The organism is Thermoleptolyngbya sp. C42_A2020_037 (assembly GCF_015272455.1).
Lineage (GTDB): Bacteria > Cyanobacteriota > Cyanobacteriia > Elainellales > Elainellaceae > Thermoleptolyngbya.
The window spans coordinates 1-57,283 of the sequence record NZ_JACYLP010000006.1 but is presented as its reverse complement, the minus strand read 5'-3'; the positions used below and the strand labels follow the sequence as shown (position 1 = coordinate 57,283).

The following is a 57,283-nucleotide window of genomic DNA, read 5'->3' as shown; positions in this document are numbered from 1 at the left end:
GGCACCGTGGCTAATACTGGCACCCTTTCTGCGCCAGAGGGAACCGTCACGCTGGCCAGCGTGCCCGGCCAAAACCGCGTGCGGATCAGCCAGACGGGCAGCCTGCTCAGCCTAGAGGTTCAGCCCAGCGCCTTTCGCAATGGCCCCAACCCGCTGCCCTTGACCCCCGCCAGCCTGCCCGCACTGCTGACGGGCGGCAACGTGACCCACGCCACCGGGCTGGCGGTCAACCCCGACGGCTCGGTATCTCTGACGGGTTCGGGGCTGCCGCTGCCCGCCGATCCGGGCACCACGATCGTCAGCGGGCGGCTGGATGCCAGTTCCCCCAGCAGTACCGGCGGCGCGGTAAATGTGCTGGGCGATCGCCTCGCAGTCGTCAATGCCGAAATCAATACCAGCGGCGCGACGGGCGGCGGGCCGATCCAGGTGGGCGGCGGCTATCAGGGACGCGGTTCTGTGCCCAACGCCCGCCGCACCTACGTCAGCGCCGACTCCAGTCTGAATGCCAGTGCGATCGCCACAGGCCACGGCGGCCCAGTCGTCATCTGGTCAGACGAGGCCACCGCCTTTTCGGGAACCATTAGCACTAGAGGCGGCAGTCAGGGTGGCAACGGCGGTCTGGTAGAAGTGTCTGGCAAACTCAGCCTGGGGTTTGACGGCACGGTGGATACCAGTGCGCCCAACGGTCAGGCGGGAACGCTGCTGCTCGATCCATTCAACATTACTATCAGCGACCTGCCCAACTCTCCGGGGGTCGGTGCGGCGCTGCCAGACATTTTTGCTGATGAGTTTCCAAACCAAACCATCAACGTTTCAGCAGATTCGCTGCTCAATTTTGGCGGCGATATTATCCTGCAAGCCACCAACGACATCACCATCATCGACGGGCTGGATTTGTTCCTGAGCGATACGGGAGGCGTTGGCACGATTCAGTTCGTTGCGGATGCAGATAACAACGGCGCAGGCAGTTTCAGCATGGGCACAAACAATACCCTGACAACGGGGGGACGCAATTTGCTGATTTCTGGTGCATCGATTCGAGCCGGGAATCTCGACACAGGCGGATTTCTCTTTGAAACTACAGGCCAAATCAGCCTGCGGGCACCAGGCGACATTACCGCAGCACGGCTGAGTACGCAGAACTCGCTTGGCTTTGGCGCGGGCCCGGTAAACGTCATCAGCGAGCTAGGCAATGTCTCCGTCGAGTCAATCGATACTCGCAGTATCCCAGGGCCCGAAATTCCGTCTGCTGAGGGCGCGGGTGGCAATGTCACGCTGAGGGGCGATCGCATCCAGGTGACGGGCATTATTGCCGATGCGAACCTCCCTGCACCAACCAGCATTGCCACCCAGGGTAGCAACCCCCTCAATAATGGCACCATTACCATTACCCACGCAGGCGGCCCCGATAATTTCGATTTTGTGGTGGGTGCAGCGGGAACCCCCAACGGCACTCGTGGCAGCCTCTCGACTGGGATTAGCAGCATCAGCAACGACCAGTTCCCGGTCGAGTTCAACGGCAGCATCAACACAGCCACTCCTGGAATCACGATTAGTTCTGTCAACAGTGCCCCGACGCTCGACATTCTCAATTTCGACCAGGGATCGGGACAGCAGGGGCAAACGATTCGGATTTTGGTTAACAATCTAGGATTGTCGGGGAGTGATGCTGACCGAGATACGATTGGTTTTCAAATTGCGGCGATCGCCCCCGGAGTCAGCATCACCCGCGACGGGTCGCCCGTCGGGGTGGGAACCGTGATCAGCCCCAGCGACAGTCTAGACGTGACGCTGCCCAACACAGGCAATGACCTGACTTTTCTGCTAGACGTGTTTAGCGTCGTTGCAACCGACCCCAATGGCCAGGGCGGTGTCCTCAGTCGCTCCCCCGCTCGCCCGGTGCAGGTCAGCGTCCAACCCAGGTCGAATAATGGCGGTGGTAACGGCGGCGGCAATGGTGGCGGTAACGGCGGCGGTAACGGCGGCAGTAACGGCGGCGGTACGGTGCGTCCGCCTCAGCGCAACAGTACTGACAATGAATTCAACGAGGGCGAGGACGACTTTGGGGACGACTTTGAGGATATTGGCGTAATTGGTGACCCCTGGTTTCCCTCCATTGAACCCGATATCTACTACTTTGAAGATGAATTTAGCAGCGAGTTCATTGAGTTCTTGGGGCTAGAGGCAACGCGGCCGCTGTCGCTGGCAGATGGACGGGCGATCGCCTACGCCATTGAACAAGTCACCGGAGTCCGCCCTGGTTTCGTCTATATCAGCTTTGTGCCGCCCCAGTCGGGCCTACTGCGCGAAAGCGTGCCGCCTCAAGACACCGATCAGCTTGAGCTAGTGGTCGTCACGTCGCAAAACACCCTGATTCGCAAGCGCGTCGAAGGCGCAACTCGGGCCCAGGTGATGGCGATCGCCCAGGAATTTCGCAACGAAGTCACCAATCCCGCAAACGTGCTGAACACCCGCTACCTGCAATCCTCCCAGCAGCTATATCAATGGTTTGTCGCGCCCATCAAAGCCGAGCTAGACGAGCGCGAAGTCGAAAACCTGGTATTCTTGCCGCCCGCCGGGCTGAGAGCCTTGCCCTACGCCGCGCTCCACGACGGCGAACAGTTCCTAGTGGAGCAATACAGTGTCGGCCTCATGCCCAGCCTCAGCCTCACCGACACGCGCTACGTCGATATTCGCAACACCCAAATGCTGGCAATGGGCGTGTCCAAAAGCACACAGGGTCAATCCCCCCTGCCATCGGTGCCCATCGAGCTAAACGCGCTGGTGCTAAAGCTCTGGCGCGGGCAGATTTTTCTAGACGAGCGCAGCACCCTGGCCAACCTCCGCGCCGCCCGCCAGCAGCAGCCCTTCGGCATCATTCACCTCGCCACCCACGCCGACTTTGTGGCGGGCAACATCGGCGCGTCCTACATCCAGTTCTGGGATGAGCGACTGGGGCTGGATCAGGTGAAACAACTCGGCTGGAACGACCCACCTGTGGAAATGCTGGTGCTGAGCGCCTGCCGTACCGCGTTGGGCAATGAACAAGCCGAACTGGGCTTTGCCGGACTGGCCGTGCAAACGGGCGTAAAGACCGTCGTCGCCAGCCTGTGGTACGTCAGCGATGCTGCCACCACTGCCCTGATGACCCGCTTTTATGAAAACCTGGCCACCTCTCCGATTAAAGCCGAGGCACTGCGTCAGGCTCAAGTCGCGATGGCGCGGGGCGAAGTGGGCATCGACGAAGCGGGTCGCCTGCGCGGGTTGGGCAGAGTCGGCGACCTAATCTTACCTGCTAGCAGCAGTAGCGAACTGCGCGGGCAAGCCCTGTCTCATCCCTACTATTGGGCTGCCTTTACGATGATTGGCAATCCCTGGTAGACGCAGGAGTAAAAGCAGGATTTGCAGCAGCATGATTGCGCTAGTTTTGCTTCAGGCTGCGCGGCAAAGTTGGCGTCGGTTTACTATTACGGCGAATCATTGTAAATTGCTGCAACGGGGCTAGCTCGATACCCCGCTCATAGCACTTGCCCTGAATATTTCGCCGTAGATCGGACTCGATCATCTCGTCATCGCGGAAGTTATTCGTAAACACATTGATTTCGTAAATCACACCCTGATCTGCAAACTCAATGTTCCGCACAAACGGCTCTGGTTCGGGCAATACGTCCTTCGTTTCTTTGGCTGCCTCAACCAAAATTTCGTAGGCAACTTGCCAGGGCACGTCATATCGGAAACCAACTTCCACAAACACCATTGGCGGCTCGTCTTCTTCGTCTCTCATCGACCCGCCCTGACGAAAATTAGTCACCGTCGTACCCAGCACTTCTGCGTTGGGAATGCTGGCGTAATAGTTTTTGTCAGTGAGAATTCGAGTCACCAATAGCCCTTTTTCAACCACCGTTCCCGCCACGTCACCAATTTCCACTTCGTCACCGAGCTTAAACGCGCGAGTATAGGTCAACAAGATGCCCGCGATGATGTTAGCAATGGCGGAACTAGAACCCAGCGAAATCAGAATCCCCAAGAAGATTGAAATGCCCTGAAAAGCATCGCTGCCTGCCCCTGGCAAATAGGGAAATGCAATGACTGCGAACAGCGCTAGGATGAGGATTTGGGCAATGCGCTCGGTGGGAACCGCCCAATCTCGATCGAAGCCTGGAATGCTGAGATCTCCCTTGTCTATTTCAGAGAAGACAAACCTGGAGAATCGCATTAAATAGATGGCTGCGTATCCTAAGATGACCAGAAAAATCAGCTTGGGCAGGTATCCCAGAAAGCCAAAAAATAGCTGGCTAAAAACCGAAAAAATAGACGAGAAGATGCCGATTGAAACGGATTGGGTTGCCGGAAAAAACGAAAGAACCGTGTTGATAAAAATTGAGATCAGTGTCAGCAGCGCCACGATTCTGAGCAGCCCAGAAAACCGAATTAGATAGTTGGTTGCTTGCTGTGCTGACAGAAGTTCGCGGCTACCCAAGCGCAGGGTGCGAATGCGAAATCGGTCGGAAGATTCTATTTTTTGATCAATCCCCTTGAATAGACGATTAATCAGAGAGAACAGCAGCGCAAAAATGAGCGTGGCGATCGCCGTTTTGCCGAGTCCTGCTAGTAGCTTTTGGGGCGATCGCGTATTGCGATACTCAATCACACCGTCTTTAATTTCTTCGAGATGTCGTCGTGCCAGGGCTTCTCGCGGCATCTCGGCAACATTTGCATCTGCCTGGGTAACCGCCAGCAGCAGCTCTTCCCCTGCCAGAATTTGAGTCACCCCATTGTTGGGCAGGTCATTTAGCCGAAAGTCTTCTAGCGGAATCTGGGAGTTTGTTGCCGCCGCCCGGATTGCTCTGGAGGCTTCGGCGGCTCGTTCGGCGCGGGATTTTGTGCCAATTGAGGCTTCCACGTTAAACAGAGGTTTGCCACCTAGGGTGACGGCTGCACCCTGAGTCGTTCTAGCTGCATCCTGCGGCTCAGACTGCGACTCGTCCGCAGGTTCCTCTGCTCTCGGCTCTGAGCGGGGTGCAAAGATTTCTAGACCATCAATCTCTAGCGCGTGGCTCGGTGCATCAATCAGATGAACAGGCGCAACCTGGCTACCAGCCAGCAAACCACTAGCCAACAAACTGGGGCCAGCAACCCAAAGCAGCGTTAGAAACACAATGCCCAAGGCTTGCAGCCCAGATCTAATCCAGGGAGATCGGGCGTGCGATCGCCCATTCCATGAACCCATTTTCCTAGAAGCTCGCCAGGGTTTCTTCCTTGAAGTCAATTTTTGAAACAAGCTCAAATTTCGCATCTGAATCACATTTTGACAAAACAACCAGGCTGTAAATTTCAGAAAAGCATCCTAAAAAAACTAAGGATAAAAATAACTTCAACCCAGACTAAAACAACCTAAAACAACACAGCCTAAAACTTTGATAAAAATATCATCTTTAGCCACACCCTATGCAATATATCCTATGCAACATATGCAACATAAAGCCAGTCTTCGGAACCTTCCAAGCCGCCCTGAAGTGTTGGCTGGATTACACAATCACTCACAGATTGCGCGTTTAGGGATGCCCTGAGTCACGTCTGGGTTCAGTTTTTGTAGTGTATCAAGTTATTATGCCGCGCGATCGCCTTCTGCCAATTTTACTAACCGCGTTGACCAGTCTTTTGTTTGCAGGCAGCTTCATTGCTGGGAAATATACAACGGTTGAACTCAGACCCATTTTGACTACCTTACTGCGTTACCTGATTGCCCTAGTCTTTCTCTTCAGCCTGTTGATTCACCGCAAACAATCATCACTGCTTGTGCAAAAAAAGGATGTTTTCCTGCTCGCATTGCTGGGCTTATTCGGCGTGGTCGGCTATCCTATCATTTCTTCTTCTTCTTTCTCAGCCTGCGATATACGGCGATCGCCAACACTGCCATCATCCACGCCTTCAATCCTGTCATCACGGGCATCGCGGCGGCGCTGTTGATTCGAGAAAGGCTGACGCTGCAAAACTACTTTGGCGGGGCGATATTGCTCCGCAACGCTGGCGCGATCGCCCTAGTGGGTGTGCTGGCGCTGCGGCTCAAAGGCAACCTCGGCAACTTGGTCGGGCTGCAAATCAACCGGGGCAATAGGCCGGGGCAATAGGCTCTCGCCTTGAAATCTCGATCAGGCGGCTGACTGGCGAAACTGCCCCGTGCCCCGCAGCGCATCCAGAAACACAAACACGGCGGGCGGATGCAGCACGTTTGCCAAGACCGCAGCGCCGATCACCCGCTCTAGCGGCACTGGGAGCGATCGCACCTGCACGCCATCTGGAATCGGCAGCGCCGCCAAGCGGGGCAAAATCGCCGCCCCCAAGCCCTGCGCCACCATGCTGACGATTGTGGAATCTTCTTTGACCTCGTAGGCGACCCGCAGCGTCTGCCCCCAGCGCTCCCAGTGATCGCGCACGGCAGAGGTACATTCGGCGTAGTTGTAGAGAATAAACGACATCCGCGACAGCGCCTCCCAAGTGAGCGGATCTGGCACGGGTTGGCGGCCCGGCGGCAGCAGCACCACAAACTCATCTCGCCCGATTTCCCAGGTGTCGAACTCCTCAGAACGAGGCAGTGGCACTAGCCCGATATCCACTGCCCCTTCCCGGAGAGCCTGCTCTACTGCCAGCGGGTCGTCTTCCGTCAGCGTTACTTCAATCTGGGGAAAGCGCTGGCAAAACTGGGCAATTCGCGGCGGCAGCAGGTGGGTCGCCGCACTGCGAAAAGAAGCCAGCCGCACGCGCCCGCCCTGCAACCCCCGCGCCAGGTTCACTTCATAGTCAATCCGTTCTCGCGCCTGCAAAATCTGCTGCGCCTGCACCAGCACCCGCTCACCCAGCTGCGTCGGGTGTGCCCCAAACCGGCCGCGGGTGAGCAGGGACACGCCCAATTCCTCCTCCAGCGCGGCGATCGCCCGACTCACAGAAGATTGCGACACATCCAGACGAAGCGCTGCGGTCGAAAAGCTGCCCAGTTCGGCCACTGCTACAAACACGCGCAACTGGTCAATGTTCATAAAAACTGCCCACCGAGCTACCCCTAATCTGACACACGGCGAAACGGTATAGCACGGAAAATCTGACACATCCATCCGCTTTTTGCATAGATGCAACCCGCCTTAAGTTTTGTATCTGGCAAAAGCCCCGCGCTAGGGTAGCCAAAAAGCAGCATTGCACAGCTATCCCCCTTTCCCGCCAATCCACCATGTTTGATCTGATTTCCTACCGCAAATTCCGCGACACACCCAGCGTTCGGTTTTTCGACATCACCATTGCCAATTCCAACGCCCGCGACCTCGTGTTTCATGAGGGCCCCGCCGTCAGTCCCAATAACAGCGACGACGGACACTGGCAGTTTTATATGCACCCCAACCAGGAAGACAACCTGCTGGCGCTGTCGGGGGGTCGCACGTTCTATCTGGTGAACTTTTCCTGGGATTACCCATTCCATATCGTGCGGCTAGAGGCCAACGGCAAGATTCTGCGGATTCCGCCAGGGACGTTTCACCGCTCGGTGTCCGATCCCAACGGCTCCCTCGTGCTAAACCAGGCCGTGCGAACCGCCGCCGCGACAGTGGAAAGCGAGTTTCGAGTCTACAACAGCGGCGAGATTCCCCGGCTGCTGCGCGTTACGTCGCAGTCTGCGCCACCCCCAAAAATGCACGGCTTTGACCGGGTACAACTGCGGGTCGCCTAGTCTGAAGAACACAATCTCTTCTGGACCACAAGGTTTGGGCGGCACGGTTCGAGAGTTTTGACTAAGGGCGATCGCGGCTGATGTGCTGCCCGTGGATATTGACCATGTAGGGCACGATGTAGGTGAACAGAGCCGCAGCCCAGCGATCGCCACTCATCCTCCGGTTCACAATCGCTGCGCCGTGGTTGATGATCAGCAAAATGGAGCCGACCGTGAGCGCGACTTTAATCGCCGTCGGCGCAAGCTGTGGGTCGAGCAGGCTCCGCCCGTAGGCTTTGAGCGATCGCACTAGCGAATTAGAGGCAGGTTTCACAGGTCAGTTGCGTCGGCATTGACGCTCAAACACGTTGACCTGATTGAACCAGCCTCAGGTCATCAGTTCGCTATGCACTGATACCAAATGCTCAGCCAGTTTGCTGAGGCGCGATTCTAGGTCGTTTTTGCGGGTCACCAGTTGGCGCACCTTCTGGCAGCGGGCGATCGCCAGACTCACCTGGGGCACACGCTCCGGCGGGCACTCCCGCGACCACACCTTGCCGTCTGCATCCAGCCCACAGAGCCGATAGCCCGCTCGCGGCGACTTGTGAATCATGCCATCGGGTGCAGCGTCGCAAATCGTTTCCACATAGCCCATCAGCGCGTCGATTTCTGCATGGCGGATGAACTCGGCCTCTGGCGGCGGCGGGGTGGTGGGCTGCGACTCTAGCCAGCCGTCGATAATCGGCCCTTCCATGTGCAATTCTTGAATTTCAAGCTGGAGCCGCTGGAGTTCTCGCTGCCAGCTTAGCAGCGTACCCTCAATCTCCCGCAAAATGCCCAGCGCCAGAGCAGGGTCCGTGGCGTGGCGCGGCGCGGCCAGGGGCGCAAAAGGAAAGCCCGGCAGGTCAGGCGTAGCAGGCGCGGCGGGTGATGAACTGGTTTGAGCAAGGGTCGGGGAAATGGGCGCAGACCCGCTTGAGGAGGCGTTTGGGGACACAGCGGGCGCAAGTCCCTGGGAAAGGCGGGGAGAAATGGTATGAGAAACCGTCGGCGCAACAGCTTGGGGGCTGGGGGCCACAGCGGGGCGATATGGCTCCGCAACGCCAGCGTGCCCCCCCTGTGATGCAGGCGGGAGTTTGCCGCCAAACGGCAGTTCTAGCAGCACGGGCGCGGCGGGCTGGGTTGCAGGTTGCGCCACCGATTGCACTACAGACTGCGCCACCGATTGCGCCACCGATTGCGTTTCTGGGGAAACCGTGGACTGTGCCCCTGGCCGATCCGCTCGTGGTTCTGCCTCTGGCAGCGTGTCGAGATGATTCAGCGTGGCTTCGATCCGTTGCAGTCCAGATTTCATGATGGGCGGGGGGAAAGCGGCTGTCGCCATTCTATCGAGGAATTTTGGCAACGGAATATGCTAGAAAGATTCTTCGCAACGTTTGCGCCCTTTTTCTCGCGTTTTTCCCTTCCTCTCACCGTAGAGAATATGCCCATTACGCTGATCACGGGCCCTTCTCGCTCCGGCAAGAGCGAATGGGCAGAGCATTTAGCGCGATCGCGCTCCGGTTCCGTGATCTATGTTGCCACTGCCCAACGCCGCGCCGACGATGCCGAGTGGCAGGCCCGCATCGATCAGCATCAGCAGCGTCGCCCCGCCGACTGGACGTGCCTTGAGGAACCCGTAAACCTTGCTGCCCTGCTGGCGACTGCCGCTGCTGGCGAGTGCTGGCTGGTGGATGCCCTGGGAACCTGGCTGGCAAATGTGCTAGAGCAAGACGAAGACACCTGGCAGAGTACGGTTGCCACGCTGCTGGCTGTGCTGCGATCTAGCCCTGCGGATCTGATCTTGGTGGCGGAAGAGACGGGCTGGGGCGTGGTGCCGGCCTATCCGCTGGGGCGTATCTTCCGCGATCGCCTTGGTTCTCTGACCCGCCGCATCGGGGCGATCGCCCAGTCGGTCTATCTGGTCATGGGCGGCTACGCGCTGGATCTGACGCAGCTTGGGGTGCGGCTGCCGGAGCCTGACAGGGCGACTGAGTGATCGTTAGCCAGAGTATCAGCAGGAGCATCCCAAAAACCTTAAGAAACGCTTCGGTTTTACGCACCCTGTCGCCTGATGGATGCCGATAGGATGGACATATAGAGACAATGCAATTAAGGCAATTTGAGTCGCAGGCTACTTCATCCAGTCGGGGCGATCGCAGTTTCAAGGACTTTGCCCCAGGAGGGCGGTATGGCTTCTCTCGATCAGGTTAGAGATTACTTGGGTTCCTGGTTTCAGCTTGGCAAGCGGGTGATTCTGCCGGGCAACGCAGAGCCGCTGCTGCCCAAAACCGTGTTGCAGGGCGATCGCTACAGCTACGACTTTGCCCTCGCTTGGAACATCCTGATGCAGCATGACCTGTCGCAGTGCTACCTAGAAGGCACGACGCAGAGCATTGCCGACCTGCTCTCGCCCGCCTGGGTGATTGAGTCCTGCGCCCGCTGCAATATGCCCGTGCCGATGCTGGATCTGGGACAGCGCAAGGAGCTTTCCTGCCCCTGCTCCGATCTAGAACTGTGGCCCAATATGGATCTGCCCGCGCCGCGATCGCCCGTCAGCAGCCAGGAACAGCTTGAGCAAATCCGCGATCGCCTGCGGCAAAACACTCCAAAATCCCGCCATTAGCGTTTCTTTGCTCTCGATCGATTGAGAGATGCAGGAAAAATCCGATAGGATTGCCCGAAACCAATGTCTTCCCCTGCGGCTCCTCCCCCTGCCACTTATTTTCCGTTTGCCGATGGACGCTGGCAGATGCGGCTGGGGTTGCGATCGCTCTCTCTCGACCACTGGATAGAAATCGACGACCAGTACGAACGCTATTTGCAACGGAAGCGCGAACTGCTGAGTGAACGCCATGCAGAGGTCTTTGCCGCACTCCCCGGCAGCGAAGCAGCCCAGCAAGAAGTCTTGAATTTACTGGCTGATCATTTGCCCCGGCGATTTCCCCAAGGGTTTACCCGGATGGGCGATCGCCTAATCAATCACCTCACCGGCGAAACCTGGACCGTGGGCGAGGGGGGCGATATGGCTCCGCAATCCGGGCGCGAGTGCCCGCTGGATCTGGCGGGGCGCTGGGTGCAGGAAGATCTCCTGGTGCTGCTGCCGTCGGCGGAGGGAACCTATCGCCTGGTGGCAGGATCGCTCTGCTTTCCGCTCTACTGGCGCTTGGCCGATAAGCTGGGGCATCCGCTGGGGCAGATTCATGCGCCCGTTCCTGGCTATGACAAGACGCTGGAGCGGCCGATGGATAACTTCTTTGCGCGGCTCCAGCCCGATCATCCCGGCTATCGGTTTAACTGGAGCATCGTTGATACGCCGGAGCTATTTCTGGGCGTTCAGCGGAGCCATCCGGTTCCAACCGACATCACGCCGGACAACGCGGGCGATCGCCTGTGGATTCGGGTGGAACGACAGACGGTGCGGCGCTTGCCCCAGAGCGGCGGCGTGCTGTTCACGGTACGCACCTATACCTATCCACTGGCGAGGTTGCAGCAATATCCAGAAGCGGCGGCGGGGCTGGTCAGGGCGATCGCCCAGATTCCGCCCGATATGCAGCGCTACAAGAGCCTCGCGCCGATCCGTCCAGCCATCGAGGGCTATCTACAGGGCAATCGTTGGGGATGGCAGATTCGTCCAGCGCAAGCAGCAGATATCGAGGCCCTGTTTGATATCCGCACCAGCGTTGTGGAAAACCACCAGTCCCGTGAGGAAATTGCCGCGCTGGGCATTACGCCAGCCTCCGTCGCGCACATGCTAGACACCGACTGCTGCGCTTGGGTTGCCGAAATGAATGCTGAGGTGAATCCAGGCAGCCCAGACTTGCCCGCGCACGGTTTAGCCGGATTTGCCATTGCCAATGCCACTGAGAAAACGATCTTTGGGCTGTTTGTGCTGCCAGCCTATGAAGGACGCGGCATTGGGCGATCGCTCTTGCAGGCAGCCGAAGACTGGCTCTGGTTGGCAGGATGCGAGGAAATCTGGCTGGTGACGGGCAACGACCCAACCCTGCGGGCCTACGGATTTTACCTGCACCTGGGCTGGACGGCGGTGGGGGTTGAAAGGGCGGGCGAGTTTCAGGGCGAAATGCGGTTCATCAAGCGTTCTCCTGCTCAGGCTGCGCTACCGGAGCGAGATCTCTCGTCGGAAGCGCTTTCGTCATAAAGGCGCTGTTGGGATCATCCGCATAGTCGGCAAAGGGGCCGCACGGCTCGAACCCGTAGCGGGCATAGAGCGATCGCGCCGCAGCAAATTCCGCCAGTGCCCCCGTTTCCAAATACAGACGGCCATAGCCCCGCCGCTCTGCTTCCGCGAGAATATGCTCCAGCAGTTTTGAGGCAACGCCCTTACGACGATATGCCTGAACCGTCCGCATGGACTTGATTTCACCGCTGGTGGCATCCAAGTGCCTGAGTGCGCCACAGCCCACCAGTTCGTCTCCCTGCCACGCGCTCCAGAAAGTGATGTCGGGCGATTGCAGCCGTTCCAGATCCAGCGCATGGATACTCCCTGGCGGCGTAATTTCATGCATATTCGCCAGATGCTCCCGCAACAGCGCTGCAATTGCTTCTCCCGTTAGATCATCTTCCCGAATTTGCACCGATTTCATTGGCCCGCTGGATGACGATTGTTTCTGAGTGTAGTCATCGGTAGCCGTAAATGCAAAACGCAAACCCCTCACCCGTCTGTCGTTTCCGTGGAGTCGTTTCCGTGAATCAGCGAGCGTTTTACCATGTTCCTAACCCCTAGCGCTTCCAAGCCCTCCCATGCGGCACACCCAGATTCAGCAGTTTGTCGTTTCGGCCAGCCAGATGGCAGCCATCGAATCGCGGGTGTTTGCAGCGGGGATGCCCGTGGCGGCGCTGATGGAAAAGGTGGCGGGGCTAATTACCCGGCGCGTGTGTGAGCTGTATCCCGATGCGCGAACGACATTTGGCATCCTGGTCGGGCCGGGGCACAACGGGGGCGACGCGCTGGTGGTAGCGCGGGAGCTGCATTTTCGCGGCTATGATGTGAAACTTTTTGCGCCCTTTGCCAGTCTCAAGGAGCTAACGGCTCACCATGCCCGCTATGCCGCCAGTTTGGGCATTCCCCAGGTGGCGCTGGCTGATTTGGCCGATTGCACCGTGCTGATTGACGGATTGTTTGGCTTTGGGCTGACGCGGCCGCTCTCTGGCGACATCGCCGCCGCTATTGACCAGATCAACACCTGGCAGAAACCTGTGCTGAGCATTGACCTGCCCTCTGGACTGCACACCAACACTGGCGCGGTGCTGGGAACGGCCGTGCGAGCGACGCGCACTTTCTGCCTGGGGCTGTGGAAGCAGGCGTTTTTGCAAGACCAGGGGCAAGACTGGATTGGGCAGGCGGAACTGCTTGATTTTGACCTGCCCTTGGCGGATATTGTCGAGGTGCTGGGAACCCCGCCTGATCTTTGCCGGATCACGCCACAGCGGGCGATCGCCGCTCTACCCATTCCCCGTTCCGTCACGACCCACAAGTACCGCGAGGGGCACTTGCTGCTGGTCTGCGGATCGCGGCAGTATGCGGGGGCGGCCCTGCTGGCGGCCCAGGCGGCCCGGGCCAGCGGCGTGGGGATGCTGTCGGTGGCCGTGCCGGAATCTTTGCGGCTGATGGTGGTGGCGCAGGTGCCGGATGCGCTGGTGTGGGGCTGCGAAGAAACAGAAGGGGGGGCGATCGCCCAGTTGCCTGAAGACCTGAACCTGGCAGACTACACGGCGGTCGCCTGCGGTTGTGGGCTGACCCGCAAGCCAGCGAGCCTGGTCAAGCAACTACTGAAAACACCCACGCCGCTGCTGCTAGATGCCGACGGGCTGAATATTTTGGCGACGCTCGACCCAGTTCCCACGCTGCGGAACCGACCTGCTCCAACCGTCCTCACGCCGCATCCGGGCGAGTTTCGCCGTCTGTTTCCCGATCTGGGGGCAGCGTCGGGAAGGGAGGAACAGGGCGATTCGCAAAACGATCCCTGCGGGAATCGCATCGACGCAGCACGCCGCGCCGCCCAGCAGTCTGGGGCGATCGTGCTGCTGAAGGGCGCAAAAGTGGCGATCGGCACAACCCAGCATCCGGCTGTGTGGCTGAATCCAGACAGCACGCCTGCCCTGGCGCGGGGCGGCAGTGGTGATGTGTTGACGGGGCTTTTGGGGGGGCTGCTGGCCCAGGCAGCACGGCGGCATCTGCCCTTGGAGCCAGTCGTAGCCGCCGCCACCTGGTGGCACGCCGCCGCTGGACGACTCGCCGCCGCCGCCCACAGCGAACTGGGCGCAGATGCCAGCACGCAGATCCGCTATTTGCCGCGGGTATTGCAATCGAACGATTTTGACGATTCTAGCGATTTTGGATTTTAGATTGGCGGTTTTGGATTTTTGGCAAGCTTTTCAGTCCACATGTCTCACGCCCGGCCGTCGGATACCTGCTGCGTGCCCTGCGGTCGCCCGTTCCGTTTAGATTCCTCAAGCGCCGTTCTGTCAAATGCTACACCCTCAAACTGGTTTGCTTCGGCTGTTCCAAAATGCGATGAGGCGGACGCGATTCGCAAAGCGATCCCTGCGGAAATCGCCGCACCCAACCCCACGACATCGGGCGATTCGCGAAGCGATCCCGACGGGAATTGCCCTGACGCTGGCCCTCCTGGGCGGGCTGGCGATGCCGCTGAAGGGTTCGGCAACCCGTCTCTATGCAATGAGTCTCGATGCCCAGCCAGTGGCGGAACCCAGTGCCCGCCCAGCGCCCATCGAACTGGCACAGCGAATCATCATCCGGCGGCGGGGCGATCGCCACGAGCGAGATCCCGACGACTGGCGCGACGATCCCGACTGGTGGGATGACTATCGGCGCGATTCGCGAGGCAATCCCTACAGGAATCGACTGCCCCGCTGCTATCCCGGTTACGATTGCTATCCCCGCTACGACTATCGCCCGCGCCGCCGACCAGAACCGCCCAATCCCCTGCCGCTGGTGTCTACGCAAGACTGCACCGATCTGACCGTGATGGCGCGGCTTTCCTATATGTGGGATGCGGGCAGTTCCCTCAGCGATGCCGTCACCGGAGCGCAACTGGCGGTATGCAGCAGTGGCGGTGTAGCCACTAGCCTGAGCCGCTGGGGAAATGGACAGGTTGCCCGCTTTGGCAACGGCTGGAACTATCCCAACGGCGTGGCGAGTCGGTTTGGATCGTCCTGGCAATATCCCAATGGGCAACTGCTCACCGCTGGCTCGTCCTGGTTTTATCCCAATGGGCGATCGGCCCGGTTTGGCGCAAACTGGTTCACGCCCAGCGGCCGCCCAGTGTCGCAGCAGGAGTTGCTGAGCCTGGCCTGCGGTCAGTTGGGAACCCGGCAGTGTGGCGATCGCCTCCAGCAGGTTCCGGCAAGCTCCGGCTTTTGGTACGACCTGACAGTGATTGAGCTAGCGTGGCTGTCGGGTCGATAATCTGGCTTGCCACACCAGCGCAAAAGCTTCTAGAGTAAGTTACGAAACGGGTGCGGAGTGCGCCAATTTTCTGGATTCCCAACTTCTCACCCGAACTTCTCACCCCAATTTCTCACCCCAACTTCTAACCCCTTGGATCTCACCGCTGGTTCCCAAGCTGACCGTGATCAGGAAAAGGCCATTCGACGGCGATCGCTGCTCAAGGCCCGTCAGACGATGCATCCTGATCTCTGGCGCGAAAAGAGCGATCGCCTCTGTGCCCGGTTGCAAAGCTGGGAGGGATTTGCTCAGGCGCGGACGGTTCTCGCCTACTTCAGCGTGCGCCAAGAGCCTGACCTCAGCCAATTGTTTCATTTGCCCAAGCGTTGGGGCTTTCCCCGCTGTGTTGAAAAGGAAATGGTCTGGCATCGCTGGTCGCCCGATGGAGCCGGGATGCCCCGCGCCTACCCGCTGCAAACGGGCGCGTTTGGCATCCCGGAACCCCATCCCCTGTCGCTCCAGCTCAGCCCCGCAGAGGTAGACCTGATCCTGGTTCCGGCGCTGGCGTGTGACGTGCAAGGCTATCGGCTGGGCTACGGCGGCGGATTTTATGACCGGATGCTGAGTGCGCCCCAGTGGCGCGGCAAACCCACGATCGGCATTGTGTTTGAGTATGCCCGTGTGCCCCGGCTGCCGCGAGATCCCTGGGATCGCCCGCTACACGGCATCTGCACTGAAACAGGGCTATTCCTGGCAGACGGCTAATGGGGCATTCGTTGCGTAGGCAAGCTAAATCCCCTGGGCAGCAAGCTGCTGTTCGGGTAACTCCACCGACTCGGCTACAATCTTGCGGAACTGTTCCCCATCAATGGTTTCCTGCTCCAGCAAAATCTCTACCAGCTTATCTACCAGGGCACGGTTCTCGCGGATGATGCGGCGGGCTTCGCGGTGGCACCGGGTGGCAATATCGCGAACCTGATGATCGATCTTGACGGCAATTTCTTCAGAATATTCCGACCGCGACATTAGATCCCGCCCCAGGAATACTTCATTATTGCCACTTTCGAGCGCAAAGGGGCCCAAATCAGACATGCCGTAACGGGTCACCATTTCACGGGCCAGATCGGCGACCACGCGGATATCGCCGCTGGCTCCAACGGTCACTTCCGAGTCACCAAACACTTCTTCCTCAGCGGCGCGACCGCCCAGCGCGATTGTAATGCGATCGAGCAGCCAAGCGCGAGTGTAGAGGCCGCTGTCGATCATCTCTTCGTTGAAGGTCTGCTGGGCAAAGCCGCCCACGCCGCCGGAGCGGGGAATGATGGTCACTTTGTTCAACGGATCGGAGTTTTTCAGCAGAGTCATCAGCAGCGCATGGCCGACCTCGTGATACGCAATCAGCCGCTTTTTCTTGCTGTCGAGCAGCGGGGTCAGGGTCATGCCCGTGGTGATGCGGTCGATGGCATCGTCGATTTCCAGCGGGGTGATTTCTTCTTTGCGACGGCGGGCCGTGAGGATGGCAGCTTCGTTCAGCAGGTTTGCCAAGTCAGCCCCAGAGAACCCAGGCGTGCGGCGGGCGATCGCCTCTAGCGATACCTCCGGCGACAGCTTCTTGTCGCGGGCGTGGACTTCCAGAATGCCCAACCGACCGTTGTATCCGGGCAAATCGACCTGCACCTGTCGGTCAAAGCGGCCCGGCCGCAGCAGCGCAGAATCCAGCACGTCAGGACGGTTTGTGGCGGCGATGATGATGATGCCCGTGTTGCCCTCAAAGCCATCCATCTCGGTGAGCAACTGGTTTAGGGTCTGCTCCCGTTCGTCGTTGCCGCCGCCGATGCCTGCGCCGCGCTGCCGACCCACTGCGTCAATCTCGTCGATAAAGATAATGCAGGGCGCGTTTTCTTTTGCTTTTTTGAACAGGTCGCGGACGCGGGATGCACCCACCCCCACAAACATTTCCACAAATTCTGAGCCAGAAATGCTAAAGAAGGGAACGCCTGCTTCTCCGGCGATCGCCTTGGCCATCAGTGTTTTCCCAGTCCCCGGCGGCCCCACTAGCAGCACGCCCTTGGGAATCTTAGCCCCGACGGCGGTGAAGCGTTCCGGCTTCTTCAGGAACGTCACCACCTCTTGCAGTTCCTCTTTTGCTTCTTCAATCCCTGCCACGTTGTCGAACGTCACGCCTGTCTTGGCTTCCATCATGAAGCGGGCGCGAGACTTGCCAAAGTTCATCGCCTGCCCAGAGGCATTGCTAGAGCGGCGCAAGATCATCAGCAGCCCCGCAATCAGCAGAAACGCCAGCAGCGCATTGGTAATAAACCAGGAAACCGCGCTGCTATCTGCCGAAGACTGAGCCGCGACATCGACATTATTATCCCGCGCCGTTTCAAATAGCGCCTGGTTATCGTCTGAATTGCTGAAGAGAATGACTTCCTGCGGCGTATTGCTGCGATCCTTCAGGTAGACCTGCGCCACACCCCGCGCAGAATCGACCTCGATCCTGGACACCTGCCCTGCTTCAATTTTTTCGATCAGCCCCGTGTAGCTGAGGCGCTCTTGAGACCGGGCTGTGCTGGTTTGCGACAGCGCGGGCGGGGCGGCCAGCACGGCTTGCAACGCCAGCCAGACCGCTGCCACTGCACCTGTCGCCGCAGCGCGGGCAGTTCGAGTAGAGCGGGTGCGAGGCAGAGGAGTTTTTGGGGTCAGCGGGCGGGGTCGAAAATCACGCATACCTTACAGCTTTCAGTCGTGCCAGAACACAGGATCTTTGGATAGCACTAGTGTAACTTGCTGACTTAGCAGCGGGTGCGGTTTCAGCCTGCGGCCTTACAATTCGGAGCAGGCTGGGCTGAAACTTTACGTCCAGTTCACAGGCTGCTAAACGCTTGCTCTGTCTGGCTAAACGAGGAGGAAACCCAGGTGAAAGCCGTCCTAATGACTGCGCCAGGTGCGCCGGAAGTGCTGCAACTGCACAACGTTCCTGAACCCCGCCTGACGAGCGATACTGCGCTGCTGGTGCGCCTGAAGGCGGCAGGCGTGAACCCGATTGACACGAAGCTGCGGAAGCGCGGCACGTTTTACCCGGATCAGATGCCTGCAATTTTAGGCTGCGACGGAGCAGGCGTGGTCGAGGCGGTTGGAGCCAGGGTGAAACAGTTTCATATTGGTGAGGCAGTGTACTTTTGCCAGGGCGGGCTGGGCGGAACGCCGGGAACCTACGCAGAATTTGCCGTGGTAGAAGAACGCTGCGTTGCGCCCAAGCCCGCCACGCTGAGTTTTGCCGAAGCGGCTGCTGCGCCGTTGGTCTTGATTACCGCTTGGGAAGCCTTGTGCGATCGCGCTCGGCTCCAGGCGGGGCAGACGGTGATGGTGCAGGCGGGTGCGGGCGGCGTGGGGCATGTGGCGATTCAACTGGCGCGGCTGATGGGGGCGCAGGTTTACACCACCGTTAGCACTGAGGAAAAGTCGGCACTGGCGCGAGATCTCGGCGCTACTGCGACCTTTGATTATCGAAACACTGACCCGGTGGTTGAAGTGATGGCACTAACCCAGGGAACCGGGGTTGATGTCAGCTTCGACACGGTGGGCGGCGGCGTGCTGTCGCAGTGCATCGCGATGACGCGGGTGTATGGCGACGTGGTGTCGCTGCTTGCGCCCGACCCACAGACAGATTGGAAGACGGCCCGCGATCGCAACTTGCGGATTAGCTTTGAACTCATGCTTACCCCCATGCTCCAGGGACTAGAATCTGCCCAGACCCACCAGGCAGAAATTCTCCAGCGCTGCGCCCAGTGGATCGACCAGGGCAAGCTCCGTATTGTTCTCAGCCATGTCTTTCCGCTGGCCGAGGTAGCAGCGGCGCATCGGCTGCTGGAAACAGGTTCTTGCATGGGGAAAATCGCGCTGGCGATCGCCGATTGAGGATACTGCCAGAACCCTATGCTAACGATTTCAACCCTGCCTCCAAAATCCAAAATCCTTCTACTGGGCGATCGCCCAATCTAGAAACCGCTCCACATGATACAACGCGACTTGGTTGCCAATACCGCGAAAGATGGCATCGAAGGCGTGTTCTGCCCAAGGCAACCGAATCAGGGCGGCAATATTACCGTTGGCGCGGAGGGCTTGATGCATCTGCTGGCCAAATTCGGGTTTTACGATATGGTCGCGATCGCCATAGATCAGCAGCACAGGCGGCAGACCGGGGCGCACATAAGTAATCGGCGAGGCGGCGCGATATTCGGCGGGTTGGGTGTCTGGCGTGCCGCTTAGGAAGTCTTCTAGCAAAGCGCGGGTGTTGATAGGGTCGGGGCGCGGCGGATTGCGATAACCCTCCGCTAGGTCTACCGGGCCGTAGTAGCCGACGATTCCCCGCACGGGCACGGCATCGGGTTGGAAGGCGACCAGGGTGGCCAGGTGTGCGCCTGCCGACCAGCCAAGCAGGGCAAGGCGATCGCCCGCAATTCCCCACTCTGCGGCCCGCTGGCGAATCAGTTGTAGCCCCTGCTGCACATCCTGAAGCTGCGCCGGAAAGGGATGCTCTGGCGCGTGGCGATAGTCCAGCGCGATCACCGTATAGCCCCGCGCCGCCAGGTATTGGTTGAAATGGGCATTATCGTCGGCATCCCCCGCGCGCCACGCACCGCCATAAATCGCGACGATCGCCCCCATCGGCTTTGGTGGTCGCACCACGGGCTGATACTTCACCAGGCGCAGCGGCGTGCCATCCGCAGCGCCATACTCGATGGACTCGGCAGAAACTTCTGTCGGAATCGGAATACCCAGGAGCAGATCGGCAAACACAAATGGGCGCGATCGCCCGCGTCGGGCTGCATTTTGGGATATATCGTAGGACTCCCCCAGGGCAGCCCGCATCGTCTGGTCTGCCTGCTGCACCGTGCCCCGCAGTTGCAACAGCGGCAGACTGCTGAGCAGAAGGGCAACCAAACTGAGGGCGATCGCGCTGCGGGCCATGCGCCGAGCCGCAGGACGACGGCTGGCGGAAAACAGGACGACTGCATCCAGCCCCACCTGCCCATTCACCAGCATCAAAAGTGGGCTGATTTCCGGCGCACCCACGCCCAGCGGCAGCAGCGCAAGGGTCGGCGCAGGCACAACCGTCCACAGGCTGAGAAACAGCCCCACCCCGCTAAGCAACAAGATCACCAAGCCTGCGACCCGACTCATGGCGCAACGGGTTCTGGGGTAGAAACAGGCGTGGAGTTAGCAGCAGACTCCAGCCAGTGCTTGGCCCGCTGCGGCTGTCCCCAAATCACCCGCTCCTGTTTGTAAATCACTGTGCCGGGTCGTGCGCCCTTGGGTTTATACACATGACGCGGTTCCGTGTAGACGACGGGAACCTGATCACTTTGGGCAGCGCGGCTGTAGTAAGCCGCGAGGTCAGCCGTGAATTGTAGGTCGGCATCCTCTGGCACTGCGCCCGCCGGAAGCCGCAGCAGGGCATGGCTACCCGGAATTTCCTGACTGTGAAACCAGAGGTCGTAGTCGGTCGCAGTGCGCGAGATGAGCTGGTCGTTCTGGTGGTTGTTGCGCCCGATCAACACCTCAAAGCCGCTGGGTGTGGTGTAGCGGCGGAAGTTCATGTTGGTTGCCGCAGTTCCTCGATAGCGCTGGTCGGGGTCATCGAGATAGCGTTGCTGGATTAGTTCGTCGCGAATTTCTTCGAGTGCTTCTAAGTCTTCTGGCATGGTGTAGGTGTCTACTTGCAGGACGGCAACCTGCACCTGTTCTAGGTAGGTGATTTCTGCCTGCACCTCGGCCAGCAGCGGTTCAAGGGCCTGGCGCGATCGCCGCAATTTTTGGTGCCGTTTGTAAAGCGCCTGGGCATTTTGCACGGCGTTCTTTTCAGGATCGAGGGCAATGTTGACGGGTTCGCCGGTCTCAAAGTCTGCTAGCTCAATGGATTTTAGCCCTGGCTGCCACTCGTGCAGGTGCGCCATGAGCAAATCGGCCTGCGCTCGATAGCGGTCGGCTTCGTCAGACTGCACCAGCCGCGCCTGGAAGTCTTCGGCTTTGGCATAGAGCTTGTTGAGCAGATGGGTCAGCCGCTGGTTGAGCTGGTGGCGGAGTTGCGAGAAGACCTGGCGGTTTAGCTCGTCGGTGTAATAGCGGCTGAGCAGCGCTTGTACTGACTCAGCCGGAAGCGCATCGTCCCAGCCCAGCACGGTGTAGCCATCGGACAACCAGCCGGGGGAAAACTGCTCGGTTTGCAGCGCCGTCAGCCACGCCCGCCAGCAATCGCCCAGTCGGGCCCACTCTGCCTCGCTCAGCGAATCTGTCTGGCGCTCCGGATCGAGACCTGCCGCCGCAATCAGCCGCAGCACCAGCGCCGAACTCAGCCCGCGATAAGCTTTTAGCAAGTTGCGCTTGAGCGGGCCAGGAATCAGCGCCACTCGTTCCTGCCAGCGATCTAGCGGCTCCTCCAGGCTGGGCACGGATTCAGTCAAGCCAGGGGGAAACTCGTAGGGCTGCCCCGTCAACACCGGACGCACACTCGACTGCTGGGCACTGACCTGATGCGCCACAGTGACAATCTGATTGTCAGCATTTGTTAACACTACGTTGCTGTATTTGCCCATGATCTCCACATAGAGATGCCATAGGGCAGGGTCGCCGGGTCGTCGCGCAAACTGAAAATCCAGCACCCGCTCCCAGGGGGCGATCGCCTCTATCGCCACCAGCGCCAATCCGCTAAGCTGATGCCGCAGTTGTTGGCTAAAGGTAAACGTGTCGGGGCCTTTGGGCGGTGGCGGGTCGATGCACACTCTGGCGGCTTGCGGATGCCAGGAAAGCGTAAGCCAGCCGCGCTGATCCAGCGTGCGGAGGCAGAGGGCAATCGTGTGGCGATCGCGCTGCACAACCTGCTCCAGCCGAGCCGGGAGCCAGGTCACCCGCAGTTCAGCGCAGGCAGCCATCAGAGTCGTGTAGTCAACGGGTTGCACAGATTTTCTGGAGATCTACTTCTTTCTATGAATATTTCTATGAAGATCCGCATTCACTCTTGCTGAAATCTATTTCTTTGTATGTAGATTTACGGAGAAATAGCGGATTTTCTTAGTGTGAATAGCGGATTTTGCTCTAACATTCACACTTTTGCTAAAAACCTCACCCAATTGGGTGAAGCAGGATGAGTCAAGATTCGTGGTACACAAAGTTCATGGGCAGATTCCTGATTGCAAAATTGCGAAAAACAGCATCAGATTTGGCTTTAACAAGTTGAAAATATGTGCGTAAAACATCTTATTATTGGTCAGAATGATTACTATCGATTTTGAGTCAGGGATATATGTCTGTGACTTCTGGCACTGAAGCAGTTGAGGATTTTCCCTGAGTGCATCGCTCCCCTTAGAACTATTGCAACTATTTGAAAGGCATAGACGTATTGTTCTCTGTGAGGCGGCCAGTGTGCCGCCTTCTTTAGGGCAATCCCTCGATTTCACACATCAGTTTCGCTCAATCTCTAATTCCGCATGGATTCGTATGGACATCCGGCTTATTAACATTGGTTTCGGGAATATCGTGTCTGCAAATCGGGTGATTGCCATTGTCAGCCCCGAGTCCGCTCCCATCAAGCGTATCATCAGCGATGCCCGCGATCGCGGGCAGTTGATTGATGCTACTTATGGTCGTCGCACTCGTGCGGTCATTGTGACTGATTCTGGACATGTGGTGTTGTCAGCGATTCAGCCCGAAACCGTCGCCAATCGCTTTGTGATCAGCAAAGACCACAGTGATGACTAGCAAAATAATGACCAGTAGGCATAATCAGCACAGTGATGAATCGCCCTAAAACCTGAAGAGACGCAGACTAGAGGGCGATACATCAAGACTGATCAGATCTTCAACTGCATGTAGAATGAAGATCCTAAAGATTTTGGTTGCAGTTGTTACATGCAAGAGCGTTGGTCAGGTGGCAGGCTAATTGTCCTAACTGGGCCGAGCGGGGTTGGCAAGGGCACGCTCTTGAAAGCCTTGATGACACGGCATCCTGAGCTTTATCTCTCGATCTCAGCGACGACTCGTGCGCCGCGTCCTGGAGAGGTCGATGGTCAGCACTATTTTTTTCTGAGTCGTGCCGAGTTTCAGGCGCTGGTTGACCAAGGGGAACTGCTGGAGTGGGCTGAGTTTGCAGGCAACTGCTACGGCACGCCCCGCCGCCCTGTGGAGGCAGCGGTTCAGGAGGGGAAGTGGGTCATTTTAGAAATTGAGCTAGAAGGGGCACGGCAAATTCGGGACACCTTCCCAGAAGCGCTGCGAATTTTTGTGCTGCCGCCTTCGCTGCATGAGCTAGAGCATCGCCTGCGAGGTCGGGGGCAAGATTCGGAAGAAGCGATCGCCCGTCGGCTAGAGCGGGCCCGCGCCGAAATCAATGCGGCTGACGAGTTTGATGTGCAGGTCGTCAACGATGATCTGGGTCTAGCCCTAGACCGCATTGAGCGAATTCTATTCCCAACCGCAGATCCCCTGCCAGACGCGGCGATCGCCCTTGGGAAAAAGGTCAAAACGTGAGGGTTGGCTATCAGCGCTTCTGTCTTCTACACACAAGGAATTCTAGACAGGCTGAGACTCTTCTGAAGGGCTTTGCACTGGGGCATCCTTGCCAGCAGCGTGGTTGTGGTTCACAGGAGCAGCCGCTACAACCTCCCCAGCATGAGAACCTGCGCTAGGGACTGCATTGAGGCGTAGCGCGTTTGCCATCATCTCAATCTGCTTTTTTTCGCGCTTCAGATTTTCCTCCAACTCCTGGATCTGATCCCGCCAGGCCTCAACCTCTAGGGCCCGCCGCCCAATCTCCTGCTCTTTCATGGTGTAGGATTGCCGCCACTGCTCGGCTCTCTGCGCCTCTTCGTGGAGCAGCGCGGGTGAAACCCCGGCGGTCAGATAATCCTGCACAATTTCCAAAACCCAATCCTTTGCATCCTGCACTTGCTTGATTTTCATCGAGCTACTTAGCTCCACGAGAACCAACATGCCTGTTGCATAACGTTCGGATGCTTCGGCCCACACCAGATCCCCAGACTCACAAATTGCCCATACGTAGTCAGCACGCTTTTTGGCAAGCAACTTTAGTCCCGCCTTCCCTTCAGAATCTCGCGTTGTCACCTGAGCCAGGTAGAGCATCAGAATCGAGCTGTGATTGAGAAGATTTGTGAATCCTTAAGAATTAAGTATACCGCTGGCCCTGCTCAGAGTCTAAGGCGATCGCAGCCGAATTGCATGAAGATTCTGAACTGTCACAGTAGATAGTATCAAAGGCTACAAAAACTATCAACAGGTATGGGGCAGTGGATAGCACATGCAGTAAGTTGCGATAGCAAAATCAACATCACCCCTAGATGCAAAGCCACAGACAGCCTGTCAGGATTTTAGTCTAAAGTCGGGAGAGGCGATCGCGCAGAATGGCAGCCTGCGTTTCTGCCTCCGCAAGGGCATCCCGCACCCCCTGAACCACCTCTGTCGGAGCGCGATCGACAAAGTTGGCATTGCTCAAGCGCGATCGCAGGCTCTCGGCTTCTGCCGTGGTCTTGGCCAGATCCTTCTCCAGCTTAGCTCGCAGGGCAGCAACGTCCACCACACCCGCCAGTGGCACCGACACCTGCACCGTCCGCACCACGCCCACCATCGCCTGTGGCGTTCCTCCAGGCGGAGTCGGCACTTCCTGCACTTGGGGCACAGGCACAGGCTTTGTCGATTGCGGCGACGGAATTTTGGGCATCGTCGGCGTGGTATCCGAAGGCGACGCTTCACCCAGAATATCTGTCACCACTCGATTGACCAACTCCCCAAACTCACGGCGCTTCTGAGAAGTCGAGAGATAGCGGATGGCAAACCAGATCGTGTATCCAAAGCCCAGCAGCTTCAGCAGCGGCGTGACCAAAATCAGCCCATTCAGCGAATGCACCGTCGCCAGCAGCGTCCGCGACACCAGCACCAGCGCCACCACCAGCCCCAGCGTTACAATCAGCTTGCGATAGCGCTCCAGAGAGCCAAAGTTCACCCCTTCGACCGCTTTGTAGGCCGCTTCGGCAGCTTCTTGAGCTAGGTGCAGTGCCTCTGCCTCAAACTCGTTGGGTGCAGGCAGCGAGTCGCTGGGCGGAGTCGGCACGGACACGGGTTCTGGAATAGACAGGCTCTCAATCTTTGCCAGATCTTTAATATAGGTCTGCCCCGCAGTGAGAATGGCTCGTTCCTGGGCGTTGTCCGTTTGCAGGACGGTGCGAATCTTCACGCCCGGTTTGATGTCTGCCTCGGCCCGCAGGTTCCGCACCGTGCGAATGGTGTCGAAGATCAGCCCAAACTGATCCTCCAAACTAGAGTTGATGCGCTGGGGATCGGCTACGGGATAGGGTTGGAGCGCCAAAGTTGCCTCTTCGCCCGTTTGCGTCAGCGTGTGCCAAATTTCCTCAGTGACATGGGGCATAAACGGGTGCAGCAGGCGCAACGTCCCCTCTAGCACCGTGGCCAGGGTTTGCTGAGCCGCACGACGGCGATCGCCCCCGTTGGTATCTTGAAGCCGCGACTTGACTAGCTCGATGTACCAGTCGCAAAAGTCACCCCAAATGAACTCGTACAGACCCTTTGCCGCTTCGCCCAATCCGAAGTTGTCGATTTGGTTACGGGTCTGCTGAATCGTCTGGTGATAGCGGGAGAGAATCCAGCGATCGCTCATCTCCAGCCCTTCTGATCCCGGTTCCCCCAGTTGCGCGGGGGTTTGTCCATCCAGGTTCATCATCACGAACCGAGAGGCATTCCACAGCTTGTTGGTAAAGTTGCGCGAGGCCTCCACCGAGGGCGATTCGTCGGTCTTGCGGTTATATTCCAGGCGAATGTCTTGCCCCGCGCCGACGACCTCTCTGACCAGCGTATAGCGCAGCGCGTCGGTGCCGTACTTGTTGATCAGCAATAACGGATCGATGCCGTTGTTGGCCGACTTCGACATCTTCTTGTTGTTTTCGTCCCGCACCAGCCCGTGAATGTAGACGTACTGGAACGGCATTTTGCCCGTAAAGTGCTGCGCCATCATGGTCATGCGGGCGACCCAGAAAAAGATAATGTCGAACCCTGTGACCAGCGTTGTCGTGGGATAGTAGGTTGCCAAGTCAGTTGTCTGATCCGGCCAGCCCATCGTAGAAAAGGGCCAGAGGCCTGAAGAGAACCAGGTATCTAGCACGTCGGGATCTTGCTGAATCTGCACGCCGTCGCCATAGCGAGCCAACAGATGCGATCGCGCTTCATCTTCCGACATCGCCACCACAAAGGGCGTATCGTCCGTAATTTCGCCGCCCGTCTCGCTAACAGCGTAGTAAGCAGGGATCTGATGCCCCCACCAAAGCTGCCGCGAGATGCACCAGTCGCGCAGGCTCACCAGCCAGTCGCGATAGACCTTCTTCCAGCGTTCGGGGATAAATTCCGGTTCGTTGTAGTTATCCAAACGATCCAGCGCCGCATCGGCCAGAGGGCGAATTTTCACAAACCACTGGGTCGAAAGCAGCGGCTCGATAGGCACTTTGCCGCGATCGCTATAGGGCACGGTGGTCTTGTAGTCCTCAACCTTGACCAGGAAACCCTCATCCTGGAGCCGCTGCACCACCTGCTTGCGGGCCTCGAAGCGATCGAGTCCCTGGAACGGCCCGGCGACTTCGTTCATCGTGCCGTCTTTGTTCATCACATTAATGAAAGGCAGGTTGTGGCGCTTGCCCATTTCAAAGTCGTTGGGGTCGTGGGCGGGCGTAATTTTCACCGCGCCTGTGCCAAAGCTGGCATCCACGTAGTCGTCGGCAATGATGGGAATTTCGCGTCCGGTAATGGGCAGGCGAATCGTCTTGCCAAGGAGATGCTGATAGCGCGCGTCTCCTGGATTCACCGCCACAGCCGTATCGCCCAGCATCGTCTCCGGGCGCGTCGTCGCCACTTCGACAAAGCCAGACCCATCCGTCAGCGGATAGCGGAAGTGCCAGAGGTGGCCGTTCACCTCCTGGTTTTCCACCTCCAGATCCGACACCGCAGACTGGCTGGCGGGGCACCAATTCACCATGTACTGCCCGCGATAGATCAAGCCCTCGTCATAAAGCTGCTTGAAGGAATACAGCACCGCCCTAGACAGCCCCTCATCCATCGTGAAGCGCTCGCGGCTCCAGTCTACCGACAGTCCCAAACGGCGAAGCTGGCTGACAATCGTGCCGCCGGATTCTTCTTTCCATTCCCAGGCGCGTTTGAGGAACGCCTCGCGCCCCACATCGTAGCGGGTTTTGCCCTGCTGCCGAAGTTCCTTTTCCAAAAGCGTTTGCACGGCGATGCTGGCGTGGTCGGTGCCGGGGAGCCAGAGCGTGTTGCGGCCGATCATGCGGTGATAGCGCACCAACACATCGATCAGCGCGTGTTCAAACGCATGGCCCATATGCAGGCTGCCCGTCACGTTGGGCGGCGGAATCACGATGCAATACGGCTCGCCCGGAGCGTTAGGGTCTGCTTTGAAAACTTGCCGCTCTTCCCAATATCGTTGCCATTTGGGTTCGGCGATCGCAGCGTCGTATTGGCTGGGCAAGTTGGGGATAGTCGCAGTCATGACTGGCGCAGAATTTGGCTGGATTACTCCTTACCACGTTACAAGAATTTTGCAGTTAGATGTCAGAGTTTGGGGATGGGCAGTTAAGGGTTAGACACGTCCCCAACCCTGCGGGAGGCTGGATGCAAATCGAGCCTGCGTGTACACTGCATACAGGGCACCTGGTTTAGACGACCCTGAGGTCTATTGTCAGTGCAATCCTAAAGGTTGCCTAGCCTTGCAATCTTTAAGCTTCCTCCTCTGTCCTTGCTCAATCAGGGTAGTTTTGAGTAGGGCTGCTGTAAGCTGCATCTGGGCGAAGTAGCCTAAACTCTGAACTTATTCAACATTCGACTATTTACTGAGCTGACGCGAAGGATCTTCTTGTTTTGACCCTCTCTTCCCTTTCGGTGCAACGCAGTAAGTCCCTCTATGAGCAGACCTACGAAGCGCTGCGGGCCAGCATCTTGTCCGGAGATCTGGCTCCTGGGCAGCGGCTAGTAGAAACGCAGCTTGCCGAGCGACTCCAAGTCAGCCGCACGCCGATTCGCGAGGCGATGCGTCAGCTTCAGCGGGATACGCTAGTGACAGCCGACAGCAGCGGCGGGCTGCGGGTGGCCTCGCTGTCGGTGGAAGATGTGATTCAGCTTTATGACTGTCGGCTGGCGCTGGAGCAATTTGCCGTGCAGGGAGCCTGCCAACATGCCACTCCAGAACAAGTGCGATCGCTCGAACAGTTGGTCGCCCAGTCCGAAACCCTGAGCAAGTCCCAGACCGAATACAGCCCCAAAATGCTGGATTTGGACTATCGATTTCACCGACTCATTGCCGAAAGCTCTGGCAATCGCTGGCTGGTGTCGCTGCTGGATCAAGTGTTTGACAAGATGGCGCTGCTGCGGGTGCAAACCACGCGCCGCAATCCCCGTGTGCTAGAGATTCGCCAAGAGCATCGACAGATCTTTGAGGCAATTCAGACTGGGTGGCGATCGCGCTCTGAGGCCGACATCACCGCCGCCGTTGCTGCCGTTCGGACTCACCTAATCGCCAGCCAAGCCCGCGTGACACAAGAAGTAGAGAACTTGCAGCACGGCGTAGACGGATGAAGTGATAAGGGATAGCACGATAATGCCATGATGAAATGATGTGAGATTTTGCTCTATCCATCCATTGTTCCATCCACGTTCTATCCAACTGCTATGACCGAAGCCACGACTCGCTACGTCTTTATCTGCGGCTCTGCCCTGCGCGGCCAGCCCGACCACGGCAACCTGCAATCCGCTGCGTTTGTGCGGGAAGCCAAAACTAAGCCCATGTATCGCCTGCATTCGGTGCAAAACGGCTGGCATCCTGGCATTTATCCCGTCGAAGAAGGCGGCATCTCGATTCCGGGCGAAGTATATGAGATGACGGTCGAACAGTTTGACTACCTGGCCAGCAACGAGCCGCCCAATATGCACCCCAAAGACGTGTACCTGGAAGACGGCAGCGTGGTGACTGCCTTCCTCTACCCCAGAGAACTGGTAGAACAGTACGGATGGGAAGATGTATCGCACTATGGCGGCTGGGTTGCCTACAAAATGGCGACGGCACCTACCAGTAGCTAGTGCAAAGCTGCGTAACTGGGCTGGATGTTCGTAGTAGCGACTTCAGTCGCCCCATTCACAACCTCTCAGAGGCAGGCTGAAGTCTGCACTACAAACCAGGGGCAGAACTTCTGCCGCAGCCTATTAGTCAATCCACCGAAACCGAGCAGATACAGATTAGTCTGGGCGGATAGACTGTTTGAGCAGGCTGCGCGATTTTAGGCGTGTGTCTTAGACTTGAATAGTCTTCATTCAGTAGTCTTCATTGCCTCACGGCTAGAGTTTGGCAGTGTTGACAAGCGTCCCCTACAAACGCCCATCGGAGAGTTCAACCTATGTCCTGGCGCACATCCTCTGCTGGCCCGCTCGATCGCCTGTTTGCCTGCCTTCCCTACATCCTGCCGATGCTGGAGGCGCTACCCTTTGGAACGGGTCTGCTGAGCGAGTTTCCGATGTTGCAACCGCTGCTGCTGCCGCTGGCCCCCTTTGCCTTCGTCTATCGCTTGGTGACGGGCATCTTTTCGTTTGGTGGGTTTGGCATTGGGGGATTTTTGGTGTTCCTGGCGCTGTATTTCCTGGTCGTCCGCAACGAAGGCATTTCCCATTTCATCCGGTTTAACACGATGCAATCCATCCTGATTGGCATTGCGCTGAGCCTGCTTGCGTTGGTGATCAGTCCAATCTTTGAGGTGCTGCCGCCGCTGTTTGTGCAGAGCCTCTTTACGGCGCTGTTTTTGGGGACGTTTATTCTCTGCATTTATGCGATTGTGCAGTCGGCCTTGGGCCGCTATGCCGAGATTCCAACGATCTCTGACGCTGCAAAAATGCATGTGTACTAGCTTGCTGTCAGCGGGCTAGCCTAAATCATTTAGAAAATTGAGGGCATTTGAGCCAGCGGGGGTCAGGCGATCGCCGCTGGTTTCGCATTTCTGGCGGCAATTGTGTTTTCTAGTGCGCCAATGCCCTCAATTTCCACCCGAATGCGATCGCCCACTTGCACAGGCCCAATCCCTTCCGGCGTGCCCGTCAGCACCACGTCCCCCGGCAGCAGCGTCATCACCTGGCTGATGTAGGACACCAACACCTCTGGCGCAAAGGTCATTTCGCTAATCAGCGCCGACTGCACAGGCTTGGGGCTATCGTTCAAAAAAGTTTGCAAGCGGGCGCTGGGGTTCAGTTCCCGCACGATCCACGGGCCCAGCGGACAAAAGGTATCAAAGCCTTTGGCGCGAGTCCACTGACCGTCTTTTTTTTGCAAGTCGCGGGCGGTGACATCGTTGGCAATGGTGTAGCCCCAAATCTTGTTCTGGGCAGCTTCGGGGGAGCAATCACAGCAGCGATCGCCAATCACTAGCGCCAGTTCGCCTTCATAGTCCACCCGCTCCGACTGGGGTGGATAGAAAATTGGGTCGCCCATTGCAATCAGCGTCGTTGAGGGCTTGAGAAACAGCAGCGGCTCTTTCGGGGCTTCGGTGCCCATTTCGGCGGCGTGCTTGGCGTAGTTTTTGCCCACGGCGATGATTTTTGACGGCACGCAGGGAGCCAGTAGGCGATAGCTATCCGGCTCGATCAGCAGATCGGTCAACTGCCCCTCCAGCCACGGCGGCGCATCCAGCACCTGCACCTGGCGGTTGAGCTGCAAAATGCCGTAGTAGAGCTGACCGGAGGTGGTTTGAACCCGAACGTAGCGCTGCGCCATAGCAAAAACTGAAATCCAGGGAATGAGTGATAGAATTGTATTTCCTTGCTTCTAAGCCAGAATGCCCGATTGAACGAGCGGCCGCAAGGCGTAGACTTACCCATTGTCCGGCAAGACCTGCCTGAACCACTAGGGCGATCGCCAAGGGCATGGGTTTCTTTAGGGTTCGTCGTCCTGACGTTCGTTCGCTCAGCGCACCTGCCTCTAGAGGCCGTCTGTCCACAAGGAGACTCCTTAAACCCATGAATTACGAAACGATGTACATCCTCCGGCCTGACCTGGGGGATGATCAGACCGATGCGGCGATCGCCAAATACCAAATCATCCTGAAAGACCAGGGCGCAACTGACATCGACACCCAGCACCGGGGCAAGCGCCGCCTCGCCTACGACATCGGCAAGCATCGCGAAGGCGTATATATCCAGATGAACTACGTCGCCAGCGGCAATGCAGTCGCCACGATGGAGCGGGCTATGCGCCTCAGCGAAGATGTAATCCGCTATCTTACCATCCGCGTTGAAGAGCCTGCTGCAAAGGAGCCTGCCTAGCGGTTCCACCAGGCTGAATCAACGCGCAAATTTGGCTGTAGATGATCCCTGTGAAGTCCGCTACTTTGCAGGGATTGATGCTTTAAAGCTCTAGAGCAAGCCTCTTGAAGCAAGCTAAAAAATACCCGGCTGCCCTGACTCCCTCTGCGTCAGTTCGGGCTGTCTGAAATCCTGCTCCCTGATTTCTAGCGCTAGGCATCCTCTAGCAATTGCTTCAGTGTTTGTTCGCGATGAATCAACTGCTCCGTAAGCCGATGGAGAACAAATCGGTGAAACGCGGCTGCCAGCGTCGGAGCTTCGGCTTCCATCCGGCCGAGTGCCTGGGCAGATAGCCAGTACAGCGTGCAGGGCTTTTCAGCCACCGCAGAACTGGTGTGGGGTATGCGGGCATAGAGCGATCGCTCTCCCACCATATTTCCCGCGCCCACGGTCTGAAGCCGCTGGGTGGTGCCATCGGCCAGTTCCAAAAAGATGCTGATCTGCCCGCTTTCTATAAAAAAAAGTCCATCTGGCGCATCGCCGTGGCGAAATAGCAGGTAGCCAACTTCGCCGGAAATCTCTTCCAAGTAATCCATCAGGGCCGAAGCGTTATTGAGATGGGGAAACCAATTTTGCAATTGGAGCGCTAGGGGCAGCGATCGCTGTCTTCGGAGAGGAATCGTCAGTAGTATCTGATTTTCGCACCATTCCACAGCGCGATCGAGTTCGGCAAAGAGATGACAAACCGAGTCTTCTTCTTCTAAACACTCTCCCTGCCGGAGTTGGCGCTCTAGGGGCGATCGCAGGTCTGACAACACAAGCTGAAACGAGTGCTGAATAGCCATCTGCCGGAGTTTGACAAAGCTCAGCACCGCAGAGGAGTCCATGCCGCTGACCCGGCGAAAATCCAGCACCAAAAACCGCAGCGGTGTGAGGTTAGGGTCATCGGTACGTTGGCGAACTTGCGACAGAAGTTGGGTAGTGGTGCCGAAGAACAGATATCCCTGAAGCCGCAAAATTTCGATCTGTTTGCCTTCGGCTTGCAAGATTTGCTGAACTACGGGCGATCGCTTCACGCTGCTGGGGCGGTCTGTGCCGGAGAGCCGATAGCGCTCCGCCTGAACCCGGCTATAGTTGACGACAAAGACGACGCAGGCCGCCAAAATGCCCAGGCCAATACCCGGCAAAAAATCGACGGCTGAAATGACTAGAAAAATTCCGAAAACCAGCCCGTACTCCATTCGAGATAGGCGAAACCAGCTTTGGTAGAGCCATTCCACTAGTAAATCCAGTCCAGCAAGAACCGTCAGCGAGAAGACCACAAACGTCGGCAGGTAAGCCAGTAGATTTCTGGACAGCAGGGCAAGCAGGATGCATCCCGCCGCGACGAGTCCCGCAATTCGTAAGGTTGCGCCAGCCTTTTGATGAATCAGCGTGTTGGCCAGGTCGAGATGCGAGAGAGAGCCGCCGCCCAGCCCGACGAGCACATTGGCGATGCCGTTGACCTTCAAGGTTTGGTCAATATCGGTTTCTTGCTTGAGCGCAAGTTCAATGCCAACCGCCTCAAACATCAGCACTAGCGGCACCAGCAGCACGATGCCGACCAGCGATCCGCTGTGTTGAATTAGGGTCGGCAGATGGATCTGGCTGAAAAAATTTCCCTCGGCGTTCTCGATCGCAAAACCATCCCGGAGCGGAGAGAGAAACCATCCGTTGGCGATCGCCGCTTCTAAAGGAACGCCCAGCCCCAGCCGAACCCCGTGCGAGAGGGCGATCGCCCCCAACAAACAGAGCGGCAGCACCAAAAAATGGTCGAACCGCCGTTCCAACGTCACCAGCACAGCCATCAGCCCCAGCCCTGGCAATAGCTTGAGCAAGGTCTCGGGCTGAAGGACTTGATGCACCAAATCCATCCCCTCTGCATCGTTGGCAACCAGGCTAAAACCCACCTGCACCACCAGCCAGCCAATCCCTGCCAAAAAGCCACCCAGAACGGGATAGGGAATAAATTGCAAAAATCGGCTCCACCGAAACCGACCGATGGCCCAAAGCGTGAGTCCCGTCAGCACACTGCTCAGACCCACCAGCGCCCACACCGTCGGCAGACTAGAGCCACTAGCGCCCGATTGCGATAGCTCTCGATGGATTGCGCCTGCTGCGACGGACAAGATAGCCGCCGCCTCCACAGACGGGCCGACAACCGCAATCGGGAGCCTGCTGCCCAGCGTCACCACTACTCCCGTCACCGCCGTACTCAAGAGCGCCATCAAAATGCCAACACTCTGCGACCCAGGGGGCAAGCCCGCCATCAAGATCAGCCCAACGGCGATCGCATCTGTGGTTAGCACCAGCCCCATCAACAGTCCCGCAGTCGTTTCAGACACAAGGACTTGCATCGGCATCGTCCTCAGTCGCTCAAGCAGGGGATTCATCGGGTTCCGCCGCAAAAAGAGTAAGTCGGGTTGCAGGGATTATACTCCGCCTGCTCGAAAAACGGGGAAATCCCCAACCGATCCCTGAAATTCTTGCTAGGCTTGTCTTGCTAGGCTTAAACTGTGGCCAAAACGCAGGACTGCAAGCCGCTACGCGCCCTGCCCATCTTGTACCCCAACACGCCATGAAGCTGAGTAAAAAGAACCTGGGCGATCGCCTCAATCACCTCTACGATGTCATCATTGTGGGCGGCGGCGCGGGGGGGCTTTCCGCAGCGATCTATCTTCAGCGCTATCGCCTCTCGTGTCTAGTCGTCGAAAAAGGCAGGGGCCGCTCCTTCTGGATGCAGGATTTGCGGAATTATCTGGGGCTACCACCCGACACACCCGGCCGCGACCTGCTGCAACAGGGGCAAGATCACGCACTATCGCTCGGTGCAGACCATCTGCGCGGCTATGTGGAATCGGTCGAAGACGAGGGCGACACCTTTGCGGTGAAAGTGAAAGTCGGCAAGACCGACAGCGTATATCCCGTATTTCGGAGCAAGTATGTCATCGCCGCCAGCGGCATCATCGACCACTTGCCGCATCTGGAAAACATGCAAAACGTGTACGACTACGCAGGCTATAACCTGCACGTTTGCATGATTTGCGACGGCTATGAAATGGCCGACAAGCGCTGCGGGCTATTTGTCAACTCCGAAGGCAACATCAACACCGCCTTTGTGCTGAACTGGTTTACCCCCTACATCACCGTGTTTACGCAGGGCTTATTTGAGGTGAGTGCAGAAATGCGTAAAAAGTTGCGCGATCACGGCTATCCTCTAGTAGAATTGCCGATTAAGCGCTTCCTCGGTCACGATCATGAGATGACGGGCGTTGAGCTAATCGACGGTTCTATGGTTCCGCTGGAAACGGGTCTGGTCGCAATGGGTTCCCACTACTTCAACGAATATCTGCAAGGGTTGGACTTGGAATGGAAGGGCAACAACTTGGTGACTGACGGGATGTGCCGCACGTCTCACCCCCGCATTTTTGCGCTGGGAGATCTAAAAGAAGGAATCAACCAGGTGGCGATCGCCGTTGCCGATGGAGCGCTAGCTGCAACTGCCATCTGGCGCGAGATCCGACGAGCCTCACCACCCCGCCTCTGGGAAGCGCATTTAGACAACCCCCATTCCGAACCCCATTCCCACAACCTACCCCCTGAGTCCTTCCCCCAACCTGTCGAAGCCGCCTCCTAATCGAGTCTCCAGCCATTTCACCAAAATCCAAAATCCAAAATTCCCCTCTACCACTCACTCACCCTTAGCCCTTTTCCCGTTCCTGCTAGAACCACCGAACCGCCAGTCGGAGTGATATGACGCATTCTCTAACGATCCCAGAACTCCAGGCAGAAGTCGCGCACCTGCGCGAAGAACTCCAAATGCGCGACCAACTCGTGCAGCAGTTGTCGCAAGAGCTATTTCGCCTGGTGAAAGGCCAGTCAAACTCAACTCCTTCGGCGGCGCTGTCGGAGCGGCATCAGAATGAAATGCGCGTCTTGCGAGAGCAGCTCCAAGCTGTCGAACAGCAGGTCGGGTTCTATCAAGAGCAGATCGCCAGCCGCGACACCGAGGTCTATCAACTGCGCCAATCGGTGCAGGAACTGACCGACCGCTCCCGGATGCTGGAGCAAGTTGTGCAGGAATTACCCCATATCTACCGTCAGAAATATCTAGAGCGCTTGCAGCCGATCAAGGAAAAGGTGGCCCAGATTCAGCAGGAAAACCGCCGCCTCCACGCCGAGTTGCAGAGCGTCAGCTATCGCCTGGCCGTTCGCACCCGCCGCGTCACGCAGATCGACCTGCCGAGCTTCCCGCGTGCTGGTGCGCCCGTGCCCGTGTCGGTTTCGTCCTATGGCGGTGCCTAAGTGGCTCAGGTCTGGATTGTTGCAGAGTCCAATCCATTTGCAGAGCAGGCGATCGCCCCACTGAAGCGGGCCATCGCCCAGTGCCCCGCAGGTTCCACATTCGATACGGTTCGAGTTGTCGCGCCCGCCGACCTGCCGCCCGTCATAGCCCCGGAGGACATCCTCTGTCCGCTGACGCTGTCCCTGCCAGAGGCTCTGGCGTTTCCTGGCGCATCGGTGTTTCGCGCCTGCGCCGACGTTGACGGTCTGCGCCAGTCGGTGGCAGACTGCTTTGGCACAAAAACTGGCGACGGCTCGCTCTGGCTGCCCATTGCGCTCACGGCTAAAGGGCCGCTCTACGGCGAGGCGATCGCCCTCACTGCCCACACCCCAGAACAATACCACCAGCCCCACCACCTGAGCGATCGCCAGCGCCAGCCCCTCTATGCCCTGGCCTTTCGCCTATTGGACTGGCTGCACGCACCCCCCGCCGTCTATTTATTACAGGTTGCGCTGAGCGACGAGGGCGTGGTGTTTGATCGGCTCTGGCCCTATCCGGCAGCGGGGGCGATCGCCAGCCTATCAGTTCAAACGCCCGATCTGTTTACCGCCCACTGGCTCTGCCTCAGCCACCAGCCCCTCCTCGACCTCAGCATCCCAGGCGAATCGGCAAAAATCTTATAGAACTGATAAGTTTCGCCCTTGCAAAGGGTAAGTATAAATGCCTATACTAAGTGTCGTCAGGACAGTTTTCTGACGCAGATCCGCTTAGGAGTTTTGATCCCCGATGCCTTAGCGCTCGACCTGATTTCCTTGAGTGGTGAACTCTTAAAAGTGTATGATCTGTTTCAACATTGGCGAATATCTAGTGTAAAGAGGGCAAGACGCAGTGATTAGAGTAGCAATTAACGGCTTCGGGCGCATTGGGCGGAACTTCATGCGCTGCTGGCTGGGGCGATCCCACAGCGATTTTGAAATCGTTGCCATTAACGATACCTCCGACCCCCGTACTAACGCGCACCTGCTGACCTATGACTCGATGCTCGGCAAGCTAAATGCAGACATCAGCGCCGATGAAAACACCATTACTGCAAACGGCAAGGTCGTTAAGTGCGTCTCTGATCGCAACCCCCTCAACTTGCCCTGGGGTGAATGGGGTATCGATCTCGTGATTGAATCAACGGGTGTTTTCACCAGCCGCGAAGGCGCTTCCAAGCACCTAGAAGCGGGAGCCAAGAAAGTCCTCATCACTGCGCCAGGGAAAAATGACGACGGCACCTTTGTGGTCGGTGTCAATGAAAAAGATTACGACCACAGCAAGCATACGATTATCAGCAATGCAAGCTGCACTACTAACTGCCTTGCGCCGATTGTCAAGGTTATCAATGACAACTTTGGCATCATCAAAGGCACGATGACCACCACCCACAGCTACACGGGTGACCAGCGTTTGCTGGATGCCAGCCACCGTGACGTGCGTCGGGCCCGTGCCGCTGCGCTGAACATCGTCCCCACCAGCACAGGTGCAGCCAAGGCAGTCGCCCTGGTCATTCCTGAAGTTGCAGGCAAGCTGAATGGAATTGCGCTGCGGGTTCCCACGCCCAACGTCTCCGTGGTGGACTTTGTGGTGCAGGTCGAGAAGCAGGTGATTGCGGAACAGGTCAACGAAGCGCTCAAGAATGCGTCTGAGGGCGATCTGAAGGGCATCCTGGGCTATAGCGAGCTAGAACTGGTGTCCTGCGACTATCGCGGCACGGACTTTTCTTCTGTCATCGACTCGAAGCTGACAATGGTGCTGGGCGGCGACATGGTGAAGATCATCGCCTGGTATGACAATGAGTGGGGCTATAGCCAGCGCGTGGTTGACCTGGCCGAGGTCGTGGCACAAAAGTGGGTTGCCTGAGTCTTGCCTGAGCCATCCACGCTGAATTCGTCAGCGCATTGACTCGACATTTCCCCCCTCTGGACAAGTGCTGTAATTGGGTTGCAGCCTTATGCTAGAGGGGGCTTTTAATGTTGTAAGAGATCAGAAAGTCCAGAGCATGATATGGCCGAAAAGCAAGACCAGCAGCATCCCCAGTGGAGCGGCGATCGCCAAATTACCAACGCGCTCCTCTCCGGCGATCCAACGGACTATAACCTCAGTGAACTGGCCCGGCTGCGGATTCGCTACAACGGGTTTCCGGGTGCGCGAGACATTCAGACCGACCTAGACAAGGTGCTAGAACAATGGGGTTTGACGGAAGAGGAACTGTTTGAAAAAACGCGCCAGATTCACCAGACCAGCCAGATTTATCAAGGGCGCAATAATCAGCGAGAAGATTGGAGCTAGAGGTAATTTTGGATTTTAGATTGGCGATTTTGGGCTGTGAGTCTAGGGGTTTGCAAAGCTTCCAGCCAGCTTATAGATACTATTTTTGAGGAGAATTGACAGAACGAGCGTGGAAATTAATCGACCCGATGTGGTGGCGGACGTGACAGCCGCCTTTGAACGCTACGAGCAGGCCTTGGTGAATAACGATGTGGCGACGCTGGATGAACTGTTTTGGCAGAGTCCCCACACGATTCGCTATGGCGCGACGGAGAATTTGTATGGTTACGAGGCGATCGCCGCTTTTCGGGCTAATCGCCCCACAGGCGACCTCCGCCGCACCCTGAGCAATACCGTCATCACCACCTACGGCAGCGACTTTGCCACCGCCAACACCGAATTTCGTCGCACGAGTTCTGGCAAAACGGGTCGCCAGAGCCAGACCTGGCTACGAACGCCAGCGGGTTGGCGGGTGGTCTGCGCTCATGTGTCCCTGTTAGGGGGTTAAAATATGTAAAGAAATTCTTAAAGCAAGTCTGAAGGGATTGGCAGAATGCGCGTTGCAATCGTTGGGGCAGGATTGGCTGGGCTGGCGGCGGCGGTAGAACTGGTAGACGCGGGCCACGAGGTGTCGATCTACGAAGCTCGGACGTTTGTGGGCGGCAAGGTGGGAAGCTGGATCGACGCAGACGGCAACCATATCGAAATGGGGCTGCACGTCTTTTTCAACAATTACAACAACCTGTTTGCGCTGATGCGAAAGGTGGGCGCGTATGAAGCGCTGCTGCCGAAGGAGCATGTGCATAACTTTGTGAATCGCGGCGGCGAGATCGGCAAGCTGGATTTTCGCTTTTTGCTGGGCGCACCCTTTCACGGGCTGAAGGCGTTTTTCACCACGGGCCAGCTCACGCTGCTCGACAAGCTGCAAAATGCGATCGCCCTCGGCACTAGCCCCATCGTCCCCGGTTTGGTGAACTACGATCTGGCGATGAAGCTGATTCGTGATCTGGATTCCGTCAGCTTTGCCGACTGGTTTCGCAGCCACGGCGGCTCGCAGCACAGTCTGGAGCGCATGTGGGACCCGATCGCCCTCGCCCTTGGCTTCATCAACACCGAGGAAATCTCCGCCCGCTGTATGCTCACCATCTTTATGATGTTTGCGGCGAAGACGGAAGCCTCGCGGCTGAACATGCTGGCAGGTTCCCCCGATGAATATTTGCACAAGCCGATTCTGAAATACATCCAGGAGCGCGGCGCACAGGTGCATACCCGGCGGCAAACGCGACGGATCTTGTTTGAAGAGAAAGACGGCGAAACGGTGGTAACGGGGCTGGCGATCGCCAATGGCGACACCGAAGAAACCGTAACTGCCGATGTCTATCTCGCCGCTTGCGACGTGCCGGGAATTCAGCGACTGCTGCCCGCCGAGTGGCGCAAATATCCCGAATTTGACAATATCTACAAGCTGGAAGCCGTGCCCGTGGTGACGGTGCAGCTCCGCTTCGACGGCTGGGTGACGGAAATGCAAGATGCAGAGCAGCGCAAACAGCTTGACCACGCCGCCGGACTCGACAACTTGCTCTACAGTGCCGATGCGGATTTCTCCTGCTTTGCCGACCTGGCCCTCACCAGCCCCAAGGACTATTATCGCGAGGGCCAGGGTTCGCTGATGCAGGTCGTGCTGACCCCCGGCGACCCGTTTATCAAAATGAGCAACGAAGACATTGCCCAGCACGCGCTGAAGCAGCTCCACGACCTGTTCCCGTCTTCCCGCGAGCTGAACATGACCTGGTTTAACGTGGTGAAGCTGGCGCAGTCGCTCTATCGCGAAAATCCGGGCATGGACCCCTACCGTCCGCCCCAAAAGACCCCCGTGCCGAACTTCTTCCTAGCGGGCAGCTACACGCAGCAGGACTATATCGACAGCATGGAAGGCGCAACGATTTCCGGCAAACAGGCCGCCGCCGCCATCCTGGAGCCGACGGGCTACAAGGTTCAGGGTACGGGATTGTTTAAGTATTGATGAGATTGATGAGCCTAGAGGGCAGACTCAGGATTGTGTAGCCTTTGGAAGCAACAGCAGAAGCTTCCATCAAGGCTGTATAAAGTTTTCCCTAGAGTTTTCATGCCTGTTTTTCAATGTTTTTAGAATGAGTATAAATTGCGACAAAACTTACGCATTTCGATGAGTTTTTCCAAGTTTTGAATCTCCCTTCGGGGAAATTCGTAAGGATCTCTCCAACTGCGTAGTTTTCACACGATCTCTTCTAACTTTGATTTGAAAGACAGGGTAAAGAATGACGCTTATTTCTGCTAGCAATGGTCAGTGGGGATTTCTCAAGGGAAACACGCTTCAAGTGCGTGGTACAGGACGGACATTTCTGGATATTGCCCAGTCCAAGGACGGCAAAATTTTCGCGGTGACTGGCTCCAGCCTCTATCGATTAAACCGTTCTGGACAGTCCAGTTTTGTTGGGTCTTTGGGTATTGGCTCAATGAACGCGCTGGGTTTTGATGCCAAAGGTAACTTATTTGGCGCTGCGGGTCAGGGTTTTTATCGGATTAATCAAGGCACGGGCCAAGCAACCCTCATCAGACAAATTCCGGGATTTTCGAGCAGTGGGGATATTGCTTTTGATGCATCGCGGAAACAGTTTTTTGCCACCAGTCGATCGCCCGGATCATCTTTTGATGTGCTAGTTTCTATCACGCCTAAAGGCAAAGCGAGACGGGTGGGCAATATTGGGTTTGGCGATGTGTATGGGTTGAGGTTCGATCGAGGGACTCTGGTTGGCTATACAGTACGCAATCAGGAAATCTCGATTAATTTGGTTACAGGAGCCGGTCGCTTCCGGCGCGTGGTTCGTGTTGGAAGTTCTGTAACATATGGTGCAGCGTAGTATTCGATGTTGTCGCCGCGTGCCTAATCTGGGCTGATCGCCAATTATCTCATTTCTTACCTTACTTGGTTTCCGAATAAGATCTCTGGCTGCGATCGCCCTTTGGTTCCTTCTGCAGCAGTCAATTGCCAGATTGTAAAAACCACATCTCAATAACCCTGCGTGCCTCTTTCCCCAGTTCTAAATCCTAGAACCTGCTTCCGGCGCGATAGAATTCCAGTACTAGGGCAGGCGAAGACTGAAGGAGCGCGTGATTATCACGGTTGCCAGTTTCAAAGGAGGCGTGGGGAAAACGACCGCGGCGATTCACCTGGCAGCGTTTTTGCAGACGCAGGGCGAAACGCTGCTGATCGATGCCGATCCGAATCGCTCGGCCACGGGCTGGGCCAAGCGCGGAAGTTTGCCTTATGAGGTGATCGATGAGTGGCGATCGCCCCAGCGAGTCCGCAACTTTAGCCATGTGGTGATCGACACGCAGGCGCGGCCCGTGCAGCGCGATTTGGAACTGCTAACCGACGGCTGTGACCTGCTCATTTTGCCAACCACGCCCGATGTGCTGGCGATGGATGCACTGGTGTTGACGCTAGAATGCCTGCACACCATCGGCGCAAATCGCTACCGGATCATGCTCAACATCATTCCGCCCAAGCCGAGCCGCGATGGCGAAACCGTGCGATCGCTCTTGCACGAGTCGGGAATGCCTGTGTTTGCTGCGGGCGTGCGGCGACTGGCGGCGTTTCAAAAGGCAGCACGGGCAGGAGTCCTGGTATACGAGGTGAAAGATCCGCGTGCAGCGGACGGCTGGCAAGATTACGTATCCGTGGGTCAGGAAATGCTGGAGGGCTTTGGCGGATGACAAACGACATGAGCAATGCAGACGCTGAAGAGCCTGACTCTTCTAGCTTAAAAAGTCAGCTTTGGGCACATTTGCAGGAGATTGCACGAGAGCGTGATCCCTATCTCGCCAGCGAGGGGCATTTCTACGTCCAGCAATATATCCGAGCATTCCTGACGCAATTTGGTGCAGTTGAAATGCAGCCGTTCACCGTTCGCGGCCAGACGCATCACAATATTTTGCTGAAGTTGCCGGGACAGCAGATGGCCCGTCCACCCATCCTGATTGGCGCACACTACGACGCAGTACCCGGTTCGCCAGGGGCCGACGACAATGCATCGGGGGTGGCGGTGCTGCTAGAACTGGGGCGATCGCTCTCTACTCAACCCGCTCGTCATCCCGTCTGGCTAGTCGCCTTTGACCTGGAGGAATTTGGGCTATTGGGCAGTCGCCACTGTGCCGAACAGTTCTACGCCCAGGGTCAACGGCTGCGGCTGATGCTGTCGCTGGAAATGCTGGGCTATTGCAACCCGCAGCCTGGTTCACAGCAGTATCCCGCCGAGTTTTTCTATCGGCTCTATCCCAGCCAGGGCAATTTCTTGGGACTGGTGGGCAGTCCAGCGACCCTCCTGGATATGCAGCGCCTCAGCCGCAGCCTGCGCCAGGTTGGCCAAGTGCCTGCTCACTGGTTTCCTGCACCGAATCGCGCCAAGTCCCTCCCCGACCTGCGCCGCAGCGACCACGCCCCCTTTTGGGATCTGGGCTACCCCGCGGTGATGCTCACCGATACGGCCGACCAGCGCAATCCCCACTATCACCAGGCCAGCGATCGCCCCGAAACCCTCGATCTGGATTTCCTCACGGGCGTTTGTCGCGGCTTGGCAGATGGGATTCAAGGCTTGTAGGGAAGGTCGATTTTAGATTTTAGATTGGCAATTTTGGATTGAGAGTCGCAGAATTTGCAGCGAATCTGGCGATTCAGCGGATGCCTAGCTGCCTAACTCCCGCGATCGCCCAGCCGCCGCTTTGACGGCTTCGATCAGGGCGGAGCGGAGTCCCGCCTTCTCCAGCGCCGCAATGCCTGCAATCGTCGTACCGCCGGGACTGGTGACGCGATCCTTCAGTTCGCCGGGGTGGAGTCCCGTTTCTGCCAGCAGTTGAGCCGTGCCGCGCACTGTTTGAATGGCAAGCTGGGTGGCGATCGCCCTCGGCAGCCCAGCCGCCACGCCGCCATCGCTCAGCGCTTCCACAATCAGCGCCACATAGCCTGGGCCAGAACCGGAAAGTCCCGTCACTGCATCCATCAGCGATTCGGGCACTTCTACCACTTCGCCCACCGCCGCGAAAATTTGTCGAGCCTGCGCTAGGTGGCTGGGCTGGGTGTGCCGACCTGGGGCGATCGCCGTCATGCCTGCACCCACCGTCGCCGGAGTATTGGGCATCGCTCGCACAACGGGGCAATTGGGAAAGCCAGCCTCCAGTTTATGCAGCGGAACCCCTGCCAAGATCGACAGCACCAGCATTGACGACGAGGCCGTGGGGAGCGCCTGAATCACCGTATCAAACACCTGGGGCTTGATGGCCAGCAACAATACGTCGGCGTGTTGCACTGCGTCGGCATTTTCCGCTGTCACCTGTACGCCATATTCCTCTGCTAAATAATCGCGTCGAGCCGCCGCAGGTTCCCCAACCATCACCTCATCCGACGCGCAAACACCCTGATCGAGCAGGCGAGACAGCAGCGCCTCTGCCATCACGCCGCCACCAATTATTCCCAGCTTCACGGCTGCCTCCTTTCTTGCTCTGGATATCTCTTGCTCTGGATATCTCGCTCTAGGTATGCTGCAATGGTTCAAACAGCACAAGACCCAGACAGCACGAAACCCCCTTCAGCCAAGCTCTAGGACGGCCGGATTGAGCAGCCGTTGCAAAGCAGCCAGAAGGGGGAGATTGCGAGTGCGACCTCTGAAACTTAAGCCATACGAGCTTGCGGATCTGCGCCCCAGGTCGGAGCGGGAGAGGTCATGGGGCGACCGGGACGCATGGGCTGCTGGAGCGGGATGTCCGCAGGCGGGTTGAGCTGGGTGCTGACCTGGACGCAGTTGGGCGTAAACAGGAAAATGCTCTCGCCGATGCGCTCCTGGTGGCCGTCGATCGCATAGGTGCCGCCGGCCAAAAAATCGACCGCTCGCTGCGCCTGATCGGGATCCATGATGGTTAGGTTTAGCACGACGGACTTGCGCTCCCGCAGGGCACGAATTGCCTGGGGCATTTCTTCAAAGGTGCGGGGCTCCATGACCACGACCTCAGACATGCCGTTTACACCGGGCATTCCAATCACGTTGCCCATACCAGAGCCGACATCGGTGGTCATCAGGGGGCGATCGCGCATCCGGCGACGGCGCGGCTCCTCTTCGACGACCGGCTGGACGTTTTCTTCTTGGTAGAGGTTCTGATATTCCTGTCCGTCCATTTCGTCGTACTCATATTCGTAATCGGCGGGATCATTCAGGCCCACAAAGTCACGCAGCTTAGAAAAAATGCTCACAGGTCACGCTCCATCACATAACGTTAATTGGGTTAATTTTTGACAATCCCATCTGACAAATCTGACAATTATGCCAGGGCAAACTCTAACATCGAGTGGAGATTTCAAATCGAGACTTCATACACTCAGGCGAGAGTGCCCTATTAACCCGACCGCGATAAGGCTTAAGCATAAATTAATAATCTAAGCGCTTACCCAACGGGCTTGAAATTCCGCTCAAGTTACTTGTTTTGAGTTCTCAGTATATAACAGATTTAGAAAATCAATCCCTAATTCAGAATTGATTCAAAAAAATTGCCAATCGCACAAGACGCGATCGCCTTCACAGCTTATCTAACCAATCCAGAATTCTCAAGTCATGGCAGCCTGGTTTAATTTGACGTTTGATCTTATCCCCAGGTTGCACCGATCAGGTTTGTTAATCAATCGAGCAGCCCAGCCGATCTGTCTACCCAAGAATGCTGCGATCGCCCGCTTGAACATCGGTCTTTAAACTCAGAAGCGATCGCCCAAGCGGTAATTCAGCCTGAATTCTAGACTGAGATTAATGCACTTAGGTCAGCTTTGATCAGGAAAACCTATTAATGGCGATCGCGCTTCCCAGTTTGCTGATCAATCCTCTGCAAGATGGGCAACCATCCTGGAAGCAGATGACACGATTTCTCTACCAAATCGGACACAGATCAAGCCCGCTCCACTCAGCGATTTTTTCCGATCGAATGGTAGAAAGCAGAGATTTACAAAGCCTGATCACAAAATATCGGGATGCTGAATTGCAAAACCCCATTGCCATTTCTAGAGTGGGGCCTTTGAGCAGCCCCCAGTGCGGACGGATCCAATGATGAATCAGTCGTTGCCCCTCCAATATTCGCTGTCATCCCTAGACACACTTGGCGCAGAGGTTCTGTCGTCTACTTATGATGAGGGGCGCGTTGCCGAACTGATTGAAGCCGCAGGCTGCCGGTTCATCTATCTGCCACCCGCCTGGATACCGTGAGAACCGACGCTCAGGAGTCTCACTTAATCTCAATTAATCTCAATTCCGACTCGCTTCAGATTCGATTTTCTGGGGATGGCGGAGGGCTGTTTTAACCTGAAATAGAGTTGGCCCAGTCCTTAGCCCAGTGCAAGTTTTGCTGCACGCGCTCTGGGGTGGCGGCTTCGGAGTAGAGGCGCAGCACGGGTTCTGTGCCGCTGAAACGGATCAGCAGCCAGCTTTGGTCGGCCAGGCGAAACTTATAGCCGTCAATATCTAGCACGCTCAGCACCGATTGGCCGGCGATTTCCTGGGGGGGCTGGGTCTTGAGCTGGTTCAACAAGCGCGATCGCACGTCCATGCTAGCCAGCGGCAGGTCGATGCGGTCGTAGGCAGAGGTGAAGCCCGTTTTGGCTTGTAAGGCAGCGTATTGGTCGCTCAAGTCCATGCCGCTGTCCACCACGGCTTCTAGCACGTACAGCGCCGACAGCAGCGCGTCGCGTTCGGGGATATGGTTGCCGTAGCCGATGCCGCCGGATTCTTCGCCACCGAGGAAAACCTGACTTTCCAACATGCGGTCGGCGATGTATTTGTAGCCAATCGCCGTTTCGTGGACGGGCAGGTTGTGCAGCTTGGCGACTAGCGGCATCAGGTCAGAGCCGCTGATGGTTTTGACGATTTCGCCTGTAAAGCCGCGATGGGTAGCGAGATGCTGAATCAGCACGGGAATCAGCACTTGGGAACTCAGGAAGTTGCCTGCGCCATCGACGGCGGCAATGCGATCGCTGTCTCCGTCAAACACTAGCCCCACCACTAGCTCATCGGGCGATCGCCGTTCATAGGTTCGGATCTGGTGCAGCAGATCGGGCAAATAGCGGGGCAGGGGTTCCGGTGCGCCGCCGCCAAACAGTGGGTCTGCGTTGCCGTTTAGCTCGTGGATCGGCGTGCCTAAAAGCTGCTCCAAACCGCCCGACGCTGCCCCGTGCATCACATCGGCAAACACAGTGAGCTTGCCCGTGGCGATCGCCCGCCGCAGCTTTTCCACATCCACCTTGGCCCGCAGCCCTTCGCAATAGCTCGTCCACGGGTTAAAGGTTTGCAGCGTCCCCGGCTGCTCTACGGAGGGAAGCTCCTGTCCCAGCAGCGCCTCAATCTTGGCTGTCACCTCCGGCGGAATCGACCCGCCAAAGCCTGCCTTCACCTTCAGTCCCGAATAGGCCGCAGGATTATGGCTGGCAGTAATCACCACGGCTCCCAAGGCGTTTTGCTGCTTTGCTGCCCAGCTAAAGGCCGGCGTTGGCGCAAAGGATTCCGACAGCAATACGTCATAGCCTGCCTGTTGTAGCGCCTCGGCGGCGACCTGAGCAAACTCCGGCGACAAAAAGCGACGATCGTAACCCACAATCACTAGGCGATTTTGGGTTTGTTCACCATACGTCTGCTCTAGGGCGATCGCCGCCCGTGGTGCAACCTGCATTACCCGCTCAAAGGTAAAGTCTGCTGCGATCATGCCGCGCCAGCCGTCCGTGCCAAAGGAAATCGGTCGCTGGACAAATGCGGAGGGGGAGAGTTGACCTGCCATAGAATGCCTGGGAATTGGGGGACTGCAAGAAACAGGAAAAAACTGAGCGCATTGCGCCAATCTGCACGCTGCCGTTCCAGCAGCACATTGCAAACTGCCACTCAGAGCAATTCTATGCAGGAAATCCCGCATCCGCCAGACTGTTCCCCAGCATTCACGCCAATTTTACGAAGATTTTCAGAGCAATTTCACCCCATCTCGGCAATGAGCAATCCTTTTGTCAATTCGCCTGAGCAACCCTATGAATGCATGGCTGACAACCCCGCAACTGCCCAACCCACCCTCCAAAATCGCCAATCCACAATCCAAAATCAATATGATTTCCTCGATCAGCGCAATAGCCCCGTCCACACTGCCTGGGTTGGGGGGCTGAAATCCAGGTCAGTTCAGGATCGGAGCTATTGCGGTTTGGGGGCTTGAGTATTGTTTCAGCCCTTGCCCTAGAAATTACGCAAACCCAACCCAAAAACTACACAAAGTGATAAGGCGGCAGCGCCTCGCTCAGTGCCATCTGCCAGCCAGGACAGCGCGATCGCCATTCTTCTAGCGATTCATGCAGCAGGGCTTCGTCTGTCCGCTTGACTAGCAGGTGCAGCCGCTCGATGCCGTCGCGGGGTGCGTCGATCTGGAGCGCAGGATAGTCCTGGGCGATCGCCTCCTTTAGCTTCAGCAGTTCTGCTTGCTGCTGCTGCTGGCGATCCAACTGCTGCTGAAATTGCTGTTTTTTTGCCAGGAAATAGTCGCGCCCGGTTCCAGCAGTCGCTAGCGGGCTTGGGGCAGAGGATTCGGGCGATCGCGGCGATAGTTTCAACGTATACTCCGCCTGCCCGACCAGCCGCGTTAGGGTTGCCTGGTAGGCAGCCGCATTGACGTGCAAATGCTCCAGCAGCTTTTCCTGCGACACAAACTGCGTACCAAACCGCAGCGGCAACACGGGAACCTGCTCAAACACCTCGCGAATCACCTGGTCATGGTGCAAGACTGCCCGCATCAGGCGTTCATCACTCTGCTCCAGCATGGCCAAATCTAGACCCGGCTCCACGACCGCGCCGACCCCCCGTTCATACAGCAGCATCAACTCACCGCTGATGCCTGCGGGTAACACAATCGACTCGGTTGACTGAAGGACAAACGCATAGGTATACATCAAAACCTTATTGCCCCGATGGAGAGACGCTGCTTAGTACTCCATTAATACTCCATTCTATAAGGGCTGGGACGGATGCCATTCCATTAGTTTTCGTGAATCCTGCCGGAATCAGTTTTGCCAAGGGTTGTCCCAGATGCGGGCTAGATCAGGACAAGCGCCCTACACGTTTGCCTCTTCCTTGACCAGCTTGTCCCAGCCCAGATCCTTCAGCGAGGTGTTTCGGCGCAGCGGACGGGTCGCCAGTTCCAGGATGTCGCGGGCGTTGGCAAAGCCGTGAATCTGGGCAAAGGTAAACTCCACCGACCACTTGGTATTGATGCCACGAGCCTCTAGCGGGTTGGCATGGGCCATGCCCGTGATGACCAAATCCGGATTCAGGTCATAAATCCGCTGAATCTGGTTATAGTTATCGGGCTTTTCCACAATGCGGGGCAGCGGCACGCCCATTTCGGCACACGTCTTCTCTAGCAGCGCCAGTTCCGCCGCTTGGTAGCGCTTGTCCATATAGGGAATGCCGATTTCGGGGACGGTCATGCCGCAGCGAATCAGGAAGCGGGCCAGGGAAATTTCCAGCAGGTTATCCCCCATGAAAAAGACCGATTTGCCGCGCAATAGCGCAAGATAATCTTCCAGCCCTTCCCAGATTTTGGCTTCGCGCTCCTCCAGCCCCTTTGGCTCAATGCCAAACACAGAGCAGATTTTTTCTACCCAGGCGCGAGTTCCGTCTGGACCGATGGGGAAGGGTGCGCCGATCAGCTTGCACTTGCGGCGACGCATCAACGTGGTGGCCGTGCGCGACAGGAACGGGTTCACGCCGCAGACGTAATAGCCTTCTTCGATCACGGGCAGCTCCGTAAACCGCTTGGCCGGTAGCCAGCCGGAAACCCGGATGCCCTGCTTTTTCAGTTCCAGCGTCAGTTGCGTGACGACCGGGTCGGGCAGGGAGCCGAACAGCACTAACGGCGGATGGTCTGCATATTCCGACTCTTCCGCCTTCACGTCTTCCTGCTTGCGGCCAAAGTTCAATAGCCGTTGCACGGCATTGCGCTCGGCTTTTTCAGACTCTAGCACGGGCGCTTTGTCGGGGCAGCGGGCCGCCATTGCCGCCAGCACGGTGTCTTCGCCCTGGGTAAAGGCATAGTCCAGTCCGTTGGCGCGGGCGACCACAATGGGAATGCCGATTTCAGCTTCCAGTTTGGGCGCGAGGCCTTCCAGATCCATTTTGATGATTTCGGTGGTGCAAGTGCCGATCCATACAATGACGGAGGGATTGCGATCGCGCTTAATCTGTTCACACAGCCGCTTTAGCTCTTCGTAATCGTTTAGCTGGGCAGAAATATCGCCCTCTTCCAGTTCTGCCATCGCGTAGCGCGGTTCGGCGAAAATCATTACGCCCATCGCGTTTTGCAAGAAATAGCCGCAGGTCTTGGTGCCGATAACCAGGAAGAAGCTGTCCTCAATTTTTTGATAGAGCCACGCGACGCAGCTAATTGGGCAGAAGGTATGATAATTGCCCGTTTCACAGTCAAAGGTGAGCGCTTGGGGTTGAGTATCGGCGAGGGTCATGGCGAGTATTGGGGTGTTGGGATGTTGAAGAGGAAAGAGAAGAATTGGGGATTGGGGGCTGGCGTAACGTGGAGGTAAGCTAGTCGTGACTCCAGGCGCTCCGTTAATCCCGCTCTCCTACGCCCGTACAGGCTTCGTCAATTTTGGAAGACAGGCGGACGGCGGGGACTTTGCTGGCGGGCTTGGTTTCGGGAAGGTCGAGGGGCGTTTCGGAGGCGAGAGTGCGGCTGGGGAGCATTTTGGGAGCGTCGTCGTCCAGTTCGTCGAGTTCGTCGTCGGGATTGAAGTTGAGTCCTAGTGCCAGGATGATGCGGTCGGGGTCGTTGCTGAGGTCTACGATCAGCGGCAGCAGGCTCGTCAACTGTGGCTCCAGGGTCGAGAGCGTTCCCAAAATGAATCCAGAGGAGGGTCGCCGCTGTCCGGCACAGTCTACCCAAACGCCTAGCCGTGCAATCCACGCTCGATTTTCGCGATAGTAGGTGAGCCAGGCGATTTTCAGGGACTTGCGGAGGTATTGAACGTTCATGTAAGGGTCAGGGTTCAGAGAGTCAGGTCAGGGAGTCAGGGTTGAGGGATTCAAACTACAGAGTTTAGAGTATCGGGGGGCGATCGCCCCGCTTCCCATCTTCCGCAAAGCTAAAGAATTGTGGGCTTTTCCCTGACCGCTGACTCCTGACCGCTGACTCCTGCCCCCACTACACCATCATCAAGTCCAGTTCCTCTTCGGCCCGCTTCGGCGCTTCCTTGGGATTCAGGTAAAAATCAGACAGCAGGCTAAACAGATCACGGTCGGGCGCATCATTGGGCACGACCCCTTCGGGACGAGCCAGGATTTGATCAGCAATATTGAGGTAGTAATCGCAGACATAGTTCAGCGAGGGGTCTTTTTCTGCCATCTCGAACAGCGTTTTGCCTTTGACGCGAGACACCCGGATGTCTTCGATCAGCGGCAGCACCTCCAGGACGGGCATGGGCACAGCTTCGATGTATTTATCGATCAGGTCGCGCTTGGCAGTGCGGTTGCCGATCAGCCCAGCAAGGCGCAGCGGGTGGGTGCGGGCTTTTTCGCGGACGGAGGCGGCGATGCGGTTGGCGGCAAACAGCGCGTCGAAGCCGTTGTCGGTGACGATCATGCAATAGTCGGCGTAGTTTAGCGGGGCAGCAAACCCGCCACACACCACGTCCCCCAGCACGTCGAATAAGATCACATCGTACTCATCAAAGGCATTTAGCTCCTTGAGCAGCTTCACGGTTTCGCCGACGACGTAGCCACCGCAGCCCGCCCCTGCTGGGGGCCCGCCTGCCTCTACGCAATCCACGCCGCCATAGCCCTTGTAAATCACGTCTTCGGGCCACACGTCTTCGTAGTGATAGTCCTTTTCTTGCAGCGTGTCGATGATGGTGGGAATGAGGAAGCCAGTGAGGGTAAAGGTGCTGTCGTGCTTGGGGTCGCAGCCGATTTGCAGCACCTTTTTGCCGCGTCGGGCAAGGGCAACTGAGATATTGCAACTGGTGGTGGACTTACCAATGCCACCTTTTCCATAGACCGCAAGTTTCACGGGCAAGCTCCTGGTGAAGGGATGAAAACTGGAGAGAGGAGAGAAGTAGCGGCGGCAATCGCGACTACTGTGTGAATTATGAAGAGCCAGATGCCCAAAGGAAAGGGTCTGATAAATCAGTTCACGTCTCTAAACGGTTCTAAACAGTCTAAAAAGCATCATGTATTTTCTTTCAGAACCAGACTGCCTTTGATGTCTTCAAAAACCTTCTCAAAGACTTTTGAACACTCTTTTTTATAAAAAAGAGAACAAAATACAAAAAGTGCCTGAACCACTGGACGGGATTGCTTTTGGCGATCGCCCGCTTCCCCCAATCCTCCCATCCGCCCGCCAAAACCGCACCCTGTCGCCCTCCCAAGGCGATCGCCCCCGCTCAACCCCTTGCCCCTGCTGGCGCAGATTCCTCCGAAAATAGAGGAAGCCGCTGGATTGATAATTATCGTGAATTTTTTGGAAAACCCCGCCCTGCCCCTGGCGATCGCCGCTCTGCTGGACTTTCTGATGGGCGATCCGTGGAACTGGCTGCATCCCGTGCAGGTCATGGGTTGGGTCATCGGTCGCTATAGCCGCTGGGTGCAAGACGGGCTGCATCTGACGACGGAGCCAGCGTCGGTGCAGCGAAACTTGGCATTACAGCGGGTTGCGGGGGGCGTGCTGACGGTTGCCCTCGTCCTCGGCAGCGGCTTTGTTGGCTGGCTTCTTGTGCATCTCAGCCGCACGATTCATCCATTACTCGGACTCGCTATAGAATCCATCTTGCTGGCCAGTTGCTTTGCCGGACGCAGCCTGCGCGATGCGGCGGCAGACGTGCTGCGTCCCCTGGCGGCGGGGGATTTGGTGCAAGCGCGATCGCACCTCAGCCGCTATGTGGGGCGCGATACAGAAAACCTGCCAGAATCCGAAATTCTCCGCGCTGTGCTAGAAACCGTGACGGAAAACGCCACCGACGGCGTAATGGCTCCGCTGTTTTGGGCGATCGCCGGATCGGTGACCCCGCTCGGCCCCGTGCCGCTAGCCTTGGGCTACAAAGCCGCCAGCACCCTCGACTCGATGGTGGGCTATAGGGCCGCCCCCTATACCTACCTGGGCTGGGCCAGCGCTCGCCTGGATGACCTGCTGACCTGGCTACCCTGTCGCCTCACGGTGGTCACGATTGCGCTGCTCTCTGGCAGGCCCCGCCATGTGCTGAAGCTGTGTCGCCGCGATGCGCCCCAAGACCCCAGCCCCAATGCCGGATGGAGCGAGTGCGCCTACGCTGCGGCGCTGGATGTCCAGGTCGGCGGACAAAACACCTATCGTGGCAACATCACCCACAAGCCGCTGTTGGCAGATCCCGTGCGTCCCATCACGCCTGAACGCATCCAGCAAGCCCTGAGCCTGACTCGCCGCGTTTTCTTGCTTTGGCTGGCGGGGGCGATCGCCCTCCACCACGTATCCTCTTTGCGCCCGCTGCTATCCTGAAGAGCAGACCGCTAACAGAACGCAGGAATACAACGCAGGACATTTCGATATGGCAGAGCAATTGCAAAACTACATCAATGGGCAGTGGTGCGCGTCGGCGGCGACCGAATATTTAGATGTGGTGAATCCTGCCACCTGCGAAGTGCTGGCGAAAGTGCCGCTCTCGCCCGCCCATGAGGTGGATGACGCGGCTCAGGCAGCAGCAGCGGCATTTCAAACCTGGCGGCGCGTGCCAGCGGGCGATCGCATTCAATATTTGTTCAAGCTCAAGGGCCTGCTCGAAGAGAACCTAGAGGACCTCTCGCGGACGATTACGCTGGAGTGCGGCAAAATCTACGCCGAAGCCAAAGCCGAAATGCAGCGGGCGATCGAAAACGTGGAGGTGGCCTGCGGTATTCCCATGCTGATGCAGGGCGATGTGTCAGAAGACATTGCGCGGGGCATTGATGAATTCATGATTCGCCAGCCGCTGGGCGTGTGTGCGGCGATCGCCCCGTTCAATTTTCCTGGCATGATTCCCTTCTGGTTTCTGCCCTATGCGATCGCCTGCGGCAACACGTATATCCTGAAGCCGTCGGAAAAAGTGCCCCTGACGCTGCAAAAGGTAATGCGGCTGATCGAACAAACGGGATTGCCGCCCGGCGTGGTGAACTTGATCAATGGCGGGAAGGAAGCAGTGGACGCGATTCTGGACCATCCCACGATTCGCGGCATCAGCTTTGTCGGCTCGTCGCCCGTGGCGAAGTATGTCTACAGTCGGGCAGCGGCAAACGGCAAGCGCGTGCAGTGTCAGGGCGGCGCAAAGAACCCGATCATCGTGCTGCCAGATGCCGATTTGGATTCCACCATTCGGATCGCCGCAGACAGCGCCTTTGGCTGTGCAGGGCAGCGCTGCCTGGCCGCGTCGCTGATGGTGACGGTGGGGCGGGCGCGGGAACCCTTTACCGAAGCGATGGCCGAGGCGGCCAAGTCTCGCGTCGTCGGCTTTGGGCTAGATCAGGGCGTGCAGATGGGCCCGGTGATTAATTTGCAGAGCCGCGATCGCATTGCTGACTTGATTCAGCAGGGCATCGAGGAAGGCGCAAAACCGCTGATCGACGGGCGCAATCCCAAAATTTCTGGCTACGAAAACGGCAGTTTCGTCCGCCCCACGCTGCTGCAAGACGTGCGCCCCGACAGCCGCATCGCCCAGACGGAGATTTTTGGCCCGGTGCTGGGGCTGCTGCATGTAGAGACGATTGATGAGGCGATCGCCCTGGTCAACAGCGGCCACTGGGGCAATATGGCGTGCCTGTTCACCAGCAGCGGCGCGGCCGCCCGCAAGTTTCGCTACGAAGCCGAAGCAGGCAACATCGGCATCAACATTGGCGTGGCCGCACCAATGGCGTTTTTTCCCTTCAGCGGCTGGAAAGAGAGCTTCTTTGGCGATTTGCACGGCCAGGGCAAACACGCAGTAGAATTTTTCACCCAAACCAAGGTCGTCGTCGAGCGCTGGTTTCAAGATTGGACGCGCCAGTTTTAGCGATTCTGCAAAAGTCGCCCAGGTTCTTTTTCTTAATTTTTGTCCTGAAGCTTTCCTGCATACGCTGGAAATGTTTGCGAACTGAACTTTACAAAGAGTGCGATCGCCCTGAAAAATTAAGGAAAAGGGTCGGGTTTTATTGTGGATTTCTCGTAAAAATCTGAATGCCTTGAGTCGTTCTTTGAGTCGTTCTTTGACCGGCAGCGCAACGTAAACCATCAGGATTTAACGGGTTTGCTTTAGCCAGAATTGCAAACTCGTGTTTGCATGTTCAATCTGCATGTTTTTTGCATTCCTACTGTCTTCGCTGCCAATTTTGTTATTTTCACGCTTTTTTGAGGTTTGACTGAATGAAGCTTTTACTCACCCCCGGTATTGCGAAATTTTTGACTTCGACCGCCCTGACGCTGGCATTCATGGCCCTCTCCCCGCTGGCGGCTCTGGCAGAAATGGCCACGCTGACCGCTAGCCCCGGCAGCCGCATCAACGTGCGCGAGCAGCCCTCCACCAGTTCCCCCGCTCGGCACTACGGCGTTCCGGGCGATCGCGTCGAAATCATCACCTCCGTCAACTCCAGCTTCGATGGTCGTCTCTGGTATCAGGTGCTATTCCCTCGAACCGGTGCGCGGGGCTGGGTGCGAGGTGACCTGCTGCGTCTCGATTCGGCCGCGCCGCCCTCCTCCTTCCAGCCACAGCGGGTTTCCTTCGCCCCTGGCTCCTCGGCAGCCACCGTCGGCGGTCGTGTGCAGGGGGGGCAGGTGCGCGACTATATCCTCAACGCCCGCGCCGGACAAACCATGTCCACCAGCATCACGGGCACTTCGCCGTTTCTGCAAGTCATCGTGATGCTGCCCAATAGCCGCACGCTCTACACGGGCAGCGGCAACTGGTCGGGCGTGCTGCCTGCCAGCGGCGACTACTACGTGCGCGTGCGGATTGTACCCGAAGAACAGGCCAATGCCTCCGGCGAATATAGCCTGACTATCAGCATTCGATAACGGGCTTTACCAGGGTAAGAATAAGGATAGAGGACAAGGGCGATCGCCTCCCATTTCCCAAAGAGCGTCGCCCTTCACACTCCGTAGCAAAATTTTGCTTGCGTCGATCAGGGGTATCCACTACAATCGTCCATCAAGCTGTAATTTTTCCAACACGCAGCTTATTCCACTCCCCGAAAATTTGGCCGGTTCGTCGATTACGGCATTGGTAGATGCGCCAACACCTACCAACGCCTGACCCCAGGACAGAGTGAGCTGTCTCAGGGCTTTGCCTATTGTATGGCCGCCTTGAAACCTGCTTTGCGTCGTTTGGGCGGCCATCTTTTCGGGGTTTCCCTACCTCGTTTCCAAGGAGGAAACCCCAAATGCTGACAATTCAATACACCTGGTCGTCCCCACGCTCGGAGGCGACCCAGTTTTCGCTGCCCCCGCTCACCTGCGAACTGCCGCGCCGTCGCCGCCTGCGCCACTACATCATCGGCCTGCCCGAAGACGCGCAACTGGCCATCGACCGGCTGCACCTGCTCCGCTACGCCGAACGCTTCGAGTGGACTCGCGCCCTCGAATTTCCGCCCAACGGCATCGTCCTCAACGCCGAGCAACCCGGCGAAGTGCTGCGCTGCCTGCACCGTGAAATGCGGAGCAACCCTGGCGCGAATGAGTAAGAACAGATAAGGGTGATTTGGGTTTTGGATTTTGGGTTTTGGCCGGTCAACCTCCCAATCCAAAATCCAAACTCCCCCATCTAAAATCCCCAATCCCCCAAAAGCCCTCTCCCATATTCACCTATCCAACGGACTCCGCACCCCCCGTCCACCCCGATTCAGCACATGGGTATAGATCATCGTCGTCTTCACATCCTTATGCCCCAGTAATTCCTGAATCGTGCGAATGTCATACCCACTCTCTAACAAATGAGTGGCAAAGCTATGCCGGAAAGTATGACAGCCGATTCGCTTGGTTAAGCCTACAGCTCTTGATGCTTGTTTAACCGCTTTTTGAACTCCACTTTCATGTAAATGATGTCGGCACATCAGCCCGCTGCGTGGATCTTTGGTGATTGAACTCGATGGAAACACATACTGCCAGATCCAATCCCGATTAGCATTCGGATATTTTCGCTCTAGCGCAAAGGGCAGATTTACAAATCCAAATCCCCGGCTCAAGTCTTGCTGGTGCTGTCGTCGTACACCCACTAAATGATCTCGTAATTCTGATGCAACGCTTGATGGCAACATCGTCACACGACTCTTGCTCCCTTTACCATCTCTAACCACGATTTGCTGTTGAGCAAAGTCAATATCTTTTACTCGTAGCCGCAACCCTTCGATCAACCGAAGACCGCTTCCATAGAGGATCTTTACAACTAGTTGATAAATACCGTCACACTGCTGAATTACAGAAATTGCCTCCTGCTGGGTCAACACAGTTGGCACATTTTGAGGTTGTTTGGCTCGAACGGCATCTATCTCCGTTACCTTGACATTGAGTACTTCCCGATAGAGAAACAGCAAAGCGCTGAGGGCTTGATTTTGGGTCGAAGCAGAAACCCGTCCCTCAACCGCTAGATGAGTGAGAAACGCTTCTATCTCAGCTTTGCCCATCTCCCTGGGATGGCGTTTGTTGTGAAACAGGATATAGCGACGAATCCACTGTACATAGGTTTCTTCAGTGCGATAGGCGTAGTGCTTAAGGCGAATAGCATCCCGCACCTGATCCAGCAATTTTTTAGGAGGCGACTGCATAGAAATGAATAGATGTACCACGTGCTAGATAGTACATCCGCTTGTCTCCGTAAGGAATCTGAAATTATGCGGAAAGATTCTAGCGAATCTGTTCAAACAGCGTATTATGCGGAAAGATTCGGCATAAGGAGTTATTCGGCGTGTTATGCCGAATTATTCTGCCTATTTACCCTCTACTGGATCTTAGACGGAAAAATTCAGTCTATTAATAGTTATCTTGCTCCGTTTTTGGGTTGGGGCAGTACAGATAAGCTATCTGTGAGGTG

Annotated in this window: 54 protein-coding genes and 2 pseudogenes (1 of these 56 cut by a window edge); 34 read left to right on the top strand and 22 right to left on the bottom strand. The window is 57.2% G+C overall.

The features are described 5' to 3' along the window. Window positions 1-3,381, top strand: partial view of a CHAT domain-containing protein gene (locus tag IGS16_RS01550; RefSeq protein ID WP_297082731.1) — the 3' portion only. 792 nt of this gene lie to the left of the window's left edge; only the last 3,381 of its 4,173 coding nucleotides appear in the window; its start codon lies off the left edge, out of view; its stop codon occupies window positions 3,379-3,381. Window positions 3,382-3,421: 40 nt separating this feature from the next. Here the strand turns inward: IGS16_RS01550 and IGS16_RS01545 are convergent, their stop codons facing one another. Further along, a complete protein-coding gene (locus IGS16_RS01545) occupies window positions 3,422-5,230 on the bottom strand; it encodes a mechanosensitive ion channel family protein (protein ID WP_297082729.1) in 1,809 nt (602 codons plus the stop codon). 365 nt (window positions 5,231-5,595) lie between these two features. On the opposite strand from IGS16_RS01545, the gene IGS16_RS01540 reads away from it, so the two are divergent. Both IGS16_RS01540 and IGS16_RS01535 read left to right on the top strand, forming a co-directional pair. After that, window positions 5,596-5,970 (top strand): EamA family transporter, encoded by a 375-nt coding sequence (locus IGS16_RS01540; protein ID WP_297082727.1) that lies wholly within the window; start codon window positions 5,596-5,598, stop codon window positions 5,968-5,970. Continuing rightward, window positions 5,889-6,131: a hypothetical protein gene (locus tag IGS16_RS01535; protein ID WP_367185702.1), complete on the top strand. Its 243-nt coding sequence runs from the start codon at window positions 5,889-5,891 to the stop codon at window positions 6,129-6,131. The genes IGS16_RS01540 and IGS16_RS01535 overlap by 82 nt, the downstream gene beginning before the upstream one ends. Before the next feature lie 21 nt (window positions 6,132-6,152). Here IGS16_RS01535 and IGS16_RS01530 read toward each other — a convergent pair whose 3' ends face one another. Beyond that, window positions 6,153-7,037: a LysR family transcriptional regulator gene (locus IGS16_RS01530; RefSeq protein ID WP_297082723.1), complete on the bottom strand. Its 885-nt coding sequence runs from the start codon at window positions 7,035-7,037 to the stop codon at window positions 6,153-6,155. 188 nt (window positions 7,038-7,225) lie between these two features. Here IGS16_RS01530 and IGS16_RS01525 point away from each other — a divergent pair, with 188 nt between their 5' ends. Further along, complete coding sequence (locus IGS16_RS01525) at window positions 7,226-7,717, top strand: redox protein (RefSeq protein WP_297082722.1); 492 nt, start codon at window positions 7,226-7,228, stop codon at window positions 7,715-7,717. A gap of 61 nt (window positions 7,718-7,778) precedes the next feature. On the opposite strand, the gene nrtS is transcribed toward IGS16_RS01525, so the two are convergent. Together nrtS and IGS16_RS01515 are read right to left on the bottom strand one after the other, a co-directional pair. Next, window positions 7,779-8,006: a nitrate/nitrite transporter NrtS gene (gene nrtS / locus IGS16_RS01520; RefSeq protein WP_367185701.1), complete on the bottom strand. Its 228-nt coding sequence runs from the start codon at window positions 8,004-8,006 to the stop codon at window positions 7,779-7,781. A 78-nt stretch (window positions 8,007-8,084) separates the two neighbouring features. Beyond that, window positions 8,085-9,050, bottom strand: coding sequence for a hypothetical protein (locus IGS16_RS01515; protein WP_297082718.1), 966 nt, complete (start codon window positions 9,048-9,050; stop codon window positions 8,085-8,087). 129 nt (window positions 9,051-9,179) lie between these two features. Here IGS16_RS01515 and cobU point away from each other — a divergent pair, with 129 nt between their 5' ends. From cobU to IGS16_RS22255, 4 genes and pseudogenes are all read left to right on the top strand, one after another. Beyond that, a complete protein-coding gene (gene cobU, locus IGS16_RS01510) occupies window positions 9,180-9,734 on the top strand; it encodes a bifunctional adenosylcobinamide kinase/adenosylcobinamide-phosphate guanylyltransferase (RefSeq protein ID WP_297082716.1) in 555 nt (184 codons plus the stop codon). A gap of 192 nt (window positions 9,735-9,926) precedes the next feature. Then, window positions 9,927-10,361: a hypothetical protein gene (locus tag IGS16_RS01505; protein ID WP_068510961.1), complete on the top strand. Its 435-nt coding sequence runs from the start codon at window positions 9,927-9,929 to the stop codon at window positions 10,359-10,361. A gap of 63 nt (window positions 10,362-10,424) precedes the next feature. After that, window positions 10,425-11,213 (top strand): annotated as a pseudogene (locus IGS16_RS22260) (DUF3445 domain-containing protein); the annotation flags it as partial. Between the two features lie 150 nt (window positions 11,214-11,363). Beyond that, window positions 11,364-11,897, top strand: coding sequence for a GNAT family N-acetyltransferase (locus IGS16_RS22255; protein WP_367185700.1), 534 nt, complete (start codon window positions 11,364-11,366; stop codon window positions 11,895-11,897). On the opposite strand, the gene IGS16_RS01495 is transcribed toward IGS16_RS22255, so the two are convergent. Next, window positions 11,830-12,333 (bottom strand): GNAT family N-acetyltransferase, encoded by a 504-nt coding sequence (locus IGS16_RS01495; protein ID WP_367185699.1) that lies wholly within the window; start codon window positions 12,331-12,333, stop codon window positions 11,830-11,832. The genes IGS16_RS22255 and IGS16_RS01495 overlap by 68 nt on opposite strands. A 166-nt stretch (window positions 12,334-12,499) precedes the next feature. Here IGS16_RS01495 and IGS16_RS01490 point away from each other — a divergent pair, with 166 nt between their 5' ends. The 3 genes from IGS16_RS01490 to IGS16_RS01480 all read left to right on the top strand — a co-directional run bounded on the left by IGS16_RS01490 (window position 12,500) and on the right by IGS16_RS01480 (window position 15,932). Then, complete coding sequence (locus tag IGS16_RS01490) at window positions 12,500-14,104, top strand: NAD(P)H-hydrate dehydratase (protein ID WP_297082709.1); 1,605 nt, start codon at window positions 12,500-12,502, stop codon at window positions 14,102-14,104. Window positions 14,105-14,273: 169 nt separating this feature from the next. Further along, a complete protein-coding gene (locus IGS16_RS01485) occupies window positions 14,274-15,188 on the top strand; it encodes a hypothetical protein (protein ID WP_297082707.1) in 915 nt (304 codons plus the stop codon). A gap of 132 nt (window positions 15,189-15,320) precedes the next feature. Continuing rightward, window positions 15,321-15,932 (top strand): 5-formyltetrahydrofolate cyclo-ligase, encoded by a 612-nt coding sequence (locus IGS16_RS01480; RefSeq protein WP_297082705.1) that lies wholly within the window; start codon window positions 15,321-15,323, stop codon window positions 15,930-15,932. A 24-nt stretch (window positions 15,933-15,956) separates the two neighbouring features. Here IGS16_RS01480 and ftsH read toward each other — a convergent pair whose 3' ends face one another. Further along, the gene (gene ftsH, locus IGS16_RS01475; RefSeq protein ID WP_297082703.1) at window positions 15,957-17,897 is read right to left on the bottom strand and encodes an ATP-dependent zinc metalloprotease FtsH; all 1,941 of its coding nucleotides are present in this window, start codon (window positions 17,895-17,897) and stop codon (window positions 15,957-15,959) included. Between the two features lie 189 nt (window positions 17,898-18,086). Here ftsH and IGS16_RS01470 point away from each other — a divergent pair, with 189 nt between their 5' ends. Then, a complete protein-coding gene (locus IGS16_RS01470; protein WP_297082701.1) occupies window positions 18,087-19,088 on the top strand; it encodes a zinc-dependent alcohol dehydrogenase family protein in 1,002 nt (333 codons plus the stop codon). Window positions 19,089-19,148: 60 nt separating this feature from the next. On the opposite strand, the gene IGS16_RS01465 is transcribed toward IGS16_RS01470, so the two are convergent. Continuing rightward, the gene (locus IGS16_RS01465) at window positions 19,149-20,354 is read right to left on the bottom strand and encodes an alpha/beta hydrolase (RefSeq protein WP_297082699.1); all 1,206 of its coding nucleotides are present in this window, start codon (window positions 20,352-20,354) and stop codon (window positions 19,149-19,151) included. Further along, window positions 20,351-22,129 carry an NFACT RNA binding domain-containing protein gene (locus tag IGS16_RS01460; RefSeq protein ID WP_297082697.1) on the bottom strand — a complete coding sequence of 593 codons (1,779 nt, stop codon included), beginning with the start codon at window positions 22,127-22,129 and terminating at the stop codon, window positions 20,351-20,353. The genes IGS16_RS01465 and IGS16_RS01460 overlap by 4 nt, the downstream gene beginning before the upstream one ends. A gap of 538 nt (window positions 22,130-22,667) precedes the next feature. Here IGS16_RS01460 and remA point away from each other — a divergent pair. Beyond that, window positions 22,668-22,928, top strand: coding sequence for an extracellular matrix/biofilm regulator RemA (gene remA, locus IGS16_RS01455; RefSeq protein WP_297082695.1), 261 nt, complete (start codon window positions 22,668-22,670; stop codon window positions 22,926-22,928). Between the two features lie 150 nt (window positions 22,929-23,078). Then, window positions 23,079-23,696 (top strand): guanylate kinase, encoded by a 618-nt coding sequence (gmk, locus tag IGS16_RS01450; RefSeq protein ID WP_297082693.1) that lies wholly within the window; start codon window positions 23,079-23,081, stop codon window positions 23,694-23,696. Window positions 23,697-23,738: 42 nt separating this feature from the next. Here gmk and IGS16_RS01445 read toward each other — a convergent pair whose 3' ends face one another. Further along, window positions 23,739-24,308: a hypothetical protein gene (locus tag IGS16_RS01445; RefSeq protein WP_297082691.1), complete on the bottom strand. Its 570-nt coding sequence runs from the start codon at window positions 24,306-24,308 to the stop codon at window positions 23,739-23,741. A 250-nt stretch (window positions 24,309-24,558) separates the two neighbouring features. Further along, on the bottom strand, window positions 24,559-27,753 hold the full coding sequence (locus tag IGS16_RS01440; protein WP_297082689.1) for a valine--tRNA ligase: 3,195 nt from the start codon (window positions 27,751-27,753) through the stop codon (window positions 24,559-24,561). 368 nt (window positions 27,754-28,121) lie between these two features. Between IGS16_RS01440 and IGS16_RS01435 the strand changes: the two genes are divergently transcribed. The 3 genes from IGS16_RS01435 to IGS16_RS01425 all read left to right on the top strand — a co-directional run bounded on the left by IGS16_RS01435 (window position 28,122) and on the right by IGS16_RS01425 (window position 30,154). Beyond that, window positions 28,122-28,835, top strand: coding sequence for a GntR family transcriptional regulator (locus IGS16_RS01435; protein WP_084782572.1), 714 nt, complete (start codon window positions 28,122-28,124; stop codon window positions 28,833-28,835). Window positions 28,836-28,928: 93 nt separating this feature from the next. Beyond that, window positions 28,929-29,336 carry a gamma-glutamylcyclotransferase gene (locus IGS16_RS01430; RefSeq protein WP_297082686.1) on the top strand — a complete coding sequence of 136 codons (408 nt, stop codon included), beginning with the start codon at window positions 28,929-28,931 and terminating at the stop codon, window positions 29,334-29,336. A 314-nt stretch (window positions 29,337-29,650) separates the two neighbouring features. Next, complete coding sequence (locus IGS16_RS01425; protein WP_297082684.1) at window positions 29,651-30,154, top strand: Tic20 family protein; 504 nt, start codon at window positions 29,651-29,653, stop codon at window positions 30,152-30,154. Window positions 30,155-30,216: 62 nt separating this feature from the next. Here the strand turns inward: IGS16_RS01425 and IGS16_RS01420 are convergent, their stop codons facing one another. Further along, window positions 30,217-31,014 (bottom strand): fumarylacetoacetate hydrolase family protein, encoded by a 798-nt coding sequence (locus tag IGS16_RS01420; RefSeq protein WP_297082682.1) that lies wholly within the window; start codon window positions 31,012-31,014, stop codon window positions 30,217-30,219. A 242-nt stretch (window positions 31,015-31,256) separates the two neighbouring features. Between IGS16_RS01420 and rpsF the strand changes: the two genes are divergently transcribed. Continuing rightward, the gene (rpsF, locus tag IGS16_RS01415; protein ID WP_297082679.1) at window positions 31,257-31,562 is read left to right on the top strand and encodes a 30S ribosomal protein S6; all 306 of its coding nucleotides are present in this window, start codon (window positions 31,257-31,259) and stop codon (window positions 31,560-31,562) included. Window positions 31,563-31,753: 191 nt separating this feature from the next. On the opposite strand, the gene IGS16_RS01410 is transcribed toward rpsF, so the two are convergent. After that, window positions 31,754-33,973: a SulP family inorganic anion transporter gene (locus IGS16_RS01410; RefSeq protein ID WP_297082678.1), complete on the bottom strand. Its 2,220-nt coding sequence runs from the start codon at window positions 33,971-33,973 to the stop codon at window positions 31,754-31,756. A gap of 185 nt (window positions 33,974-34,158) precedes the next feature. Here IGS16_RS01410 and IGS16_RS01405 point away from each other — a divergent pair, with 185 nt between their 5' ends. The 10 genes from IGS16_RS01405 (at window position 34,159) to IGS16_RS01360 (ending at window position 42,815) form a co-directional block, all read left to right on the top strand. Beyond that, window positions 34,159-35,217 (top strand): NAD(P)/FAD-dependent oxidoreductase, encoded by a 1,059-nt coding sequence (locus IGS16_RS01405; RefSeq protein ID WP_297082677.1) that lies wholly within the window; start codon window positions 34,159-34,161, stop codon window positions 35,215-35,217. A gap of 116 nt (window positions 35,218-35,333) precedes the next feature. After that, window positions 35,334-35,885 carry an Npun_F5560 family protein gene (locus IGS16_RS01400; protein WP_297082676.1) on the top strand — a complete coding sequence of 184 codons (552 nt, stop codon included), beginning with the start codon at window positions 35,334-35,336 and terminating at the stop codon, window positions 35,883-35,885. After that, a complete protein-coding gene (locus tag IGS16_RS01395) occupies window positions 35,886-36,548 on the top strand; it encodes a hypothetical protein (RefSeq protein ID WP_297082675.1) in 663 nt (220 codons plus the stop codon). A gap of 205 nt (window positions 36,549-36,753) precedes the next feature. Continuing rightward, complete coding sequence (locus IGS16_RS01390; protein ID WP_297082674.1) at window positions 36,754-37,767, top strand: type I glyceraldehyde-3-phosphate dehydrogenase; 1,014 nt, start codon at window positions 36,754-36,756, stop codon at window positions 37,765-37,767. A gap of 144 nt (window positions 37,768-37,911) precedes the next feature. Continuing rightward, entirely contained in the window at window positions 37,912-38,196 is a 285-nt protein-coding gene (locus IGS16_RS01385; protein WP_297082672.1) for a DUF3288 family protein, read from the top strand. A 109-nt stretch (window positions 38,197-38,305) separates the two neighbouring features. Further along, window positions 38,306-38,683: an oxalurate catabolism protein HpxZ gene (gene hpxZ, locus IGS16_RS01380; protein WP_297082671.1), complete on the top strand. Its 378-nt coding sequence runs from the start codon at window positions 38,306-38,308 to the stop codon at window positions 38,681-38,683. Between the two features lie 45 nt (window positions 38,684-38,728). After that, window positions 38,729-40,198: a 9,9'-di-cis-zeta-carotene desaturase gene (gene zds, locus IGS16_RS01375; RefSeq protein WP_297082669.1), complete on the top strand. Its 1,470-nt coding sequence runs from the start codon at window positions 38,729-38,731 to the stop codon at window positions 40,196-40,198. Window positions 40,199-40,472: 274 nt separating this feature from the next. Then, window positions 40,473-41,075 carry a hypothetical protein gene (locus IGS16_RS01370; RefSeq protein ID WP_297082667.1) on the top strand — a complete coding sequence of 201 codons (603 nt, stop codon included), beginning with the start codon at window positions 40,473-40,475 and terminating at the stop codon, window positions 41,073-41,075. A 250-nt stretch (window positions 41,076-41,325) separates the two neighbouring features. Then, window positions 41,326-41,931 carry a ParA family protein gene (locus IGS16_RS01365; RefSeq protein WP_297082664.1) on the top strand — a complete coding sequence of 202 codons (606 nt, stop codon included), beginning with the start codon at window positions 41,326-41,328 and terminating at the stop codon, window positions 41,929-41,931. Continuing rightward, window positions 41,928-42,815 carry a M28 family peptidase gene (locus IGS16_RS01360; protein WP_297082662.1) on the top strand — a complete coding sequence of 296 codons (888 nt, stop codon included), beginning with the start codon at window positions 41,928-41,930 and terminating at the stop codon, window positions 42,813-42,815. The genes IGS16_RS01365 and IGS16_RS01360 overlap by 4 nt, the downstream gene beginning before the upstream one ends. Window positions 42,816-42,899: 84 nt before the next feature. On the opposite strand, the gene proC is transcribed toward IGS16_RS01360, so the two are convergent. From proC to IGS16_RS01345, 3 genes and pseudogenes are all read right to left on the bottom strand, one after another. Continuing rightward, entirely contained in the window at window positions 42,900-43,694 is a 795-nt protein-coding gene (proC, locus tag IGS16_RS01355) for a pyrroline-5-carboxylate reductase (RefSeq protein WP_297082661.1), read from the bottom strand. Between the two features lie 188 nt (window positions 43,695-43,882). Next, window positions 43,883-44,458: a cell division protein SepF gene (locus IGS16_RS01350; RefSeq protein ID WP_297082659.1), complete on the bottom strand. Its 576-nt coding sequence runs from the start codon at window positions 44,456-44,458 to the stop codon at window positions 43,883-43,885. 664 nt (window positions 44,459-45,122) lie between these two features. Beyond that, window positions 45,123-45,371: pseudogene (locus IGS16_RS01345) on the bottom strand (hypothetical protein); the annotation flags it as partial. Between IGS16_RS01345 and IGS16_RS01340 the strand changes: the two are divergent. Next, window positions 45,297-45,455 carry a hypothetical protein gene (locus tag IGS16_RS01340; protein ID WP_297082858.1) on the top strand — a complete coding sequence of 53 codons (159 nt, stop codon included), beginning with the start codon at window positions 45,297-45,299 and terminating at the stop codon, window positions 45,453-45,455. The pseudogene IGS16_RS01345 and the gene IGS16_RS01340 sit on opposite strands and share 75 nt — an antisense overlap. 91 nt (window positions 45,456-45,546) lie before the next feature. On the opposite strand, the gene IGS16_RS01335 is transcribed toward IGS16_RS01340, so the two are convergent. From IGS16_RS01335 to IGS16_RS01310, 6 genes are all read right to left on the bottom strand, one after another. Next, window positions 45,547-47,016, bottom strand: a complete 1,470-nt coding sequence (locus IGS16_RS01335; protein ID WP_297082657.1) for a phosphoglucomutase/phosphomannomutase family protein — start codon at window positions 47,014-47,016, stop codon at window positions 45,547-45,549. 469 nt (window positions 47,017-47,485) lie between these two features. Then, window positions 47,486-48,163 (bottom strand): GvpL/GvpF family gas vesicle protein, encoded by a 678-nt coding sequence (locus IGS16_RS01330; RefSeq protein ID WP_297082655.1) that lies wholly within the window; start codon window positions 48,161-48,163, stop codon window positions 47,486-47,488. A 162-nt stretch (window positions 48,164-48,325) separates the two neighbouring features. Then, window positions 48,326-49,732, bottom strand: a complete 1,407-nt coding sequence (locus tag IGS16_RS01325; RefSeq protein WP_297082653.1) for a ferredoxin:protochlorophyllide reductase (ATP-dependent) subunit N — start codon at window positions 49,730-49,732, stop codon at window positions 48,326-48,328. Window positions 49,733-49,835: 103 nt separating this feature from the next. After that, a complete protein-coding gene (locus tag IGS16_RS01320; protein WP_297082651.1) occupies window positions 49,836-50,258 on the bottom strand; it encodes a DUF5331 domain-containing protein in 423 nt (140 codons plus the stop codon). A gap of 169 nt (window positions 50,259-50,427) precedes the next feature. After that, complete coding sequence (bchL, locus tag IGS16_RS01315) at window positions 50,428-51,291, bottom strand: ferredoxin:protochlorophyllide reductase (ATP-dependent) iron-sulfur ATP-binding protein (RefSeq protein WP_297082649.1); 864 nt, start codon at window positions 51,289-51,291, stop codon at window positions 50,428-50,430. A gap of 158 nt (window positions 51,292-51,449) precedes the next feature. Then, window positions 51,450-51,614 (bottom strand): hypothetical protein, encoded by a 165-nt coding sequence (locus IGS16_RS01310; RefSeq protein WP_297082647.1) that lies wholly within the window; start codon window positions 51,612-51,614, stop codon window positions 51,450-51,452. A 118-nt stretch (window positions 51,615-51,732) separates the two neighbouring features. On the opposite strand from IGS16_RS01310, the gene cbiB reads away from it, so the two are divergent. From cbiB to IGS16_RS01290, 4 genes are all read left to right on the top strand, one after another. Beyond that, on the top strand, window positions 51,733-52,752 hold the full coding sequence (gene cbiB, locus IGS16_RS01305) for an adenosylcobinamide-phosphate synthase CbiB (RefSeq protein WP_367185697.1): 1,020 nt from the start codon (window positions 51,733-51,735) through the stop codon (window positions 52,750-52,752). A 49-nt stretch (window positions 52,753-52,801) separates the two neighbouring features. Further along, window positions 52,802-54,274 (top strand): CoA-acylating methylmalonate-semialdehyde dehydrogenase, encoded by a 1,473-nt coding sequence (locus IGS16_RS01300; RefSeq protein ID WP_297082645.1) that lies wholly within the window; start codon window positions 52,802-52,804, stop codon window positions 54,272-54,274. Between the two features lie 350 nt (window positions 54,275-54,624). After that, window positions 54,625-55,272 carry an SH3 domain-containing protein gene (locus IGS16_RS01295; RefSeq protein ID WP_297082644.1) on the top strand — a complete coding sequence of 216 codons (648 nt, stop codon included), beginning with the start codon at window positions 54,625-54,627 and terminating at the stop codon, window positions 55,270-55,272. A 365-nt stretch (window positions 55,273-55,637) separates the two neighbouring features. Next, window positions 55,638-55,937 (top strand): hypothetical protein, encoded by a 300-nt coding sequence (locus tag IGS16_RS01290; protein ID WP_297082641.1) that lies wholly within the window; start codon window positions 55,638-55,640, stop codon window positions 55,935-55,937. Between the two features lie 117 nt (window positions 55,938-56,054). On the opposite strand, the gene IGS16_RS01285 is transcribed toward IGS16_RS01290, so the two are convergent. Continuing rightward, complete coding sequence (locus IGS16_RS01285) at window positions 56,055-57,017, bottom strand: integron integrase (protein ID WP_297082638.1); 963 nt, start codon at window positions 57,015-57,017, stop codon at window positions 56,055-56,057. A gap of 66 nt (window positions 57,018-57,083) precedes the next feature. On the opposite strand from IGS16_RS01285, the gene IGS16_RS01280 reads away from it, so the two are divergent. Continuing rightward, on the top strand, window positions 57,084-57,283 hold a 200-nt coding region (locus IGS16_RS01280; RefSeq protein ID WP_297082637.1), incomplete at its 3' end, for a hypothetical protein.

Bases quoted from the DNA above. Each gene is read 5' to 3' on its own strand.
- IGS16_RS01545 (WP_297082729.1), bottom strand. From the start codon at position 5,230: ATGGGTTCATGGAATGGGCGATCGCACGCCCGATCTCCCTGGATTAGA.
- IGS16_RS01530 (WP_297082723.1), bottom strand. From the start codon at position 7,037: ATGAACATTGACCAGTTGCGCGTGTTTGTAGCAGTGGCCGAACTGGGC.
- IGS16_RS01525 (WP_297082722.1), top strand. From the start codon at position 7,226: ATGTTTGATCTGATTTCCTACCGCAAATTCCGCGACACACCCAGCGTT.
- IGS16_RS01515 (WP_297082718.1), bottom strand. From the start codon at position 9,050: ATGAAATCTGGACTGCAACGGATCGAAGCCACGCTGAATCATCTCGAC.
- cobU (WP_297082716.1), top strand. From the start codon at position 9,180: ATGCCCATTACGCTGATCACGGGCCCTTCTCGCTCCGGCAAGAGCGAA.
- IGS16_RS01505 (WP_068510961.1), top strand. From the start codon at position 9,927: ATGGCTTCTCTCGATCAGGTTAGAGATTACTTGGGTTCCTGGTTTCAG.
- IGS16_RS01490 (WP_297082709.1), top strand. From the start codon at position 12,500: ATGCGGCACACCCAGATTCAGCAGTTTGTCGTTTCGGCCAGCCAGATG.
- IGS16_RS01485 (WP_297082707.1), top strand. From the start codon at position 14,274: ATGAGGCGGACGCGATTCGCAAAGCGATCCCTGCGGAAATCGCCGCAC.
- ftsH (WP_297082703.1), bottom strand. From the start codon at position 17,897: ATGCGTGATTTTCGACCCCGCCCGCTGACCCCAAAAACTCCTCTGCCT.
- IGS16_RS01465 (WP_297082699.1), bottom strand. From the start codon at position 20,354: ATGAGTCGGGTCGCAGGCTTGGTGATCTTGTTGCTTAGCGGGGTGGGG.
- remA (WP_297082695.1), top strand. From the start codon at position 22,668: ATGGACATCCGGCTTATTAACATTGGTTTCGGGAATATCGTGTCTGCA.
- gmk (WP_297082693.1), top strand. From the start codon at position 23,079: ATGCAAGAGCGTTGGTCAGGTGGCAGGCTAATTGTCCTAACTGGGCCG.
- IGS16_RS01445 (WP_297082691.1), bottom strand. From the start codon at position 24,308: ATGCTCTACCTGGCTCAGGTGACAACGCGAGATTCTGAAGGGAAGGCG.
- IGS16_RS01440 (WP_297082689.1), bottom strand. From the start codon at position 27,753: ATGACTGCGACTATCCCCAACTTGCCCAGCCAATACGACGCTGCGATC.
- IGS16_RS01430 (WP_297082686.1), top strand. From the start codon at position 28,929: ATGACCGAAGCCACGACTCGCTACGTCTTTATCTGCGGCTCTGCCCTG.
- IGS16_RS01425 (WP_297082684.1), top strand. From the start codon at position 29,651: ATGTCCTGGCGCACATCCTCTGCTGGCCCGCTCGATCGCCTGTTTGCC.
- IGS16_RS01420 (WP_297082682.1), bottom strand. From the start codon at position 31,014: ATGGCGCAGCGCTACGTTCGGGTTCAAACCACCTCCGGTCAGCTCTAC.
- rpsF (WP_297082679.1), top strand. From the start codon at position 31,257: ATGAATTACGAAACGATGTACATCCTCCGGCCTGACCTGGGGGATGAT.
- IGS16_RS01410 (WP_297082678.1), bottom strand. From the start codon at position 33,973: ATGAATCCCCTGCTTGAGCGACTGAGGACGATGCCGATGCAAGTCCTT.
- IGS16_RS01405 (WP_297082677.1), top strand. From the start codon at position 34,159: ATGAAGCTGAGTAAAAAGAACCTGGGCGATCGCCTCAATCACCTCTAC.
- IGS16_RS01400 (WP_297082676.1), top strand. From the start codon at position 35,334: ATGACGCATTCTCTAACGATCCCAGAACTCCAGGCAGAAGTCGCGCAC.
- IGS16_RS01385 (WP_297082672.1), top strand. From the start codon at position 37,912: ATGGCCGAAAAGCAAGACCAGCAGCATCCCCAGTGGAGCGGCGATCGC.
- zds (WP_297082669.1), top strand. From the start codon at position 38,729: ATGCGCGTTGCAATCGTTGGGGCAGGATTGGCTGGGCTGGCGGCGGCG.
- IGS16_RS01370 (WP_297082667.1), top strand. From the start codon at position 40,473: ATGACGCTTATTTCTGCTAGCAATGGTCAGTGGGGATTTCTCAAGGGA.
- IGS16_RS01360 (WP_297082662.1), top strand. From the start codon at position 41,928: ATGACAAACGACATGAGCAATGCAGACGCTGAAGAGCCTGACTCTTCT.
- IGS16_RS01340 (WP_297082858.1), top strand. From the start codon at position 45,297: ATGATGAATCAGTCGTTGCCCCTCCAATATTCGCTGTCATCCCTAGAC.
- IGS16_RS01335 (WP_297082657.1), bottom strand. From the start codon at position 47,016: ATGGCAGGTCAACTCTCCCCCTCCGCATTTGTCCAGCGACCGATTTCC.
- IGS16_RS01330 (WP_297082655.1), bottom strand. From the start codon at position 48,163: ATGTATACCTATGCGTTTGTCCTTCAGTCAACCGAGTCGATTGTGTTA.
- IGS16_RS01325 (WP_297082653.1), bottom strand. From the start codon at position 49,732: ATGACCCTCGCCGATACTCAACCCCAAGCGCTCACCTTTGACTGTGAA.
- IGS16_RS01320 (WP_297082651.1), bottom strand. From the start codon at position 50,258: ATGAACGTTCAATACCTCCGCAAGTCCCTGAAAATCGCCTGGCTCACC.
- IGS16_RS01310 (WP_297082647.1), bottom strand. From the start codon at position 51,614: ATGGGAGGATTGGGGGAAGCGGGCGATCGCCAAAAGCAATCCCGTCCA.
- IGS16_RS01300 (WP_297082645.1), top strand. From the start codon at position 52,802: ATGGCAGAGCAATTGCAAAACTACATCAATGGGCAGTGGTGCGCGTCG.
- IGS16_RS01295 (WP_297082644.1), top strand. From the start codon at position 54,625: ATGAAGCTTTTACTCACCCCCGGTATTGCGAAATTTTTGACTTCGACC.
- IGS16_RS01290 (WP_297082641.1), top strand. From the start codon at position 55,638: ATGCTGACAATTCAATACACCTGGTCGTCCCCACGCTCGGAGGCGACC.
- IGS16_RS01285 (WP_297082638.1), bottom strand. From the start codon at position 57,017: ATGCAGTCGCCTCCTAAAAAATTGCTGGATCAGGTGCGGGATGCTATT.